This window comes from Amycolatopsis ultiminotia (genome assembly GCF_039536925.1).
In the GTDB taxonomy this organism is placed as follows: domain Bacteria; phylum Actinomycetota; class Actinomycetes; order Mycobacteriales; family Pseudonocardiaceae; genus Amycolatopsis; species Amycolatopsis ultiminotia.
Genome location: NZ_BAAAZN010000001.1, coordinates 597946 through 655149, shown reverse-complemented (window position 1 = coordinate 655149; position 57204 = coordinate 597946). Strand labels below are relative to the sequence as shown.

The window sequence follows — 57204 nt, the reverse complement described above, 5'->3', positions numbered from 1 at the left end:
GGCTGATCGGGTTCTGCTGGTCGCGATCTACTGGCGGACAAACGTGACGATGCGCCGGATCGGGCCACTGTTCGAGGTGTCGCATTCCGCCGCGCACCCGGGAGCAGCGACTCGATCGGTCTGCTGCCGGCACTGGCGCCAGTCCGCACCCCACCGATGCGATGCCGGGAATCGCGAACCCATCCCAGGAACCCTGCATGACGAAGCGAACCGAAAGCGGCAGAGCAGCATGCAGTTGTCGGAGTCGATGTTCCTGGCCGGCTCGCTCGGGGACAAGCCGCGCCCGCTTCGACGGCACTTTCGCCCACCGGCCTCGGCCACTGCGGGGTGAAAAGCGCTCACAGTTCGAAGAAGTCCCCGATCGCCTGCACTACGTCGAAAGCGTGCTCGGTCCGGCCGACGAGGAACCGTGGTCTGGCGCTCTTGGGGCCGGGGACGGCGTGGCCGCCGTTGTGCACGGTGTAGAGCGTCACCGGCGCACGGCCCGGTTGCCGGTAGTCGGTGCGCTCCACTCGGGTCGGCCCCGCGCCCGAGGCCACCGGCGAGGTGACGGGTTCGGCGGTGATTGCGTTGCGGCGCGCGTAATAGGCGGCGGTATCCGGCGCGGACAGGCCAAGCCCACGAGGGCGGAAGCGGTACATCTTCGCCATGCCTCCGCCGTACGGGGTGATCGGATCCTTGGTGCCGTGCACGAACATGACCGGCACGGGCTGATCCTGCGGGTCGTCGGGAGCGAAGTTCTCCGGGACCGGCTGGGTCGCGGACAGGATCGCGGCACCCGCCAGTGCCGACGGGATTTCGTGGATCAGGCGGAGGACCAGCTGGCCGCCGTTGGAAAATCCGACGGCGTGCACCCGTTCACCGTCGCCGCCGTACCGGCGTTGCAGCAGTTCGACGGCAGCCTTGACGAAAGCGACGTCGTCGATGTGGTCGGTGCGCGCGGCGGAGGAGTTGACGATCTTCGCATCGTTCCAGTGCCGCTGGTACCCGTCGAGGTAGGCGACGACGGCCCCGGACTGTGCCCCGAGGTCGTCGAGAATGTTCGCGGTGAACGAGCGGATCGTGGCGGCGGTCTGCATGGAACCGTGGAATACCAGCACAACCGGCACCGGAGCGGCGCTCGCCCGCGGCCGGTGGACGACGGTCAACGTGCGGGTACGACCGGCGACCACCACCGATTCGGCGGACACCGCGACTTCGGACGTGGGGCTCATCGAAGCTCCTCCTCGTAGGGACGACGTCGCCACTGTAGCAGTAAACGGAAGAAGTATCCGATCGGATTCATCTATCCGGTTAGTCTGGTAGGCTTGCCGCATGGCAGCCGAGGCCACCGGCCGGAATCCGGCGCTGCGCAAGGACACCGCACAACAAGTACGCCGGAGCGAAGGAGTTTCCGTGAGCGCAGACGAGATCTGCGGACTGGATGCCACCGAGCTGGCCGAGCGGATCCGCACCCGGCAGCTCTCCGCGGTGGACGTGCTGGAAGCGCACCTGGACCGGATCGAGGCGGTGAACCCGAAACTCAACGCGCTCGTGGCCGCGCTGGCCGAGCAGGCTCGCGAGGGAGCGCGCGCCGCGGATGAGGACGTCGCCGCGGGCCGGGTGGTGGGGCCGCTGCACGGCGTCCCGTTCACCGTCAAGAACGCGCTGGACGTGGCCGGTGCGGTCACCGCCCGCGGCTCGCTCCTCTTCCGGGACCGCCGCCCCGCCGCGGACGCCACCGCGGTGGCCCGGTTGCGCGCCGCCGGCGGGATCCCGCTGGCCACCACGAACCTGCCCGAGTTCTCCTACTGGACCGAGACCGACAACCGGCTCACCGGCCTGACCCGCAATCCGTGGGACACCGCACGCACGCCGGGCGGCTCGAGCGGCGGGGAATCGGCGGCGATCGCCGCCGGGATGTCGCCGCTGGGGCTGGGCAGCGATGTCGCCATCTCGGTGCGCGGTCCGGCCCACGACACCGGCATCGTGGCGCTCAAGGCGACCCGTGGGCGGATACCCGTCACCGGGCACTGGCCCGAAGTACCCGCCCGGTACTGGCATGTCGGTCCGATGGCCCGGAGCGTGCGTGACATCGAGACCGTGCTGCACGCCGTGGCCGGCCCGGACGGGATCGACGGGCACGTGCGGCACGCGCCACCGTGGGACGGCAACGGACCGTCGAGCCTGGCCGGGCTGCGGGTGGGCTGGGCGAGTGAGCCCGCGTTCGGCCCGGTGGACCAGGACGTCGCCGCCGCCGTCTCCGGCGCCGCAGACGCCTTGCGGGAGCTGGGTTGCACGGTCGAGCACGCACCTCCTGCCGGGCTGGCGGAGATCGACGCCACCGCGGTGAGTGCCACGTTGTTCACCGCCGAAGTGGTCCCGTACTTCCGCCGGGCCGCCGCCGGGCACGAGGACGATCTGCATCCCGTCATCCAGCGGACGATCGGCGCACCGGAAGGAACCCTGGCCGATTACGTCGCCGCACAACAGCAGGTGGCCGCGCTCAGCTCGATGTTCGCCGGCTACTTCGACCGTTACGACGCACTGCTGTGCCCGGTCTGCCCGGTCCCCGCCCTGCCACCCGGCCGGTCGAAGTTCCCGGTCGGAGACGCCGTCGTCCCGGCCCGCGGCATCATGCGCGCGACCGTCCCGTTCAACCTCACCGGGCTTCCCGCGCTGTCACTGCCGTTCGGGGTGAGCGCGGAGGGACTGCCGATCGGTGTTCAGCTGGTCTCGCGGTGGTACCACGAAGCGCTCGTCCTGCGCCTGGCGGCCGCGCTGGAGGGCGTCAGTCCCGTCCGGCACCGTCGCCCGGACCTCACGTGAGGGATCACAGCAGCTCCTCCCGGCGCGCCCGGACCTCCTCGTGCAGGGCCTCGCGCACGACCTGTACCGCGGGGCGGGGAACGGAGTCCCGCCGCGCAGCGAGCGTGAAGCTCAGCTTCAGCGGCGGCACGTCGGCCTGAATCCTGCGCAGCTCCGGCGCCCGCACGGCAAGGAACTTCGGCAGCAGCCCGATCCCGGCGCCGCCGCGGGTCGCCTCCAGCTGCGCGAAGATGTTCGTCGAGGTGAACCGGGCGGTGGCCGCCGGGAGGTACTTGCCGAGGTCGAGGTCGCCGACCTGCAGGAGTGAGTCGACGTAGAAGACCAAGGTGTGCTTCTTGATCTCCTCGACCGTCGCCGGGTCGCCGTGCTCGGCCAGGTACGCGTCGCTCGCGTAGAGCGCGAGGGTGTACTCGCCGAGGCGCTCGGTGAACAGCCGGGCCGTCACGGGTTTGCCGATGGCGATCGCGAGATCGAAACCGGACTGGTGCAGGCCGAGCTGCCTGGTCGCGGTGATCAGCTCGACGCTGAGGTTCGGATGCCGCTCCCGCACGCGGGTGAGCGCGGGAGCGGCGAAGACCGTACCGAATCCGTCCGGCGCCGTGATCCGGATCGTGCCGGTGAGCGCATCGGGTCGATCGCCGGCGGCGGCCAGCGCCGCACGCTCGAGCGCTTCCTGGATCGGGCGGGCGTGTTCGGCGACCGCCCGCCCGGTCTCGGTGAGTTCCCAGCCGTCGGCACCCCGTTCGACCAACCGTGCGTGGAGTGCCCTCTCCAGAGAGCCGATCCTGCGGGAGACCGTCGTGTGGTTGACACCGAGCGCGTCTGCGGCCGCCACGAGCCGGCCGGTGTTCGCCACCGCCAAGAGGTAGCGCAGGTCGTCCGCGCGCAGGTTCCTGACGTCGACGTCCGGCGCCACCACACCTCCCGGGGTCGTGCAGATCTGCAGACGGTCTCTGCTGATTTGGTGCTTGTCCGCAGACCGTAGCACTTGCCATGCTCTGCTCATGAGCTCCGAGATCCACTATTCCGACGCGACCGAACTGGCCGAGCTGATCCGCACACGCGCGGTCTCACCGGTCGAGGTGGTGCAGGCGCACCTCGACCGCATTGACCGCGTCGACCCGGCGGTGAACGCGATCGTCACAGTTGCCGACGACGCGCTCGAAGCCGCGCACGCGGCGGAAGCGGCGCTGACGGCGGGTGCCGAAGTCGGTCCGCTGCACGGGGTGCCGTTCACCGCGAAGGATTCGATCGATACCGCCGGGGTGCTGACCCAGCGCGGCTCGCCGATCTTCAAGGGCCGCATTCCGGAGACGGATGCGGTCAGCGTCGAACGGCTGAAGAACGCCGGGGCGATCCTGCTGGCAAAAACCAATCTCCCGGAATTCTCCTACTCCACCGAAACCGACAACCTGCTCACCGGCAGGACGAACAATCCGTGGGATCCGGATCGCACTCCGGGCGGATCGAGCGGCGGCGAATCGGCGGCGATCGCCGCGGGCATGTCGCCGCTCGGGCTCGGCAGCGACCTCGCCATCTCGGTGCGCGGCCCGGCTGCGCACACCGGCATCGTGGCGCTCAAAGCCACCCACGGGCGCATTCCGATGACCGGACTGTGGCCGCGGGTACCGCGCCGCTTCTGGCACGTCGGCCCGATGGCGCGCAGCGTCCGCGACATCGCCTTGGCCTACGCACTGCTCGAAGGGCCGGACGGTGCGGACGGATTCGCCACCGTTCCCGCGCGGATCGACACCGGAACGGGCGCCTCGCCCGATCGCCCGCTCCGGGTGGGCTGGCTGGTCGAGCCCGGCTTCGGGCCGATCGACTCCGAAGTCGCCGCCACCGTGCAGGCAGCGGCCGAGGCGCTGCAGCGTTCCGGCTGTCAGGTGGAGCCGGTGCGGATCGCGGCACTGGAGCAGGACAACGCGCTCGAGGTCTTCAACCGCTTGCACGTGATGGAACTCAAGCCCGCTTTCGCCGAAGCGACCGAAGGCCACGAAGACGAAATCTTCACGATAGCCCAAGCAATGCTGGCAACGCCGGATACGCCACCGGCGGACTTCATCCGCGCGGAGCAGGCGGCGGAGCGGCTCAAGGACGGATTCGCCGGATACTTCCGGCGCTACGACGCGCTGCTCTGCCCGGTACTGCCGGTTCCCGCGCACGCACACGGTCTGTCCACATTGACCGTCAACGGCAGGCCGATGCCCGCTGAGCACATCCAAAGCGCCACCGTCCCGTTCAACGTGACCGGTCTCCCGGCACTGTCGATCAGGTTCGGCACCAGCCGCGGCGGGCTTCCGATCGGGGTGCAGCTGGCCGGCAAGTGGCTGGCCGAATCGACGGTGCTGCACCTCGCTTCCCTGCTGGAGAAGGCAAGCGACGTTCGCGACCGCCACCCGAGCATCCGGGTATGACCGGGTGTAGTGAAATGGCCACATGACGTCTGATAAGTGGGGCGCGCTGGCCACCGGTGTCCTGATGGCCGTGGTACTGGGTGCAGTCGTGTGGTTCGTGGGCGTGCCGGTGTCGGAGTGGGCGGTCGGGCCGCCGGGCGAGGGCTTGACCCGGGTGGAGTGGCTGACCGCGGTGAACAACGCTCGCTCGACGCTGCTCACCGGGCTGACCGTCGTCGGCGGCATCGTCGGCGCGGGCTTCGGCGCCCGCCGGTACTTCCTCGACCGCGACAAGCAGCGGCTGGAGGAGGACAAGCACCTGATCGACCGGTTCGACGCCGCATGGGGCAGGCTGGCCTCGGAGGATCCGCTCATCCGCGCGAACGCGCTGCGGACGCTGTTCCGGCTGATGACCGATTCCGAACGCGATCGCCGACCGGTACTGCGCTCGGTGTGCGACCTCCTGCGGCAGCGAACCTCGCATCCGGACGACGGGCAGCGGGCCGAAGCGGACGTCATCGCAGCGGTGGACGTACTGCGCGAACGGCCTCGCCGGGAGGACGCCGATCCGCTGGATCTGACCGGTGTCCACCTGCCAGGCGCCGACCTCCGCGAAGCCGTGCTCCGCGGTGCGCACTTCGGTGCGGAGTCGATCCTGGCTTCCGCGAAGTTGTCCGGTTCGGATCTGCGGGACGCCGTGCTCACCGCGACCGATCTCACCGGCGCCGACCTGGATGCGGCGCGGCTCGCCGGAGCCACGCTGGACACTGCGAAGCTCACCTCCGCGGTCATGACGAACATCTCCGCGGCGGGCGCGAGCTTCTTCGACGCCACACTGCGCGACGCCGACCTCTCCGGGGCCGACCTGCGCGGCGCGAACCTCCGGCGCGCGGTGTTGCGGGGCGCGAAACTCGACCGGGCCGATCTGACGGATGCGGACCTCACCGATGCCGACTTCACCGGCGCCGACCTCGGCACCGCACTCGGCCTGACCCGCCAGGCACTGGCGAACGCGGTGACCACCGCGGCCACTACGCTGCCGAAGGCGTGACCCGCCGGCCGACCATCGCGGTCGCCATCCACGATGGGTTCTACGGTTGCGGCACCGGCGCCGGCTACGCGAACTACGGTTTCCTCGAAACGCTGGTATCGCTGGTGCCGGAAGAAGTGCGTCTGGTCGTTCTGCCGCTGTTGCTCGACCAGCACAGTCCGGAGCACCACCCGGACTGGCACCGCCGCGCGAGTGCGGTGCTCCGGCGCGCGGAGATCCTGCCGGTCGACAACGGGACGGGCGGTCGTGATCGCTGGGGCGGCCTGCCGCATTTCGAACGGCTGGTGACCAGCACAGCCGAACAGCTGCACGGACTTCGCGCATCGTCAGAACCGTTGCTGGTGCTCGCGTTCGACGCACCGTTCCTGGGGCTCGGGAACACACTGCCCTCCGCCGTGCTCCGCGACCTGGTGCTCATTCCCCGCTCGAGCGCGCTGATCCACGCGCCGCTGGATCGGCCCCGCGTCGCATGGGAACGCACCGGCCTGCTCGCCGCAGTCGCCGGCGGAGCACGGATCGGCGCCATTTCCGGCTTCATGGCCGACCACCTCCACGAGGCCTACGGAATTCCCCGCGAAACGATGCTGTCCTTGCCGGACGGCCTCACACCGGCCGACTGGTCACGACTCGACTCCCCCGTTCTCGCCCCGGTGGACTCCGGCACCGCGGAACCGGAGTTCGTCTTCGCCATGGGCCGCGCCGAACCGTACAAGGGATTCGACGACCTCCTCGACGCCTGGCAGATCCTGCTCCGCACCGAGCACGCACTGCCGCATCTGGTGGTCGCCGCCACCAGCGAAAGCAGCGCACCGACGCGGTATCAGGAAACCCTGCTGCACAAGGCACGCGCCCTCGGCCCGGCGGTTCGCCTGCTCACCCGGTTCACCCCCGGGGTCACCGATCTCCTGCGGCAGCGCCGGCTCGTCGCGACGGTCGTGCCATCGCACGCGGAGCCGTTCGGCCGCGTGCCGATGGAGGCCTTCGCGGCAGGCGCCGGACCCGTGATCACCACCACCAGCCAGGGCCTGGCCGGCCAGGTGATCGAGGAGAAGATCGGGTTCACCAGCCGTGCCGGGTCACCGCGATCGCTGGCCGCGGCCATCCGCCGGGCCCTCGGCCTGCGCCGCGACCAGCGGTTCGCCCTGCGGCACCGGGCACGGCAGCTGGCCCTGCGGAACTACGACCACACCGCCGCGATCCGCACCTTCCTCTCCGGCACGGCTCCGTGGCTCCCGCTCCCGAACCCGGACGATCGGTTACGGTGGCTGGGCACCACCGCGCCCAGCCTCAGCCAAGGGAGTCCCGTGCCCTCCGTGCCCCCGGTCAAGGTCCCGATCGGCCTGCAGGCACCGCACTGGACGACCATCCACCCCGAACGCCGGGTCCTGGTGGTCGCCCACCACGTCACCGCCCTGCTCCGGCTTCTCGACGTACTGCCGGTCTTCGACTCCGACACCCGGATCCAGCTCGTCTTCAGCTGGAACGGCTCCGACCCGTTCTCCCACGGTCTGCACCAGTACCTCGACCACCTCGGTGTGATCGTCATCCCGTGGTCGCAGGCGATCGACACCGACTTCGATCTGGTGATCGCCGCCAATCACGGCGGGCTCACCGAAATCACCGCACCTCTCGTCATTCTTCCGCACGGCGTGGGATACACTAAACAATCACCCGGAAACCGGAAACCGGAAACCGGAAACCGGAAACCGGAAACCGGAAACCGGAAACCGGAAACCGGAAACCGGAAACCGGAAACCGGAAACCGGACCGTGTTCGGGTTGTCGCCGGAATGGCTGCTCTACGACGGCAGGCCGATCGCGTCCTCGCTGGTGCTGGCGCACGACACCGAACTCGAGCGGCTGGAAGCGCTCACCCCGGCGGCAGCGGGCACGGCGGTCGTCGCAGGCGATCCCGCCTACGACCGGATGGTGCGCAGCAAGCACCTGCGCGAGCAGTACCGCGAAGCACTCGGCGTGGCCCCCGACCAGACGCTGGTGACCATCTCCACCACCTGGTGGCAACGTTCCCTCATGGGCAGCTGGCCGTCGCTGTTCCGGGAGGTCCTCGGCTGCCTCGATCGTGACCGGTACCGGGTCGCCGCGCTGGTGCATCCCAATATCTGGCACGGACACGGGCCGTGGCAAGTGCACACGTGGCTCGCGGACTGCGTGCGGGCGGGCATGCTCCTGCCCGCGCCGGTGGAAGGCTGGCAGGCCACGCTGCTGGCGTCCGACCTGGTGATCGGGGATCACGGTGCCACCACGGCCTACGGCGCATGCCTCGACGTCCCCGTGCTGCTGGCCGCTTTCCCGGATGGCGATGTCGCGCCCGGCTCGGTCGGCGAAGTCCTCGGCGCGAGAGCACCCCGGCTCAACCGGCAGGAACCACTGCGCGCACAGATCGAACGAGCACTCGAGCGCTACCGGCCGGGAGCGCTGGACGCGGTCGCCGCACTGGTGACCTCGTGCCCGGGTGAATCCGCCGGCCGGCTGAGGACGCTCTTCTACCGTCATATGCGGCTGGCCGAGCCCGCCGGCGGTCCGATCGTCCCGGTCGTCCCGATGGACGCGGTGGCCGCGCTGGAGCCGCCCGGTCATCGCAGCGACCTCGTACTGTGCCGACGGCTCGCGGACACCGGCGGCTACGACGTCCGCCGGTTCCCTGCCGACGTCGCCGTCGACCGATCCGACGCGGCCGAGTTCGCCGGTTCGATCCTCGTCGTCCACGAGGACCATCCGGACGAAAACCTGCGCCGGCGCGCCGCGGTGGTGCTGTCTCGATCGGCGGCAGACGGCGACGGCCTCGCCGAGGTACTGCGGCGGCACCCGCAAGCCACCCTCGCCGCAGCGGAGCACCGGCCGGGCAGCCTCGTGGCCACCCGGTCCGGTCACCTGCTCGAAGTGACGATCGCCGAAGCCGCAGTCGCCGCGGCCGTGGTCTTCGAACGCCTGCTGGAACGAGGTGACCTGCTCCCCTTGCCGGGCGAGGTCACGGTCACCTTGGGCGGAGCCGTTCTCCGGGTCCGGCTCAGCTCAGCCGGCCGCGCGGAGCCGGGCACGTAGGGCCGCACCACGCCGGTCCGCCAGCAGCTCGTACAGTTCCGCGGCCCGGACGAGCAACCGGTCCCCCTCCTCCGTGGCATCGCGCTCGTTGAGCAGCGTCCCCAGCAGTTCGCGGGTGCCGGCCTCGAAATCGAGGATCCCCAGCTGCTCCTCCAGCACGAGCGCAGCGCGCAGCAGGGACTCGGCCCGCTCCCGCTGCCCGGGATCCGCCGTGAGCAGCACTTCGCCGAGATTGGCCACCGACTTCGCGTAGTTGCCCCGTTCGCCGTCCCGCTCGAAGTGGGCCACGGCTCGTTCGCCGGCCGCGATGGCCTCGGCCGTGCGGCCGAGGCCGGCCAGGATCGGCGCGCTGTTCATGTCGAGCAGGCGTTCCTCGCGCACTCGCAGCCCGCCCGGGAACCGCGGGTCCGCCACCAACGCGGCGGATCGTTCCATCGCGGTGATCGCCGCATCGAGCCGGCCGAGGCGGCGGTGGACCAGTCCTTTCCAGACGAACATCTTCGCCAGGGTCGCCAGTGCGGCGGGATCGTCACCGAGCTCCCCGGCCAGCTGCGCTGCCTGCTCGAACTGCTCGGTGGCTTCCTCGTGCGCGTGCGCGGCGAACAGGGCGGTGCCGAGTTCGGCGTGCATCTTCAGCAGTGGCCGCGCATCGCCGGTGTCCCGCCGGACAGTGGCCGCGGCAGCGAGACCGGTGGTGTACACCGTGATGGCGTCCGCGTGATACCCACGGTGGAACAGGAACGTCACCAGTGCTTCGGCCAGCTGCCAGACCAGCTCGGCGAGGCCCGCTTCCGAGGCCATCGTGACGATCCGGCCGAGATTCGCCCGCTCCGTCTCCAGCTCGGCCATCGCCCGCGCGTACGCCCCGTCGCCCTCGTGAGCGGGACTGACCGCGCCGCCGAACAACGGCCCGAACCGCAGTCGCCCGGAGAGCACCAGATCACGCGCGACCGCGAACTCCAGGTACGCCTCGGCCAGCCGCCGCCGCGCGTTCCGGGCGTCCGCCGCATGCTCGTGCTCGTGGACAAGGCCCTGTGCGTGCCGCTGGATGATGGAGTGGATGTCGTACCGGTCCCGGGCCGCCGTCGCGGTCTCCCGGTCCGGCTCGGCCGGTTCGCTGATCAGGGTCGCGCGCACCAGCGACCGCAGCGCAGCGGGGACCGCGTCGCGTTCATCCTCGTCCACCAGCGCCGCCGCTGCCCACCTCGGGAACTGACGTCCGGGGTGCAACCCCAGCCTGCGGTACAGCTTCTGGTCGAGCGCACCCAACGAGGTGTACGACGTCTCGTACACGAACTCGAGCTTCCGTTCCTCGTCCACCACGAACTCGGCCAGCAGGCTCTCCGCGGACCGGAGCCTGCCGAGCAGATCGGCAGGCCGCTCCTGCCGCCGGGCCCGCAGCTGCGCCCGGACGATGGTCAACGCGAGCGGGAGGTTCCCGCACAGTTCGGCGATCGCCGCCAGGTCCGCACCGGCCTCTGCCACCACTGCCGGCGCCAAACCCGCGCTGAGCAGCTCGACGCCGAAATCCGTCGTCAGGACCTCGATCGGGACCACCGTGAACCCGGCGAGCTCGAAGGCCTCCAGCCGGCGGCGGCTCGTCGCGAGCACGACACTCCCCGGTGACGAAGGCAGCAGCTCCTCCAGGGATTCGGCCGAGTCCACGTCGTCGAGGACCAGAAGGACGTCCCGGCCCGCGGTCTGCGCCCGGTACACCGCCAGCTTGCCCTCCCTCGACGGCGGCACTGCCTGCACGCCGAGCCGGAGCAGGAACAGCTCGAGAACCTCCTCGACCGTGCGGACCTCCGCCGACGCTCCCATCGAGGCATCCAGGACCAGGTCGAACGAAGGCGCAAGCTGCTGCACACACCACAGCATCAGTGCGGTCTTGCCCACTCCCGCGATGCCCTGGAAAACGAACACGCCGTGGTCACCGGCCGAACGCACCGACTCCACGTCGGCCAGCACACCCGCCCGCTCCTGCTCCCGATCGACAAACCCCCGCGGCACGGACATCAACACGTCAGCCTCCGGCTACCCGGCACGAAACCACCCCTCGGTCGTGACCCCGCTCTCCCGCCTCACCCTACCCAGCAACGCCAGGCCCGGCCCGGCGCCGGCGGTCCGCCGAGCACCCCGGTTCCGGGCGGCCGCCTGGCCTTCACGGCGACCGCCGATCCGCTCCTCGGTTCGTGGCCGGCCCGTTCGCGCGCTGTTGCAGTTCGGTGAGGTAACCGGCTACCGCGTCTCGGTTGCGGGTCAGGATGCCGATCCGGCCGGTCAGACGGTCGCGCTCGCATTCGAGTGCGGTGACCGTTTCCGTCGTGACGCCTTCGAAGACGATCGGGTCGCGCGGGGATTCCAGACACGGCAGGACCGCGCGGATCACCTGTGTCGAAAGGCCGGCGTCCAGCAGTTCCCGGATCTGCTGGACACGGCCCAACGCGGTTCCGTCGTAGTCGCGGTAATTGTTGCGCAGGCGGGTCGAGGTGATCAGGCCCTTCGCTTCGTAGAAGCGCACCTGCCGCGTCGAGACGCCCGCTCGGGCGGCCAGTTCTCCGATCCGCACCGCACCACCGTACCGCTTGACCTTGACACCTGTGTCAAGGTTCGAGACTGGGCAGATGACCGAACCGAACGGAACCGTCCACCCCTCCTTCGAACCCGTCCGGGACGCCGTGGCCGAAGAACTGCGCCAGGGCACGGAAGTGGGCCTGTCACTGGTCGTCGACGTCGACGGTGCGCAGGTGGTGGACCTGTGGGGCGGGCATCGCGACGCGGCGCGCACCCTGCCCTGGCAGCGCGACACGATCACCAACGTGTGGTCGATCACGAAGACCGTGACCAGTCTGGCCGCGCTGCTGCTCGTCGACGCAGGCGAACTCGACGTGCACGCGCCGGTCGCCCGCTACTGGCCCGAGTTCTCCGCACAGGGCAAGGAAAACGTCGAAGTACGGCAGCTGCTCTCGCACACCTCGGGCGTGTCCGGCCTGGCCCATCCGGCGCGGCTCGAGGACCTCTACGACGTGCGCGCGGCCGCCGACCGGATGGCCGCGCAACCGCCGTGGTGGCGGCCCGGTTCGGCGTCCGGTTACCACGTGCTGAACTACGGCCACCTGGTCGGGGAACTGGTCCACCGGATCACCGGCCGGTCGCTGGGCGAGTTCGTGCACCGGCAGATCGTCGCCCCGCTCGGCGCCGATTTCCAGTTCGGGCTGCGGGCCGGCGACCTCGGCCGGGTTGCCGACGTCGTCACGCCGGCAGCCGCCTTCGATCCCTCGGTGCTCGAGCACGACAGCGTCGCGTACAAAACGTTCACCGGCCCCTCCTTCGGCGCGGACGCCGCCAACACCCCGGCCTGGCGCGCAGCCGAACTGGGTGCGGCCAACGGACACGGGAACGCGCTGTCGATCGCGGAAATCCTCGCCCCGATCGCCCGTTCGGGCGCCTCCTCGCACGGACGCCTCCTCCGGCCCGCCACGATCGAGCGGATCTTCGACGAGCAGTCCGACGGCACCGACCTCGTCAACGGACTGCATCTGCGCTGGGGTATCGGATACGCACTGCCCGACCCGCGCACGGTCGGCTGGATCCCGGAAGGCCGCATCGCGTTCTGGGGCGGATGGGGCGGCTCGATGGCGATCATGGATCTGGACCGGCACGTCACGATTTCCTATGTCATGAACAACATGGGCCCCGACATCCTCGGCTCGCCACGAGCCGCGGCCTACACCACCGCCGTCTACCGGGCCCTCGGTGTGCTCCGCGCAGTCTCCTGATCACCGCGGCGAACTGGGCGCGGGACTGAGCAGGTTGTCCCCGGAATGCGGTGCACGTCGCACCTGCTCCGGTGCGCAGGGCCCGGCTGTTTCCGTCGCCGGGCCCGCCGCCGGGGGAATCCGTTCCCCCCTGTTGCGTCGACGTGCGTCCGGAATCGGTCACCGCCTGGCCACCGGTTCGGTCGCCGGACGCCTCCGTTGCGGTACCGCGATTTCGTCCCGGCCGAAGTCCTCGCAGCCGGCCGGCCGCTCCGGATCGAGCGCGTCGGCGACCCCGGCCACCGGGGATGTCGCGGGCCAGACCACCGTGGTCCGCGACCACAGCGGCTCGCCCGCCAGCCGCACCAGCCGCACGTCCATTCCCCGCGCCGTGCTCCGGTGCGGCACGGTCACCGCGTGGCTGGAGGCGACGATCGCCTCCGCGGTCGCCCGGTCCGCGCCGAAGTGCCGGAACCGCGGCGAAAAACCGGCTCGCTCGCAGGCAAGACGCAGGCTCAGCCGCAGTCCGGAGGCCACGTCCGGTGGCGCGACCCAGTCCTCGTCGGCGAGATCGGCCAGTTCGATCGTGTCCCGGTCGGCGAACCGGTGCGCGGCACCGACGCCGATCACCATCGGCTCCACGCCCAGCACCCGGCCCTCGAACCCGGCCCGGTTGGCCGAGGGCACATCCGGATAGTCGGTGAGCACCGCGATGTCGAGTTTCCCGTCGCCGAGCATCTCCACGATCGTCGCGGGGGCCGCCTCGATGTAGGTGATCTGCTCACGATCGGGCAGCAACCGGCGCACCGCGGTGGCGATCACCGGTACCCACGGGTTGTCCACGCCGCCGAGCCGCAGCTCCGATTTCTCCGGCCCGTCCGGCACGAGGAGCTTCGCGGTGGACATCAGCTCGGCGAAGCCGCGGACCAGTTCCTCGGCCCGCAGAATCACGTGCCTGCCCAGTTCGGTGGGCGCGACCCCGTCGCGATTGCGTTCGAACAAGGGCGCACCGAATCCGCGTTCGATGCGGCGCAGCTGGGCGGTCAGCCCCGGCTGGGCGACCTTGAGCCGGGACGCCGCGCGGCTGATGGCGCCTGCCTCGGCGACCGCGAGGACGATCCGCAGATGGTGCAGTCCGAGATCCACCTCTACCTCACTGACGAGACTGACGGGTCGGGAAAGCGATCAGGACGAGCACGACGCCGGCCACCGTGAGCAGCGCGGTCCACCCCGCGGCGACCGCCATGGCGTGCAGGTAGGCGTCGTCGGCCGCGGCGGCCAGGTCCGGACGGCCGAGTGCCGTTGCGGCCGATCTGGCTCCTGCGATGGATTGCGCGAAGCGATCCCGCTGCTGCGGCGCCAGACCGGGAACCGCGGAAACGCCGTGCCGGTAAGCACCGGCCAGTATCGAGCCGAGCACGGCCACGCCCAGCGTGCTGCCCAGCGGCCGGGTCACCGAGTTGACCGCGGCACCCGCCCCGAGCATCGGCCCCGGCAGTGCCGCCATCATCTGTTCGGTCAGCGCCGGCAGCAGCACGCCGATGCCCAGTCCCTGTACCAGCAGCATCAGTACGAACCAGGTCAGGTTCGTCGTCGCGTCGAACAGCAGATACGCCGCGTAGCTCGCCCCGGTTCCGGCCAACGCGACCGCGACCGTCCGGCGGGCACCGAAGCGGCGGACCAGGAACGGGGACAGCTGGTTGCCGGGGATGATCCCGGCCGCCGCGGCCAGCATCACCGCACCGGCGGCCACCGTGGACAATCCGCGCACGCCCTGCAGGTAGAAGGCGCAGTAGTACAACTGGCCGGACAAACACAGGAATGCCAGCAGCAGTACCGAACTGCCGCCGGCGAACCCGGCGACCGCGAACAGCCGCACGTCGAGGCTGGGTTTCGCGGAGAACCGTTGCTGCAGCACGAAAACGAGGAGGAGCAGCACCCCGGCCGACAACGTTGTCAGCACCTCGGCGCGGCCCCACCCTGCGTTCGAGCCGCCCTCGACGAGGCCGTACACGATCGCGGCCAGCCCGGTCCCGGACAGCACCAGGCCGAGTGGGTCGAACGCGCGCTGTCGGTGACCTGCCCGCCGCGGCACGAGAAGCACGGCGCCGATCAGGCAGGCCACCGCGACGGGCAGGTTGACCAGGAAGACCGAACCCCACCAGAACCGGGCCAGCAGGACACCTCCCAGCACCGGGCCCAGCGCGACGGCGATGCCGCCGGACGACGCCCATACGGCGATCGCGCGCGACCGGCCGGCCGGGGTGCTGCACCGGACGACCACGGCCAGGGTCGCCGGCGTGACCAGTGCGCCGCCGACGCCCATGAAGCACCGCGCCGCAACGAGTTCGGAGGCGGTACCGGAGAAGGCGGCGACCGTGGACGACACCGCCAGCACGAGCAGCCCGCAGAGCAGCGCCGGCCGTGCGCCGATCCGGTCGGTCAGCGCCCCGCCGAACAACACGACCGCGGCGAACACCAGGGAGTACGAGCTCACCGCCCAGGTCAGCTCGGCGGCGCTCGCACCGAGGCCACGGACCGGATCGGCCAGTGTCTCGACCGCGATGTTGACGATCGTGTTGTCCAGCAGGACCAGCATCTGCGCGGCCACCGCGACGGCCACCGCCGAGCGCGGCCGGGCGGCGACGGTGGCGGACGGGCCCGGCCGCGTGGTCGTCACCGCGTGAGCTCTTCCCGCACCGCGAGTGCCTGTCGGCCCGCCACCACCACACGCGCGTGTTCGCCCACCCGCCGTCCCAGATGCTGCGCGGTGGCCAGATCCGCCTGGTGCACGGCCGCCGGTCCTTCATCCACATTGGACTGTGCGGCCGCACCGGCGAAGAACCCGAGCCGGTTGACGTCGAATTCGCTGCCGGAGGACTTGTTCCAGCCCGCGGGCAAACCGAGGTTGATCCAGGTCATTCCGTGTTGTGCGGCCAGTGTCGCGAAATAGCCGAGGGTGCCGGACTTGTCCCCGGCTTTGGCTCCGGAGTTCGTGAAACCGGCGGCGAGCTTGTCCTGCCAACGGCGGACGAACTGCCGTCTGCTGCTGGCTTCGGCGAATGTGTGGAATGCGGCCGACGCGGTGCCCATGTAGGTTGGCGCGCCGAAGACTATTGCGGTGGATTCGTCCAGATTCCGCCACTGCGCCACGGTCATCTCGTCCACCCGTACTTCGCGGACCTCGACGTCCGGCACGGTTTCCGCGCCGGTCACGACCGCGGCGGCGAGTGCGGCGGTGTGTCCGCGACCGCCGTGGTAGGCGACCACGAGCGTGGCAGGCGGCGACTGCATCGGCACTGGCGGACCCCCGGGGGAAAACGATTCGGCTCAGGACGTTCGCCCAAGTTAGCCCGGAAAAATCAAGAAAATCTCAGAGCACCGGCATAACCACCGAGTTATCGGTGACTGCGAATGGTCGGCCGGCACCGCGGTGCGCCACCCTGGGAACGAGACCGCAAGTTCCCTGTGGTGCAACTGGAGCGGAAATGTGCAGCTCAGATGAGTAATGTGGGAAAGGCGTTCCGGCTGCGCCGGCTTTCCCGGCCCGAGGACGGCCGGTACCTGTTCATCCCGCTGGACCACAGCGTCTCCGACGGTCCGGTGGTACCGCAGCACCGGTGGGACGATCTGGTCGCCGGTGTGGTCCGCGGCGGGGCCGACGCCGTGGTCGTGCACAAGGGCCGGGCACGGGCGCTGAACCCCGCGCTGCTGCGGCAATGCGCGGTGATCGTCCACCTGAGCGCGGGTACTTCGCTCGCCGCGGACGCACATGCCAAGGTACTGGTCGGCGACGTCGCGGATGCCGTGCGGCTCGGTGCGGACGCGGTCAGCGTGCACGTGAACGTCGGCTCGGACACCGAACCGCAGCAACTGGGCGACCTCGGCGTGGTGGCGGGTTCCTGCGAAGCGTGGAACATGCCGCTGCTGGTCATGATCTACCCGCGCGGACCGCGGATCACCGATCCGCACGATCCCGCGCTGCTCGCGCACACCGTCAACATCGCTGCCGATCTGGGCGCCGATCTGATCAAGACATCGGTCACGCTCGCGCCGGAGGACATGGCCGAGGTGGTGGACAGCTGCCCCGTCCCGGTGCTGGCCGCGGGCGGACCGCCGGACGGCACCGACCTCACCGGCTACGGCGCGGCACTGATGGCCGCCGGCTGCCGCGGTCTCGCGGTCGGCCGCCGGGTCTTTTCCGCACCCGAGCCCGCCAAGACCGTTTCCCTGCTCTCGCAGGTGGTCCATCCGCCCGCGCTCGCCGGCGGAACCCCGAATCCCGCCCCCTATCCGACCCTCCGGAGTGGTGCCGCGTGAAATTCGCCTGGATCGATGTCCGGAGCACTCCCGCCGACCAGCGCGCGGCGGTGGTCGACGCGGCAATCCACAGCAGGCTGGCCGGGGTGCTCTCCGACGACGCAGACGTGCTCGCCGCACTGCCGCCGACCATCGCCGGGGTGTTCGTACCGGGAGAGCAGGCCACGGCCGAACGTGTGCCCGAGCAGATCACCGTCACCGCGATCACCGACCGGGCCGGGCTGGACCGGCTGCCACCGGACGAGGACGGCACCACTGCCGGATGGGTGGACGTGCGTGACGACCGGACGCTCCAGCTGGCGTGTGCCGCCGCGGTCGCGCTGCCTTACACGGTGGTGCGGTTCGCCGATCCGACCAAGATCCCGCTGGAGATCGTGCTCGCCGCCGCCGACCGGTCCCAGGGCAGGCTGGTGACCGTCTGCGCCGATCTGGAGGAAGCCGGGATCGTGCTGGACGTGCTCGAACGCGGTTCCGAGGGCGTGCTGCTCGCCCCCGGCTCCGCGACCGAGGTGTTCGCGCTCGCCCGGCTGCTGGCGGCCGGATCACCCGCGCTGGAGCTGACCACGCTGACCGTGGACGGGATCGAGCACCTCGGCCTCGGCGACCGCGTCTGCGTCGACACGTGCTCGCACTTCGCAGCGGACGAGGGCATCCTCGTCGGTTCCTATTCGAACGGTTTCCTCTTGTGCTGCAGCGAAACCCACCCGCTGCCGTATATGCCGACCCGGCCGTTCCGGGTCAACGCGGGTGCACTGCACTCCTACGTGCTCGGCCCGGACAACCACACCAGCTACCTCAGTGAACTGCGTTCCGGCGGCACGGTGCTCGCGGTGAACGCCGAGGGTGCCACGCGCCGCGTCATCGTCGGGCGGGCGAAGCTGGAGTCGCGGCCGCTGCTGATCATCACCGCGCACGCCGGGGACGGCACGGTCGTCAGCCTGACCGTGCAGGACGACTGGCACGTGCGGGTGCTCGGTCCCGGCGGCAAGGTCCGCAACGTCACGGAACTCCGGCTCGGCGACGAGCTGCTCGGCTACCTGGCCACCGACCAGCGGCACGTCGGCATCCCCATCGGCGAGTTCTGCAAGGAGACCTGATGGCCACGACACTGATGGGCGAACTGGTCGACGACCTGTTCGCCGGACATCCCGGCGACCTGCCGTACCTGGTGCATGCCCGGGATTCGGTGTCCCGAGCCGCACTCGACGCCGCCTCCGCCGACGAAGCCGCGGTGTTCCGCGCCTGTGACATCGGCGAGGGATCGACCGTGCTGCTGCAGATCCCGCCCAGCTGCACGCAAGTGGAGGCGCTGCTCGCGCTGTGGCGGCTCGGTGCCCAGGTGCTGCTGGTCGACCACCGGCTCACCGCAACGGAGGTCGACACGCTGCGCCGGCTGTGCCGTCCGCAGTTCATGGTGCGCGGGGGCACCGCGGGCAGATCGGTCCTCGGCTTCCGGGAACGCTACGAGCTGATCACCACCCGGTACCCCGGCGGTGAGCCGGCAGGCAGTGCGCACCGGCTCGTCCAGTTCAGCTCCGGATCGACCGGCGTGCCCAAGGTGATCGGCCGGACCCCGGAGTCGATTGCCGCGGAACTGCGCCGGTTCGCCGCGATCCCCGGCATGTCGGTGCGGGGCGAACGCGTGCTGCTGCTCAGTTCCACCGCACACAGCTTCGGCCTGATCGCCGGACTGCTGCACTCGCTGGCGGCAGGGGTGACCCTAGTGTTCACACCGCGCGTGTCGGCTCGTGACATCCTTTCCGCCGCAGCGGAAAACCAGGTCGCCGCGTTGTTCGGCACGCCGTTCCATTACGAGCTCGTGGCCACCGCCGGTACCGCACCACCGCTGCCTGCGCTGCGCGTGGCGGTGTCCGGCGGCGAACTGATGGCTCCGGAGGTCTCCGACGCGTTCCGGGAGCGGTTCGGGGTCGGGATCGGCGAGTCGTACGGCACGACCGAGACGGGCGTGATCGCAATGGACACGGCGCCGACGCACCGCCCGTCGGTGGGTCCGCCCGCGCCCGGGGTCGAAGTGCGCATCGCCGGCGGCGAACTGGAGGTGCACCTGCCCGACGGTTCGCCGTACCTGCACGGTTCCGGCGACGACCGGTACGCCGGAGGCTGGCTGCGCACCCGCGACCGGGCCGAAATCGCCGCCGACGGCACGGTGACACTGCTCGGCCGTGGCGATTCCCTCGTGGTCGTCGGCGGGCTCAAGGTCGATCTCCTCGAAGTGGAGGACGTGCTGCGCGCGCATCCCGGGATCACCGAGGCGGTCGTCGTGCACACCGGCACGATCGAGGCGTACGTGGCGGTTTCCCCCGGCGGACCGTCCACAGTGGAAATTCTGCGGTGGTGCCGGGACCGGCTGGCCGCATTCAAGCTCCCCAAACTGGCGCACGTGCTCCCGGCACTGCCCCGCACCGCCAACGGCAAGCTCGTCCGGCACGCCGCCGCGCTGCGCGCGGCCGAACCGGCACCGACGCGCTGACCTGCAACGAAAGGCCCGATGATGCCCGTCAACCTGGAAACCGAGATCCGCGAGTTCGTGTTGAGCACCCTCGGCAAGGACATGAACCATCCGGTGCCCGCCGAGTCGATCACCGACGACAGCCCGATGGGGGCGGGCGGGATCGACCTGGACTCGCTGAGCCTGATCGAGCTGACCATCCGGCTCGAACAGCGTTTCGGCGTCGAATTCCCGGAAACCAGCATCGAACCGTTCGGCGCGATGACGTTGCGGGAACTGGTGGCCGACCTGGTCGAGCGAGGGGCCGCCGGATGAGGCCGGAGGTCACCACGGGTGCGGTCCGGGCACTGCTGCAGGATGCGAAGCTGCAGCCGCACGTCCCGGCCGAGCTGACCGACGACACCGAACTCACGCTCGACTCGCTCAGCCTCGTCTGGCTGCTGCACCTGGTCGAACAGCACCACGGGTTGATCGTCACGCCGTCCGACGAAGTTCTCGGCGAATGCACGTCCGTGCGGAGCATCACCGAATGGCTGCGCGGAGTGCAGGCGGATGCGGGCAGCAATGAACCGTGAAGTGGTGGTCACCGGATTCGCGGTACGCACCGGGTTCGGCGAAGGTGCCGAGGCAACTCGCCACGGGGTGTTCGGCGGCCGTTCGGCGCTCGCCCCGGTCACCCGGTTCGACACCGCGCCGTTCCGGGCATCGGTCGCCGCCACCGACGGAACCCCGGGACCGGGCTCGCTGCGCGACGCGCTGAGCAAGTGCGCCGGTGACGCGGTGGCCGCCGCCGGTCATCCGGCCGGCGAGGACACCGCCGTGCTGGTCGGCACCGCGGGAGATTTCACCGGAGTCACCGGATTCTGGCGGCGCGCCGAGCACACCTCCGGCAGCACAGCCGGTGACACGGTGGCGGCCCGGCAGGCCGATCTGGTCGCCGAGCACGTCGGCGCGCGCGGTCCGCGGCTGGCCTTCACCAACGCGTGCGTCGCCTCGGCGGTGGCGATCATCCACGCGTGCCGGCTCATCGCCACCGGACGGCTCGACTCCGCCGTGTGCGCGGGCGGCTATCTGGTGGAGGAGGAGAACTTCGCGAAGTTCGACTCCGGCATGGCGTTCTCGCGTGACGGCGTAGTGCGTCCGTTCAGCGCCGGTCGCAGCGGGCTGCTGCTCGGCGACGGCGCGGCCGCGATCGTGCTGGAAGCAGGCGACACCGCACGGCGCCGGGGTGCCCGGCCGCTCGCCGCCGTGATCGGCTGGGGCATGGCCGCCGATGCGCACCACGTCGCCCGGCCACATCCGCAGGCCCGCGGCCTTGCCTCCGCGGCAGGCCAGGCGCTGCGCCGGGCCGGTGATCCCGACGGCCGGTGGGTCGACTACGTCAACGCGCACGGCACGGCGACGAAAACCAACGACCCGGCCGAGACCGCCGGACTGCGCACGGTCTTCGGCAGCCGCGCGGACGCGGTACCGGTCAGCTCCACCAAAGGCGCGACCGGGCACCTGCTCGAGGCGGCCGGTGCGGTCGAGTTCGTGATCACGATGATGGCGATGCTCGACGGCGTGCTGCCGCCCACCGCGGGCTACACCGCCCCGGATCCGGACTGCGACCTCGACGTCGTGCCCAACCAGCCGCGCCGCGCGGACGTGTGGCGGGCGCTGACCGTGAACGCGGCCTTCGGCGGCGCCAACACCGCTCTGCTGCTGGAGCGCCGATGACCGGACCCGGAACCCGCCTGCGCGTACTCGCTTCGGCACTCGCCACCCCGCACGACACCGCCGATGCACCCGTGCTGACCGGCTTCATCGAGTCGGAGTTCAACCCGCTCGTGCATCGCGCGGCGTGGCAGTGCCTGACCGGCCGGGCCCTCGACGGTGCCCGCACCGCGGTGGTGCTGGCCAGTCTGTTCGGCGACACGACCACCGCCGACCTCGCCAGCAGGCAGCTGGTCGCGGGCCGGGTGCACAACGCGATCCTGTTCATGCAGGCCACCGCGAACGCGATCCTCGGCCACATCAGCACGCAGTTCGCCTTGACCGGGCCGCTGCTCGCACTGTCCACACCGGACCCGGTGGAAGAACTCGTGGCCACCGCCGAACTACTGCTCGACGACGGCGAGATCGACCACGTGCTGCTCGTCGGCGCCGAACTGGCCGCGGGCGAGCGCACGATCGCCGCCAGCGCCGAACTGGGCGTCACGCCACCGGCCGAGGACCTGGCCGTCGCACACCTGGTCACCCGGGACTCCGGGCAGCCGGAGACCGGGCCCCCGCACACCGAAGTCCCGGCAACCGCTTCCGGCGAAGGACTGCGTCGTCTGCTCGATCCGGCCGAGGTCAACGGCCGAGCCCATCCCGCCCGCCCATTCCCAGGAGCACACCGATGATCACCAAAGAGGAACGCGCCCGGATACTGGCCGACCAGGAACTCGGCGCGGGCAGCGTGCTGCACCGGATCAAGGAGTACGGCTACCCGACCGACGAGCCGGTGCTGTGGACCGACCGGACCTGGCTGTCCCCGGACGGACAGCGGCCGGCCGTGCTGACTCTCGGCGAGCTGCACGAGGTCGCCGCGAGCTACGCCGGCTGGTTCCACGCGCGAGGAGTCCGGCCCCGCGATCCGGTCGCGATCCAGACGTTCTCCAGCACCGAGTTCGCCGTCAACTTCCTCGCGCTGACGTCGCTGGGCGCCATCCCGTCGTTCGTCAACGGCAACCTGCGGCCGGAGATCGCGCGGGAGTACGTGCGCCGCCAGGGCGCCGTCGGTGCGGTGGCCGACACCGCGCACCACCGCGACCTCGCCCGTGACCCGGACGAGCTGGGGCTGCGGTTCTGCGTGACCGCAGCGGACATCGCCGCGGACGGACCGCAGCCGGTGCCCGAGGGCTACCCCTACCGCCACCACGCCACCGATCCGATCATCATCTCGCACTCTTCGGGTACCACCGGGATGCCGAAAGCGGTGCCGCACACTCACGAAACCCTGCTGTACGCCCAGTTGTACCGGCTGCGGCTGTCCGTCGGCGCGGCCATGGAACGGCTGCTGGTCGCGTTGCCCGGATCGCACAACGCCGCCATCTCGGTACTGCTGTTCGGGCTCCTGCTCCGCGCCCCGGTCCGGCTGTTGTCCAGCCAGCGTGGTGCCGACGTGCTCGACGCGATCGAGGAATTCCGGCCCAGTACCGTGTTCGCCTTCGCGGGCACCTACGGTGAGATGGCCACGAGCGACCTGAGCGGGCGCGAGATGTCCAGCATCGAAGCCTGGTACAACACCGGTGACGCGGCACACGAGGCACACGTGCGTGCCCTCATCGCCCAGGGCAGCCACCTGACCGTCGGCAAGGACCTGCAACGCAGGCGGGTACCCGGTTCCGTCTTCACCGACGGGCTCGGTTCGTCCGAGACCGGCTACTCGCTGTTCCACAACGGACACCGGCCGGGCAGCGAAGCCTACGGCCGGTGCATCGGGAAACCGATCAGTTTCGCCGAAGCGGCCGTGTTGTCCGAGGACGGCGTTGCCCTTGCGGCGGGCGAGGTCGGCAGGCTCGGCGTGCGCTCCCCCACGCTGACCCCCGGCTACTGGAACGATTCGCTGACCTTCCACCGGTTGCGGCTGGGCGGGTACTGGCTCACCGGCGATCTGTCCTATCGCGACGACGAGGGCAACTTCTACCACCTGGACCGGGCTCCGGACGCGATCCGCACCGCGGCCGGTTTCGTGTTCAGCACCCGCACCGAGGAACTGCTGCTGCGGGAACTGTCCGAACTGGACGATTGCACCGTGGTCGCGGTCGCGCCGGACGGCGTCGACGCCGGCTGGGACGGCGACGGGCAGGCCGAGGCGTACGTGCTGCTCCAGGTCGCCGGCGAAACGGGCGACGACGAGACCTGGACCCGGCGGGTGAACGATGTGCTCACCGCCCACGACCTCCCGGTGCTGGCGAGGGCGTTGCGGCTCAACGCCGCGGATGTCGTCAAGGGCGCCACCGGAAAGGTGCTCAAACGGGAGATGCGCAAGCGCTTCCGGCACGGGGCCGCGGCCGGCGAGCTGCGCGGTGAGGCCCGATGACCCCGGCCGACGCCATGCAGGTGTACCGGCAGTGGTGGCTGCACGACGCCCGCTGGTACCAGGGCGTGGCGAAGCGGTTCGGCCACGAGGTGGCGAACGAGATCAACGCCGAGGCCCTGCGATTCGTCGCCACCCACGTCGGCAAGCAGGTCGCCCGCAGGCACGGCGGTGCCCCGGTGTCCGGGATCGAGCAGCTGCGGGACTGCTACGACGAGTGCGCGGGCCGGATGTTCCCGCACGAACTGCGCGACGGCGGGGTGCAGGTGCTCGACGACGACCTCGTCGAGCTGACCATGCGGCAGAACTTCGCGGTCACCATGGTCCGGATGGCCGGTTCCCTCGACGGCTACGAGTGCCCGTGCACCGACATCCACGCCGGCTGGTCGGCCGGACTGGGCGTGGCACTGGTGGAGAACCGGGCGACCGGCTGCCTGCGCCACGGCGACCGGGCCTGCCGGTTGCTGATGCGCGTCGGCGAAACGGAGGACTGACGATGCGCGTCGCACTCGCCGGCGCCACCGGCGTCCTCGGCCGGGCACTCGTGCCGGTGCTGCGCGCCGCGGGCCATCACGTGACCGCACTGGTCCGCGATCCCGGCGCGGCAGCGGAGACCGGGGCCGACGACGTGCTGACCGCCGACGCGCTGGATCCGCGCGCGGTGCAGGCCGCCGTCCGGTCGGCCCGCCCGGAGGTCGTCGTCCACCAGCTTTCCGCGCTGCGCGGCACGGACTCCTTCGAGGCGACCGCCCGGCTGCGCACCGAGGGCACGGCAAACCTGATCGCAGCGGCCACCGAGGCCGGCGTCCGGCGGCTGGTCGCGCAGAGCATCGCCTTCGCCCACGAGCCGGTCGGCGAGTGGGTCGTCGACGAGAGCGCGCCGCTGTATGTGGATGCGCCGGACCCTGGCTGGGCAACGACCGTCCGGGCTGTCGCAGATCTGGAACAGCAGGTGCTCGGCACGGCAGGCATCGCCCTGCGCTACGGCACCCTGTACGGACCGGGCACCCGGTACGCCCCGGACAGCCCGTTCTCCGCGGCCTTGGCACGCGGGCGTTACCCGATCGCCGACGAGGGCCGCGGGGTCACGTCGTTCCTGCACGTTTCGGACGCGGCGCAGGCGACCCTCGCCGCCGTCGAATCCACCGTGACCGGGGTCTTCCACATCACCGACGACGACCCGGTACCCGCCGCGACCTGGCTGCCCGAATTCGCCGAACTGGCGGGCGGACCGCCCCCGCGAACCCTCCCCGCGAACATGCTGCGGCGCATGCTGGGCTGGACGGCCGTGCACCAGATGACCGCTCAGCGCGGCGCCACCAACGCACGAGCCCGCACCGTGCTGGGCTGGAAACCGGCACACCCCAGCCGACACCCGGAGTGGACGAAGCGCTGACGGCACTTCGCCGCGCGGCTGAGCCACGCCGCCGTGGCCGAGGAGCGCGGCGCAGGTCTGGCACTGCCCGACGCACCGGACGACCCGCCGCACAACACCTCGGGCAGCAACGGCGGGTACGGCTATTTGAGGCCGGTCTTCTCGATCAGCGGTACGAGCTTGTCGAGCGCGTAGAGCTGGGCACCCGGGGTCCCGGCGGAGAAGGCGTTCGACAGCTCACCGGTGATCAGCGTCGAGCGGCCTGCGCTCACCGCGGGGATCAGCTTCCACTGCGGTTCGTCGGTGATCTGCTTCGGATCGAGGAAGATCGGGAAGGCGACGATCAGGTCCGCGTCGAGGAGACCGAGCTGTTCCCCCGAGATCGAGGTGGCGAAGCCGCTGGAGTTCGGCTTGAGCTTCGCGATGGCAGGCGACTGGCTGAATCCGAGCTTCTGCAGGAATCCGAGGCGCACGTCGCCCTGGGTGTAGGCGCCCCAGCCCTCCGACGTACGGGTGGCGACCGTGACGGACTTGCCTTTCCACCCCGGATGCGCCGCGGCCGCGGCGGAGAACGCCTTGTCCACCTTCGCCAGCAGCTCCGCGCCCTGCTGCTTCCGGCCGAGCGCGGTGGCGATGGTGGTGGTCTCCTCCTCGGTGGTGGTGAGGTAGTTGTCCTTGCCGGACGGGACACCGATCGTGGGGGCGATCTTGGACAGCAGATCGTGCCGGTGCTGGTCGCCGGAGCCGCGCACGTCGAGGATCAGGTCGGGCTTGAGCGCGGCGACCTTCTCGTAGCTGGGATCCTGGGTCTGGATGAGCTGCGGCGGGGTCTGGTACTTGCCCGCGTCCCACGAGCCGACCCCGGAACCGCCGAACTGCAGCCAGTCCGACGCCCCGACCGGCTGGACGCCCAGTTCGAGCGCGGTCTCCGCGTCGCCCCAGCCGAGTGCCACGACCCGCTCGGGCTTTTCCGCAACGGTGACGTCGCCGAACTTCGTCGGCACGGTCACCGGGAACACGCCACCGGCGGTGTCCCCGGTGCCTGCGGGTTTCGCGGGTTCCGAACCGCTCGAGCACGCGGTCAGCAGGAGAAGGACCGCAGCGGAGAACACGCCGAGGAGTGCAGGCTTCTTCATGGTGAGGACGGACCTTTCTGCCGGGCTCCGCAGCCGGGCGCGGTGCGAGGTAAGACTAACCTAACCGACCCCACACAACCGCCCCGAAACCGGGGCCGGTGCCGGTGCCGGTGCCGCACCGACAAGCCGGGACCAGTGGCACAGCAGCGAACCCGACTCGACGACACAACGGCGGAAACGCCCACGCTCCGCGGAATCGGCCCATCCCACATCACCCGCACCCCCGCGAGATCAGCCCCACATCACCCGCACCCCTCGCGAGATCAGCCCCACATCACCCGCACCCCTCGCGAGATCAACCCCTCACCACCCGCACCCCTCGCGAGATCAGCCCCTCACCACCCGCACCCCCGCGAGATCAGCCCCTCACCACCCGCGCTCCGCGCAACCGGCCCACCCCCAACCGCGTCCGCGGAATCGGCCTCCTTGCTGCGGGGGGTGCGGATGGCCTTGCTCACACCCGCCGGGTCCTGCCGTCTTCTCAGCTCGTGCCTTTCCGCCCGGTTCGCTGCTTACCGGGCAGTGCGTCCTTCCCCGGCGGCGAAGGTCGGCGTTGGCTGGAGACCGGAAAGCACGAAAGGGGATTTCGACAATGTCAATCGTCGTCACCGGGGCAACCGGTCATCTCGGCAGGCTCGTGGTGGAAGCGCTGCTGCGCCGCGGGGTCGCGCCCGGCGGCATCGTGGCCGCCGGCCGCTCGGTCGAGAAGATCAAGGACCTCGCCGACCGTGGCGTGGTGACCCGCCGCGCCGATTTCGCGGACACGGCCAGTCTGCAGGAGGCGTTCGCCGGCGCGGAGAAGCTGCTGCTCGTTTCCGCGACCACACCGAGCGAGCGGATCGGCAACCACCAGCGGGCCATCGACGCCGCGGGGGCGGCCGGGGTGTCGCTCATCGCCTACACGAGCACACTGCGGGCCGAAGCGACCACCATGACACTCGGCCGGAGCCACTGGGAGACCGAGCAATACCTGCGCGAGCGCCACCGTAACGCGGTCATCCTCCGCAACGGCTGGTACCTGGACAACTACACCGAGCAGCTGCCGCTCTACCGGCAGAACGGGGTGATCGTCGGAGCCGCACGCGACGGACGGGTGAGCGCAGCGTCCCGCGCCGACTACGCGGAGGCCGCCGCGGTCGTGCTGACCGGCGAAGACCACGCCGGGGCGGTGTACGAACTGGGCGGGGACTCCGCGTTCACGCTCGCCGAACTGGCCGCAGCCGTCTCGTCGGCGACCGGTGAGGAAATCCCTTACCAGGATGTGCCGGTGACCCGGCTGGCCGAGATCTACCGGGAAGCCGGGCTGCCCGCCGAGTTCGCCGACACCATCGCCGACGCCGACCGCGGACTCGCCCTGGGCGAGCTGTTCACCGACAGCAGCGACCTGCGGAAGCTGATCGGCCGCCCGACCACGACCCTCGCCGAAGCTCTCGCGAACGCCCGCTGACCCGGCTCAGTGCGCCACCTGTTCGTCGTAGCTGCGCTGTGCGGCGAACAGGTCGTCGGTGTGTTGCCCGATCCAGTGGATGAGCTCGCACAGCGGAGTCGCGAGTTCGAAGCCGAGCTTGGTGAGCGAGTAGGTGACCTGCGGCGGCACGGTCGCCTCCACCTGCCGGTCGACGAGCCCGTACCGGACGAGCTGCTTGAGTGTCTGCGACAGCATTTTCTCGCTGATCCCAGCCACCTTGTCGCGCAGCTGCGCGAACCGGTACGGGCTTTCGACCAGGGCCGCGAGCACGAGGGTGCCCCAGCGGCTGGTGACGTGGTCGAGGATCTTCCGGCTCGGGCAGTTCTGCGCGAACGTATCGTGCGCAAGCAGGCTGAGGGCCGTTTCCAGACGGTTCGCGTCGGTCATCGGCCAAGCTTACTATTGTTCAGCAGCTTACCGGCAGAGCGCCCGCCGGCCGGGACTGCGGCCGGCTCCGTCGGCGGTCCGCGTGCGGCGGACCGGTCCCGCTCCGTAAGCTGCCTGTTCCGGTCGTGCGCAGGGCTCATCCCGGAGGACGTGTGGAACCGACGGAGCGGCCGCCTGCCGATGCGGTGCTCGCCGCGTGGGCACCGGCGGGGATGGGACGGATCGTCGTCGTTCTCGGTCGGGGCGTGGTGATCCACCAGGCCATCGTGTCCGGTAAGGCCGGAGCGATCGCGCTCCTGCAGGGGGTGGGCATCGGGGCCGGTGTCGCGCTCGGCACGATCGTCGGTGCTGCCCATGCCGACGAGCTCTACGGCAGCCCCTTCATCGAGAAGGTGCTTCGCAACGGAGTCGACGGCCTGCTCACGTCACCGCGCAAGACGTTCGTGGGCTGGGACCGGATCATCTCGGCGGAGTACCGCAAGCTCGTCGCGGGCCGGGGCCGGATGACGATCCGCACGACGGAAGGCGAGCACGTGCTGAAGGTCCTGCAGAACACCCACGTCGCCGGGGATCCGTCGGCGGTCTTCGGGTACTTCCTGTCCGGCCGGTTCACCGGCCCCGCGTTTCGCTGACCCCGGGCAGCCGGTACGACCCGGGATGAGCTCGCCAGAGGGTCAGCGGTGTTTCTCCTTCAAATCGGTCGCCTTCACGCCGATCAGCAGGACGATCACCGCCAGCAGCACGATTCCCGCGCTGATCACCAGGCCCAGGGAGAGGCTGCCGGTCGCGGACTGGATGAAGCCGAGCAGCGAAGGGGACGCTGCCGCGGCGAAGGAGCCCATCGACGTCACCACTGCGATTCCCGTGGCTGCCGCGCGTTCACCCAGGTAGATCGACGGGATCGAGTAGAAGACCGTCAGCCCGGAGTAGTGCGCTGCGGCCATCACCGCGAGCAGCAGGATCACCACCACGACGTTGCCGCCCGAGAACGCGAGCACCAGCATTGCCACCGCTGCCACAATCCAGCTCACCGCCGCGTGCCAGCGCCGTTCCAGGGTCCGGTCGGAGTGCCTGCCGACGAGCAGCATCACCACGATGCCGAGCAACGGCGGGATCGCCGAGAAGAACCCGAGGTTCAGCACATCGCCGACGCCGGCCTCGGCGATGATCCGCGGCGTCCAGTACGACACGGCGTTCGCCAGGGTGTAGGCACCGCAGGCGCACAGGCCCAGTATCCAGACCTTCGGGTCACGCAGCGCCGCGAACGGGCCGCCGGCCCGACGGCGCTGCTCCCCCTTGCCGCGCCGGTCCTCGTCCAGATCCGCCCGGACCGCCGCCTTCTGCGCCGGGGTAAGCCACTTCGCCTGCTCCGGCTCGTCGGAGAGGAAGAACAGCACCAGCAGCGCGAGCAGGACCGGCGGGATGCCCTCCACCAGGAACAGCCACTGCCAGTCGGCGAGGCCGGCGACACCGCCGAGCGCGTGCATGACCCAGCCCGACACGAGCGAGCCGAGCACCCCCGAGACCGGGACACCGATGAAGAAGATCGCGGTCATCCGCGTCCGGCGGGCCGACGGGAACCAGCGCGAGAGCAGGTAGAGCGCACCGGGGAAGAAGCCGGCTTCGGCGACGCCGAGCAGGAACCGCGCGAGGTAGAACGTGGTGTCGTCGCGGACGAACATGGTCACGATCGTCACCACGCCCCACGAGGCCATGATCCGGACCAGCGTCTTGCGCGCGCCGATCCGCGCCAGCAGTGCGTTGCTGGGCACCTCGAACAGGATGAAGCCGACGAAGAACAGCGTGACGCCGAGCCCGTAGACCGCCGAACCGAACCCGAGATCGCGCTCGAGGCCCTGCTGTGCGATCCCGATGTTGGTGCGGTCGATGAAGCTGACCACGTAACAGATCACCAGCAACGGCATGACCCGCAGGGCGATGGTCCGGTACGTCGACTTGCGGTCGACGCCGGCCACCGCCGCTGCGGACCGTCCGGCGACGGCAGGGGGTTCGGCCACGGCTACTCGACTCCTTTGTCAGGCGGGGCGGTGTCGCCGGAGCAGGCGGCAGTGCCACAGTGTCCGTATCGCGTGTTGAGTTTGTCAACACCTACTCGGGAACAGCTACGATGACCGACCATGGCGGAACGCGCGGACGGCCGAGACCTCGTGCCGATCTCCGGACTTCTCTCCTACCGGCTCTCCCGCACGTCGTCGGCGATGTCGCGCAGTGCGGCACTGCGCTACCGGCGGGAGTTCGACGTCAGCCTCGGCGAATGGCGGGCGATCTCGCTCATCGCGGCCGACCCCACACTGACCCTCAACCGCCTCGCCCGCCGTGCGGGACTGGACAAAGCGCAGATGAGCCGGGTGGTCAGCCGGCTGACCGAACGCGGTCTCGTCGACCGGACGGCCGGATCGGGCCGCACCTCACAGCTCGCCCTGACCACCGAGGGCACCCGCGTCTACCGCGGGCTGATCGCCGCGGCGAACGAGCGCGACGCGGAGTTCCTGGCCGCGCTGACCGCCGAGGAGTCGGCGACCCTGCTCGGCGCACTGGACAAGCTGGCCGGGCTCGCACTGGCCGTCGAGGAACGTGAACGAGCCCACCCGGCTGATCTTGACTGTTGACTTTATCAACACATACGCGTAGTTCTGGAGCCACCGACGAGGAGGTGGCCCGATGTCCGACGCCGTCACGATCTGCGAGTGCTTCGCCCGCGACGGGCTGCAGCACGAACCGGAGTTCGTGCCGACCGCGACGAAGGTCGCACTGCTGGATTCGTTCGCGGAGGCGGGTTTCCGGCGGATCGAGGCGACGAGCTACAGCCATCCGGAGCGGGTACCGGGGTTCTCGGACGCATCCGGGGTGCTCGCCGCGATCACCCGTCGCCAGGGCGTCGCGTTCAAGGCGACCTGCCCGAATCCGCGCGCGGTGTCGCGGGCGCTCGAGGATCTCGACGCCGGGCACGGCGCCGAGGAGCTGAGCCTGCTGGTCTCGGCCAGCGAGAGCCACACCGAGCGCAACCTGCGCACCACCCGTGCCGGGCAGTGGGAACGCGTCGCCGAGATGATCCGGCTGGCCGGCGGCCGGTTCCGGCTGGTGGGCGTGGTGTCGGTGGCGTTCGGCTGTCCGTTCGAAGGCGCGGTCGACCCCGGCCGGGTCGCCGAGGACGTCGCCCGGTTCGCCGACCTCGGTGCCGACCTGGTGACGCTCGGCGACACCACCGGCGTCGCGACCCCGCCGTCGGTCCGTGCGCTGTTCGCCCGGCTCGGACGCGAGCACCCCGGGCTCGGCGTGGTCGCGCACTTCCACAACACCCGCGGCACCGGGATCGCGAACGCCGTTGCGGCGCTCGAAGCCGGCTGCCGGAACTTCGACACCGCGCTCGGCGGCGTCGGCGGCCATCCGTCCGGCATCCGCTACGGCGCCGGGCTCACCGGCAATGTCTGCACCGAGGACCTGGTCTCCCTGTTCGACGCGATGGGTGTCGAAACGGGCCTCGACCTCGACCGGCTCGCGGCTGCCTCGGCCGCCTGCGAAGACGCGCTCGGCAGACCGCTGCACAGCATGGTCGCCCGCGCCGGATTCGCCCGCACCGCCGGTACTACCACCACCGCGACCGTCCGCAGCGCCACCGCGTGACCTGCCCGCCCCGCCCCGGTCGACGCCACACCTGCCCTGCCGCACCGCCGGACCCACCGTCACACCGGCCGCGCCGAACCGCCCGATCCACACCGCCTGATCCCGAACCCGAATCCGAGCCAGGAGAACCCGTGACCGTCCCGACCGGCGCCGAGCGCGCCACCGAGGTGCTGCGCACCGAGGACTTCGGCCCCGTCCGCGTCCTGACGCTGAACCGGCCCGAGAAGCTCAACGCACTCGACACCGCGCTGACCCGCGCGCTGAGCCGGGCGTTCACCGCCGCCGACGCCGACCGCGACGTCCGGGCCGTGGTGCTGACCGGTGTCGGTCGCGGGTTCTGCGCGGGTGCCGACCTCGGCGAGTTCTCCTCGCTGACCCCCGATCGGCCCGAGGCCGTGCTGGAACGGGCCGCACTCACCGCCAGGCTGCAGGTGCAGGCGCGGCAGCTGCGGGTCCCGGTGGTCTCCGCGGTGCGCGGCGCCGCGGTCGGCGGCGGGGCCGGCCTGGCGATCGGCGCGGACCTGGTCGTCGCGGGCACCGATCTGAAGTTCGGGTACCCGGAGCTGACGCACTCCATCGTGCCCGCGCTGGTGATGACCGGACTGGTCCAGCACCTCGGCCGCAAGCTCGCGTTCGAGCTGGTCAGCACCGGCCGCCTGCTCACCGCCGCCGAAGCCGCCGAGCACGGCCTGGTCAATCGCGTGGTCGAACCCGCCGAGGTGCCGGCCACCGCGCTCGGGATCGCCCAGCGCTGGGCCGAGCTCGAGCCACGGGCGATCGCCGCGGCGAAGGATCTGTTCTACCGCGTCGCGGACCTGCCGACGGACGCCGCAATGCGCGCGGGCCAGGACGTCAACGCGCTGATGCGGGGGTTCCGCGGATGACCGGCCCGCTCGATGGCGTCACCGTGCTGGATTTCTCCCGGGTCCTCGCCGCCCCGCTCGCGACCCAGGCCCTCGCCGAACTGGGCGCCACCGTGGTCAAGGTGGAACGGCCGGGATCCGGCGACGAGACCCGCGGCTTCGAACCCCGGTTACCGCACGGGGAAAGCGCGTACTTCTTCGCCTTCAACCGCGGCAAGAAGTCGGTCACGCTCGATCTCAAGGACCCGCGCGGCCGCGACGTCGCGCGCCGGCTCGCCGCCCGCGCCGACGTCGTCGTGGAGAACTTCCTGCCCGGCGTGCTGGACCGGCTCGGCCTCGGGTACGCCGACCTCTGCGGCGGCAACCCCGGTCTGGTCTACGTGTCCGCGACCGGGTTCGGCCAGACCGGGCCGGACCGTGCACGCAAGGGTTACGACACCGTGTTCCAGGCGCTGTCCGGGGTGATGGCGATGACCGGAGAACCCGGCGGACCGCCGTCGAAGACCGGCATCCCGGTGGCGGACATGACTTCCGGGCTCTGGGTGCTGGTCGCGGTGCTGTCCGGGCTGGCCGGGCGGACCGCGACCGGGCGGGGCCGCCACCTCGACGTGTCCATGATGGACGTCCAGCTCAGCCTGCACGCGCTGAACGCGGCCCGGCTCTTCGCCTTCGGCGAGGACCCCGTGCGGACCGGCACCGAGCATCCGGGCCGGGTGCCGTCGGCGGCATTCCAGGCAGGCGACGGTGGATGGCTGCACATCAGCGGCAGCGACCGGCACTGGAGGCCGCTGTGCCGGGTGCTCGGGCTCGCCGGACTGGCCGAGGATCCGTTGCTGCAGGACAACTCCGGCCGCGTCGAGCAACGGGACCGGGTGATGAAGGCACTGCGCGGCGCGATCGCACAGCACGACCGCGACCCGCTGGTGAAGGAGCTGCTCGCAGCCGACGTCCCGGCCGGCGCCGTCCGCTCGGTACGGGAAGCACTGGCCGATCCGCACACGGTGGCGCGCGGGGTCGTCGGCGAGTTCACCCACCCCGCCGAGGGTCCCTTCCCGGCGCTGCGGACGCCGTTGCGTGAGACTGCCGGAGAGCCCCCGGCCCCGGGGGTGCCGCCGATGCTGGGCGCCGACACCGACGACGTGCTGGCGAACCTGGCCGGACTAGGCGGCGAAGAAATCGAAGGCCTGCGGGCCGCGGGGGTGATCTGATGGACGAGCCGGAGCGGGTCCGCCTCGAAGTCGCCGACGGCATCGCGCGCGTCGAGCTGGCCCGGCCCGACGCCCGCAACGCGCTCGACCTGCCGATGTGCCGTCAGCTGCGTGCCGCCTTCGAAGAGATCGACGCCGCCGACGACGTCCGGGTGGTGCTGGTGAGCGCGCGGGGTCCGGTGTTCTGCGCAGGAGCCGACCTCAAGGAGCGCACTGGCAAGGACGCCGCATGGGTGCGGCGCCGCCGGGTCGCCGCCTTCGCCGCGTACGCCGCGATCGAGCAGTGCCGGGTGCCGGTGGTCGCGCTGGTCCAGGGCGCGGTCGTCGGGTCGGGTGGCGAGATCACCCTGGCCGCGGATTTCGCGATCGCCGCCGAGGGCACCGTTTTCCGCTTCCCCGAGCCGCACTGGGGCACGGTCGGCGCGACGCAGCGTCTGCAGCGCGTGATCGGCAAGCGCCGGGCCAAGGAACTGCTGTTCACCAATCGTCCGCTCGACGCGGCCGAGGCAGCCGGGCTCGGCATCGTCACCCGCGTCGTCCCGTCCGGCGAGCTCGCCACTGCCGGGGACGAAACGGCCGCCGCCATCGCGAAAGCCCCGCCGCTGGCCATTTCGCTGACCAAACGTGCGGTCGATCTCGGCGCGGAAACCGACCTGGACCGCGGCATCCGGATCGAGCTGGCGGCCATCGAACAGTGCCTCGCCGACGGCGGCTGGCGCGAGGGCGTCGCCCGCTTCGCCGCCGGGAACGGAGAAGAGAAGTGACCGCGCTGCGCACCGTCTGTCCACTCACGACGCACGAGGTACTGGCCCGCGCGGCGCTGCTCGCGCCGGATGTGGAGGCCGTCGTCACGGCCGAGGAGCGGATCACCTACGGCGAGCTGGCGGCACGGGTCGAGCGCATCCGCGGTGGACTCGCCGCGGCCGGGATCGGCCACGGCGACCGCGTCGGCATCTGCCTCGGCAACGGCCCGGACTGGGTGGCGCTGTTCCTCGCCGTCGGTGCGGCCGGTGCGGTGGCGGTACCGGTCAACACCCGGTTCACCGCCGAAGAGGTGCACTACACGCTCGCCCACGCCCGGGTCCGCACGCTGTTCGTCGCCGGCCGGGTGCTCAACGTCGATTTCACCGCAGTGCTGGCCGGGCTCGGCATCGGGGCGGACGGCTGCGAAACGTTGCCGGCGCTGGAATCGGTCGTCGTGCTCGGCGAAGACGTGCCGAAGTTCGCGACGGCATGGGCGGACTTCCTCGACGCCGGTCCCGCCCCGGCACCCACGGCCGTCCCCGAGGACATCCTGTTGGTGCAGTACACCTCCGGCACCACCTCCCGGCCGAAGGGCGTCCTGCTCACGCACCGCAGCATGTGCGCGGACGCGTTCTTCTCCGGTGCGCGCCTTGGCCTGCGTCCGGGCGATCGGTTCCACTCGGCCCGGCCGTTCTTCCACGTCGCCGGCAGCACGCTGTCCGTGCTGGCCTCGGCCCAGCACGCCACCACCCTGGTCACGATGCCGAAGTTCGAACCGGCCGAAGCGTTGCGGTTGCTGGAAGCCGAACGTTGCACGCACTTCTCCGGCAACGACACGATCGCGCTGCTGCTGCTCAACCACCCCGACCTCGCCCGCCGCGAGCTGTGCCTGCGCGGCGCATGGGTGGCCGCCTCCCGCACCGTGATCCGGCGGGTCATCGACGAACTCGGCGCACGGGAATGCGTTGCCGGATACGGCCTTTCGGAGGCCTCGCCGAACGTCGCGCAGTCGGCGTGGTGGGAGTCCGACGAAATCCGCGCGTCCGGTGCGATGGCCGTCGAACCGGGCGTCGAGGTCCGGATCCGCGCGTTGGACGACAGCCGCGACTGCGGGCCCGGCGAGCCGGGCTCGGTGCTGGTGCGCGGCTGGAACGTGATGGCCGGATACCTCGACGATCCGGTGCAGACCGCCGAAACGATCGACGCCGAGGGCTGGCTGGCCACCGGCGACGTCGGTCTGCTCGACGAGACCGGCCGGTTCCACTTCACCGGCCGGACCAAGGACATCATCCGCGTCGGCGGGGAGAACGTCGCGCCCGCCGACATCGAGGACACCCTGCACCGGCACCCGCTGGTCCGGCAGGCGGCCGTCGTCGGCGTGCCGGACGCCCGGCTGGTCGAGGTGCCGTTCGCCTTCGTCGTGCTCACCGAACCCGGCGTCACCGAGGCCGAGCTGCTGGCGTGGACGCGGCAGCGGATGGCCGGGTTCAAGGTGCCGCGGCACCTGCGGATCGTCGACGGCTTCGAGGGCATCGGCATGACGGCGAGTTCGAAGGTGCAGAAAAACCGGCTCGCCGCGCACGCCCGCATGTTGCTGGAGCAGGCGGAGGTGGACGCGTGAACCGCATCGAGACGCCGGTGACGCGGCTGCTCGGCACCGACCTGCCGATCGTGCAAGCCGGTATGTCGTGGGCGTCGTCCAGTTCGGCGCTGCCGCTCGCGGTCAGCAGTGCCGGCGGACTCGGCGTGGTTGCGGCAGGCCCGATGCGGCTACCCGATCTGGAACGCACCCTGGCCGAAATGGCCGCGGGGACGGACCGGCCGTGGGCGGTCAACCTTCCGCTGTACCGCGCCGGGGCGGACGAAGTGATCGAAGCGCTGCTCGCGCACCGTCCCCCGGTGCTGATCGCTTCGCAGGGCGGTCCGCGACGCTACCTCGCGCGATTCCACGACGCCGGTACGCGCTGCCTGCACGTGGTCGCCGGGGTCGAGCACGCACGCAAGGCAGCGGACGCGGGTGTGGACGCGCTCGTCGTCGTCGGCGCCGAAGCCGGCGGCCATCCACCGCCCGCGATGGTCACCACCCAGGTCCTCGTGCGTGCCGTGACCCGTGCGGTCCCGGAAGTGCCGGTGATCGCCTCCGGCGGCATCGCCGACGGCGCCGGGCTGGCCGCGATACTGGCTCTCGGTGCCGGCGCGGCCCAGTTCGGCACCAGGTTCCTGGCCAGCACCGAGGCCAGTGTGCACCCCGCCTACAAACAGGCGGTGGTTTCCGCCGGCGTCGACAGCACCCGCACGGTCGGCCGTGGTCTCGGCGTGGTCCGCGCGCTGGACAACGACTTCACCGGGCGCATGCTCGACCTGGAGACCTCGGGCGCGGAAGAATCCGTGCGGCGCAAGGCCTTCCAGGACGGCACGCTCAAGGACGCGGCGCTGCACGGGAACCTCACCGAGGGCAAGCTGGAGGCCGGACAGTCCGCCGGATTGGTGGACAGCGTCCTGCCCGCGGCCGAGATCGTGCATCGCATTGTCGACGAATACCGCACCGCGCGGATGAATCTGCCGGCCGTCACCTAAACCGGAGCCGGGTGCGGGCGCACCGGATCCCGGTGACAGCGCGGCAAATTCCCCGCCGACCCGAGAAGGGGCCGGCCGGTCAGAGCGGATCGATGCCGGTCAGTTCGCCGTCCAGCCGCAGCCACCGGGTCAGGCCCAGCTCCCGCAGGAACGACAGGTCGTGGCTGACCACGATCAGCGCGCCCCGATAGGACTTCAGTGCCGCCGAGAGCTGCCGGAGGCTGGCCAGGTCGAGGTTGTTGGTCGGCTCGTCGAGCAGGAACAGCTGCGGCGGCGGTTCGGCCAGCAGCAGGGCCGCGAGCGTCGCGCGGAACCGTTCGCCACCGGAGAGCGTCCCGACCTCCTGGTCGGCACGCCGGCCACGGAACAGGAACCTCGCCAGCCGCGCGCGGATCGTGTTCTCCGTTGCCCCCGGCGCGAAACGCGCGACGTTGCGCACCACCGACGCCGACTCGTCGAGCAGGTCCAGCTGCTGGGGCAGATACCGCATCCCGACCGCGACCTGCACCTCGCCGGACACCGGCTGCAGCTCACCGGCGATGGTGCGCAGCAGCGTGCTCTTGCCCGCACCGTTGCCGCCGACCAGCGCGATCCGTTCCGGTCCACGGACGTCCAGCTCGGCGCGGGCCCCGTGCACCAGCTCGACCGACGACATCGTGAGCACGGTCCGCCCGGCCGGTACCGAGGTTTCGGGCAGCTCGACCCGGATCTCGCCGTCCGCGCGCACCGCCTCCTCCGCTTCGTCGAGCCGGTTCTTCGCCTCCTCGACCTTTTCCACGTGCATGGTCCGGAGCTTCCCCGCGCTCACCTCGGCCTGCTGCTTGCGGTTCATCATCACGGCTTTGGGCCGCCGCTTGTTCTCGAACGCCTTCTGCCCGGTCCGGGTCCGCCGGTCGAGCTTGACCCTGGCCTCGGCCAGCTCCCGCTGCTGCCGCCGGAGGTCGGATTCGGCCACCCGCACCCTCCGCTCGGCCGCCTCCTGCTCGACCGCGAGTGCCTCCTGATAGGCGGAGAACGTGCCGCCGTACCACCGCATCCCGCCCGATCGCAGGTCGGCGACCTGATCGACGAGCTCGAGCAGCGCACGGTCGTGGCTGACGATCACCATCGTCGAACCCCACGCGCCGACCGCCTGGTAAAACCGTTGCCGGGCAGCCGGATCGAGGTTGTTGGTCGGTTCGTCCAGCAGCAGCACGTCCGGGCGGCCGACGAGCCGGGCCGCCAGGCAGAGCAACACCGACTCCCCGCCGGAAAGCTCCCCGATCCGCTGCTCCGGCGACACCCGCTCGAGGCCGAGCCGGTCCAGCTCGGCCCTCGACCGCTGCTCGATGTCCCAGTCGTCGCCGACCAGCGCGAAGTTCTCCTCGGTCGCCTCGCCCGCTTCGATCGCCTTGAGCGCACGCCGGACCGGCGCGATCCCGAGCGCCTGCTCGACCCGCAGCCGCGGATCGAGTGCAACGTTCTGCGGCAGGTATGCCAGCTCGCCGGAGATCGTGACCGAACCGGCGGCAGGAGTGAGTTCCCCGGCGATCAGCCGCAACAGCGTCGACTTGCCGGAACCGTTGACCCCGATCAGCCCGGTCCGCCCCGGCCCGATCGCCAGCGAAAGGTCGTCGAACACCGCAGTCCCGTCCGGCCACGCGAACGAAAGACCGGAACAGACGACCGCGGCCGCGGGTGTGGACATAGACATGGGCTGCTCCTCAGGACACCGGACGGCGCACGAAAACGCGGGCGCACGACCTGCGAAGAACGCGCAGGTCGTCTGATGACCTCAGAAGAGCAACAGCCTTCTCCTATGTCCGGGGACGTTCTTCCGCAAGGTAGAACACCTTGCCGCACCCGGCCACCCATTTATCGGGCGCACCGAGAGTGCTACCGGCACCCGGAGTCCCCCTGCACCGGCCGAAGGGCAAGGGGAATCCGGGGGCCTACCGCGTCAGGAGAACTGGATGCCGCCGTCGATCATCACCGACTGCCCGGTCATGTAGTCCGAATCGGGAGAGGCGAGGTAGGAAACGTAGCTCGCCACGTCCTCCGGCACGGAGACCCGGCCCAGGTGGATCAGGTCGGAATACTTCGCGATCGCCTGGCCCTTCCGGAGTCCTTCGGACTCCGCCAGCTTCTCGTCGATCAGCTCCCACATCGCGGTACCGACGATGCCGGGGCAGTAGGCGTTGACGGTGATGCCGTACTTGGCCCATTCCATCGCCGCGGCCTGCGTCAGCCCGCGCACCGCCCATTTCGACGCCGAATAGGGCCCGAGCAGCGCGAACGGCCGGTAGGCCACGATCGACGCCGCACCGATGATCTTGCCCCCGTTGCCCTGCTTGATCATGTGTTCCGCGGCGGCCTGGTAAGACAGGAACGTACCGCGGAGGTTGACCGCCATCATCCGGTCCCAGTCCGCCACGCTCACCTCCAGCAGCGGCCGCACCTGGGCAATGCCCGCGTTCGCGATCATGACGTCGAGGGAACCCAGCGCGTTCGCGGTCTCGGCCACCAGGCCGTTGACCGCATCCTCGTCCGACACATCCGCGATCAGCGCAGCGGAACGCCGCCCGGCAGCACGGATCTCCTGCGCGACGGCCTCGACCTCGTCGCGGTTGGCCGCGATGTCGTTGACCGCGACATCGTGCCCGTCCGCGGCCAGCCGCAGTGCGATCGCCTTCCCGATCCCCCGTGCCGCGCCCGTGACGATGACGTTCTTGCCCATGCGATGACTCCTTTGTGCTCGCGTGACTCGAACGGAACATAGGGTGGGACGGACGGCGCGGGCAGAGGCGAGCTGTCTCATCTTGAGACAGCGAAAGGTGTCGACCGGCGTTCGTCCACGTGGGACTTCCCGGCTGCGCTGCGCAAAAACCCGACCCGAACCGGCAGCTGCCCTGTCGTGCACGAACTACTCGGCGCCGGTGCGGAACGCGCGATCACCGCACGCATCGGCGTTCCCGGACCGAGAGTCCGCGCCGGCTCCAGCCGCAGGGCCCGATTCGGCCATCCGGGTGGCCGGGCACTGGCCGCGAACACCAGCGGCGACGGCGAACCGGTCCCGGGCGCCTTTCGACGATTCTGCGAATGTGGTTCCGCCGGGCACGGAATGTGCCCGATAGTCCCCCGGAATGCCACCCCTGTCCGCTCGGGAAAAGCACCGGAAAAGGCCGGCCGTGGTGGTCCACGGCCGGCCTTTTCCGGGTTCTCGGTCAGTTACCGGCGATGGCCACCTTCGCCAGCGAACTGCCCTGGTCCGGGGTGATCGTCACGGAGAACAGGTGCGTTGCCGGGTCGTAGCCGACCTGGCCTGCCTGTCCGCCGTCCGCGGTCACCGACACCGTGGACGGGGCGTACCCGTGCAGGGTGACCGCACCGTCCCCGGGAGTGAACGCGACGGACGCGTGCACCGTGCCATCGTCGGACAGCTCGGTGATGCGCTGTTTGCCCAGCGAGACGAACTTGCCCGCGTCGCCGAGGAAACCGATCCCGGACTTGCCCACCGGCACCACCTGCAGGAACGAGCCGTCACGCGTGACGCCGGCGGTGTGGGTGCCGCCCGCGTCGACCAGGCTGCCGGTGCCGGCGAAGTAGTCGTACACGTACGCCTGCCCGGCCACGCCGACATCAGCGGGACGGAACGACGCGGGCTCGTCGCCCTTGACTCCGGCGCTGACACCGAGGTTGTCGATGTTCGGGCCGTCGTGCCCGGTCGCCGCGGCACGTACGGTGTGCTTCCCCGCGCTCAGCGGGACCACGACCGGCTGCTTCTCCCAGGAATCCCAATTCGCAGTGGGCATGAACGCCTGGGTGGCGGCGGTCCCGCCGTCGACCGAGACCGCGAGCGGACGATCGTCCCCGGTCGGCCGGTCGCCTGCGGTGCCGTTGGCGAAGCGGAATTCCAGGGTGTAGGTGCCGTCCTTGGGCACGTCGACGGTCCACTCGACGGAATCGCCGCTGTCGTGCTGGAAGTCGGCGTACCCGGTGCCGGTGTAGCCGCCGTGCTCCTTGCTCGCCACCGGACCGGACAGCTTCGCCGTCTCCGCTTCGTACACGGTGTCCGGCTTGGTGTCCGGGGAGTTGCGCGCGTACTCGTAGACGTAGCCCGCGGCCATCGAACCGTGCTTGCTGCCGGTCGTGGCGACCATCGGGGCCTTCGCGCCGCCGGCATCCCGGACGTAGGTGGCGGTGTCCGCGACGAGCGGGGTGTCCGGTTTGACGATCGTGCCGTCCGCGGTGGCGACCCGGTGCAGGTTGTCCGCGTTCTCCTCACCGATCTTGTCGCCGACCCCGACCGGGCCCGCGGTGAGGTTCTGCAGCACCAGGTTCCGCGTCTCGTAACTCATCGCCACGTCGGCGAACGGCCAGGTGCCGACCGCGTTGGCAAGGCGCGAGGTGTAGAGGAGCCGGTCCCACTTGGTCCGCTCGAACCGGTCGTCGGCGACGCGGGTGTTGGTGACCTCGTTGTAGAGCGTGCTCTGCAGGAAGTCCTGCACGAGCGGCATGCAGTACTGGATGTCCATCCCGTTCGCCGCCGCGGCCTTGGCCATGTTGCCGAGGTAGGCGTCCCGGTCGTGCAGGGTGAAGTCGGGCTGCGCGTGCGAGCAGAGCCAGTCCTGTTCGTAGGTCTGGACCCCGTTCTGCTTCAGGTAGCTCATCCGGTCGTTCCAGTAGGCCGGGTCGGTGACCACGTTGCCGGACATCCGGTACTCCTGGTGGTACGGGCTCGACGGGTCGATCCACCGCCCGTGCGTGATCATCGGGAGCCCGACGTTCTGCTGGAAGTCCTCGAGCCCGTTCGGGAACAGGGTCTTGTCCGCCTCGTAGCGGGAAGCACCCGCCTCGACCGCGCGCCAGTCCGAATCGGGTCCCTTGGGGTAGAACCAGCTGTCCAGCTGCATGTTGCCGACCGGAAGGCCCTTTTCCTTCCAGTGCTCGCGCACCGCTTTCAGGGTGCCCTCGTAGCCGAGGTTCTCGTCGTATTTGTAGTAGTACTTGGCGCCGTTGTCGGTCCAGTAGCCGAGCTTGGCGAGGGTGTTCGTGGCGTCCTGATCGGGCCGCTTCTTGCCGGACAGCCCGGTGAGGGTGTTGCCCCAGTTGCGGTAGATGTCGTTCACGTCGCTGCCGAACGCCAGCACGGTGCGCTGGGTGAACCCGGCGTTGAGGCTGCCGATCTTCGACGAGGTCCCGCTGGTCAGCCTGCCGTCGGCGGCCGTGGTGACCGCCGTCGAGAAGTTCGTCGCGGGCGAGACCAGATAGCCGCCACCGGCGTTGTCGAACGCCAGGTACGGCCCGAACACCTCGTTGACCGCGCCGTTGAACGTGTGCTTGCCGAAACAACCGCTGTAGCTCTGGTTGTTCGGCAACGAAGGCACACTCGACAGCGCCGGGAACGCGGCGGTGTTCGGTGAAGCCTGCCGGTAGGTGGTGCTGAACAGCACGACCGGGCTCTGGTCGTAGCTGCGGATGCCGCTGGTGCGGCCGATCCCGTCGACGGTGTAGTCGAAACTGAGGTCATGGTAGGCGCCGACGCCGTCCTGGCCGGTGGTGTTCTCGATGTTGCTCACCGCCGCGCCGACCGAACCGGCGAAGTGGTAGTCCGGCGCGTGCGTGTCCACCGAATAGCTGCCGTCCGGCTGCACCTGCACCGTCGCACCCGAAACCTCGGACGTCTCGGCGCTCGCCGAAGCCGTCCCGGACGTGACACTCAAGGGCACCGCAGTGGCAACGACGCAGACGAGCGCCAAGCCCCGCCGGAATCTTCCCCGCGGATTCGTGAATCTCTCTGTCCTGTTCACGTATGTGTACACCCTTCAAGTACTGGAACACTTCGACAGGAGCTTGATAGTGAAGTTGTCCTGCCCGAGCTGTCAACCGACTCGGCGGGACAGCCCCGGGGCGCCGGCATTCCGGCCGGCACGGCAGCTCGGTAACCGGCCGCAATTTCCCTTCACCCATCCGGCCCATTAGTGAATTCGATGCCGAAACCCAGCGTGAGAACGGACTGGGATACCTCCGGCCGATTGCGGGTTCCGGCGCTGCCGCCCGGAATTCCTTGGCGAATCCGCCACCGCACGACGGTGCGACCACAGTGCGCCGCGCCGCGGACTGACCAAATGACCAATCCGGTCAGTATGGTTGAAGCATGACGGATACCAAGGCAGGACGGGTACTTGTCGTCGGGATGGGGGTCAGCGGGATCGCGGTGGCGGCCCGGCTGCACGCCGCGGGCTGGACGCCCGTGCTGGTCGAACGGGCTTCCGGGCGGCGGACGGGCGGCTACTTCGTCGTGCTGTTCGGCGCGGGCAAGGCCGCGGCGCGGCGGCTGGGCATCGACGGCGCACTCCACGACCGCCGCTCCCCCGAGCCGCCGGTGAACCTCGATCGCAGCGGGCGCGCCCGGCCGGGCAGCGCGACCGGCGAACTGCCGGGAAACCCGTGGGTGATGCTGCGCGGCGACGCGGAACAGGCTGCCTATGCGGCGCTGCCGGACGGACTGGACATCCGGTATTCGACCGTGCCCACCGCCATCGAGCAGGACGCCGACGGTGTCGACGTGACCCTGCGCAACACCGGCTCCGGCCGCTCGGTCACCGAACGGTTCGACCTCGTCGTCGGTGCGGACGGCCTGCGCTCGACCGTCCGGTCGCTGGTGTTCGGGCCGCACGAGAAGCATCTGCACCGGCTCGGCTACCTGGTCTCCGCGTTCGAATACTCCGGCACGCCTGCCGGTCTCGCGCCGGGACAGGGCGCGACGATGCTCGAACCGGGCCGCTCGATGTGGGTCTTCGCGTTCGCCGACCACAACCCGACCGTTATGCTGACCTACCGCACCGACGATGTCGACGCGGAGTTCACCGAGCCGCCGGCGCAGCGCATCCGGGCCGCGTTCGGCCCGCAGCCACTGGGCACCACACTCGGCGACGTCCTCGACCACCTCGACACGGCCGAGGCGCCGTTGTTCGATTCGGTCGAGCAGGTGCGCATGCCGGGCTGGCACCGCGGGCGCGTCGTACTGGTCGGTGACTCCGCGTGGTGCGTCACGCTTTATGCGGGGATGGGGGTGTCCTCCGGACTGACCGGCGCGGACCTGCTCGGCACGATGCTCGAACGCCACGACGACCTCGAAACCGCGCTCACCGAGTGGGAACGGGTGCTGCGCCCCTACATCGAGCGCTACCAGGAAGGCGCGTTCGCCGACCGCAAGGTGTTCATGGCCGACACCCGGACGGAAATCCGGCTGCGGCGGCTCCTGCCGGCCCTGAGCAAGACCAAGCTCGGCGAGCGGCTGGTGCGGAGAATACTGCGCTTCGGTGCCGTCATCCGGTTCAAGAATGCCGATATCGTGGACACTGCACTGCCGGACACCGTGCCAGAAGGGAGGGCCGGCATTGCCGGAGCTTCCTGAACACGGCTCACCCAAGGCGGCGCGCATCCTCGCCGCCGCGAGCGAGCTGCTGCTCGGCCGCGGCAGCAAGGGGGTGACCATCGCCGACGTCGCCGCCAGGGCGCACATCGGCAAGGGCACGGTCTACCTGTACTGGAGGACCAAGGAAGACCTGCTGCTCGGGCTGATCTGCCGCGATTTCCTCGCACTCGCCGACGACGTCACCGAGGCGGTCACCGCCGATCCCGGCCTCGCCCGCCCCTCCCGGCTGCTGCCGCACATGCTGCGCACGGCGGCCAGGCATCCCTACGTCAACGCGCTGCGCACCAGTGACGCCGCCGGGCTGCTCGGTGCGCTCGCCGACGATCCCCGTTCGGCGAAACTGCTCGATACCCTCGGACCGGACGCGATGATGTACGACGTGCTGCCCATCTGGCGTCGCCAGAACCTCGCCAGGACCGACTGGCCGCTCGCCGACCAGGCCCTCGCACTGCAGTCCCTCATCACCGGATTCCTGATCACCACCGTGCACGGCCGGGCACGGCTCGAATCCACCGCACCGGAGCAGGTCCTGGCCGCCGCGGTAACCGCGCTGCTCGGACCCGAAGCGGCCACGCCCGGCCAAGTGCAGACCACTGCCACCGAAGGACTTCGCTCCCTCGCCGAAGGGCGGGCGGCGGCGCTGGAACTCATCACCGGACCGCCGCTCCGCTCACCCGCACGCTGACGGCTGCACTACCCCGCCGTCCGGACGAAGTCGATGATGCGTGATACCGCGTCGTCCAGGACATCCGGCGGGGTGGCGAAGTTGAGCCGGGCGAAGCCCGCACCGGCACTGCCGTGTTCCGGCCCCGCAGTGGTGGCGACTCCGGTCTTCTCGCGCAGGATCGCGGCCGGGTCTGCGGCGCCGAGCCGGCGCAGATCGAGCCACGCCAGGTAGGTTGCTTCGCTCGGCGCGTAGACCTCGGCGAGGCCGGCCTCGGCGAACCGGCGTTCGAGCAGCGCCCGATTCCCCGCGAGCGCCTCGATCGCGCGCTCCAGCCACGAACCGCCGTACTCGAACGCGGCGGCCGATGCGACCATCCCGAGTGGACTGATCCCGCCGGTGGCCGCGCCCGGGAGCCGGTCCCAGCGCTCGACGTCCACCGGGTTCGTCAGCGCGGCGAACCCGCAGCGCAGACCGGGGATGTTCCACGCCTTGGTGGCACTGAACAAGGTGACCGCGTGCCGGCGCGCGATCTCGCCGACCGCCGCGTAGGGCACGAAATCCCTTTGGTAGCGCAACGGCGCGTGGATCTCGTCGCTGATCACCCGTGCACCGTGCCGGTCCACGACCGCCGCGAGCTGCTGCAGTTCGGACGGCCGGAAGAGCCTGCCGACCGGGTTCGCCGGATGGCACAGCAGAACGCTGCCCGCACCGGCCGCCAACGCCTCGTCGATGCGTTCGCAGTCGAGGTGGTAACCGTCGGCGTCGCGGAGCATCGGAACCTCGACCGCACTGCGGCCGGCGAGTTCGACCGCGCCGAAGAAACTGCGGTAGGTCGGGGTGGGCACGACGACTGCCGCACCCGCCGGGGTGAACTCGCGGACCGCGTTGGTGATGCCCTTCATCAACTCCGGCAGCAAGCGGACCGCACCGGCGTCGACCGGCAGCCCGTGGACTTCGGTCAGCCACTTCGCGGCGGTCTCCGGCAAACCCGACTGCGGTCCCGGGATCGGGTAGCCGACGGTCTGCCGCTCGAGCGCGTCACGCAGTGCGGCCATGATCGGTTCGGCGATCGGCAGGTCCATCTCGGCGACGGTCAGATCGACTACCTCCGGACCGTAGACCGACCACCGTTTCGTGCGGCGCTGCCGGGACTTCGCCACGTCCCACTCGAACCCGGCGTAGCGCGTGTCCGTCATCTGTTCTCTCTCCTCGTGCTTTCGCTTCGGGATGGTGCAGTGTCAGCCGGCGCGAACCGCCTGCCGCGCCGGGGAATCCACAGTGGACCCACCGGCGGAGCCGAGCCGGTAGCGGACGCCGGACCGGTGCGCGGCCCACCACGCGACCGCGCTGAGCACGCCGGCCACGACGGTGTCGTAGGGCGCCGCGATCGCCCCGGTGCCCTGGAAGGACCCGAACGCCGACAGCGCGCCGACGAGCAGGACCCACCCGAGCAGCCAGGAACCCTGCCGCAGCGGGACCGTCTCGCGCGCCCCGCGGACGAAGTGCCGGACCGAGTAGATCACGAAGCCGATCAGCAGCAACGGCACCGCGATCCGCACCTTCGGCCAGCCCGACCAGTAGAGGATCAGCCCGGACAGCACGAACGACGCCGCGCCCACCGGGATCGACCACCGGCCGAGCCAGCCGCGGCCGGTTTCGGTGCGGTGCAGCACCGTGGCCGCGACCGAGACGACCGCGTAGCTCAGCCCGTAGAAGAAGCTGATCGAGCTGACGATCGACTCCCAGCTGCCGAAACCGAGGATCACCACCACGCCGACGAGCGCGTTGAACGACAGCGCGATCCACGGCACGCCCCAGCGCCGGTTGACCCGGGTGAACAAGCGGGGCAGCAGCCCGTTCTGCGCGGCCCCGTAGGTGTAGCGGGCCTTGATCGAGGTGCCCATCAGCATACTGCCGGACGGGGAGAACACCGCGTCGGCGATCAGCACGGTCGAAAGCCAGCCCAGCCCGAGCAACCCGGCCAGCTGGGCCAGCGGGGACGTCAGGTTCAGCCCGTGCCAGCCGGAATTCAGCAGACCGCTCGGCGGCGAGTAGATCATCGCGGCCTGCAGCCCGAGGTAGAGCAGCAGCGAACCGGCCAGCACGATCAGGGTCGCCCGTGGCACGGACTTGCGCGGATCGCGTGCCTCGCCGGACATCACCGCGGCGCCGTTGATCCCGGTGAACGCATAGACGACGCCACCACCGACCACCGCGGTCAGTGCCGCGGACACCCCGTACGGCGCGAACCCGCCGCCGACGGTGTAGTTGCCGGTGTCGAATCCGCTCGAGAGCAATAGGATCACCGTGGCCGCGGGGACGACGAGCTTGACCGCGGTGACCACGTTGTTCAACCGGGTGATGAACACGACGCCGAAGAAACTGGCGCTGCAGAACAGGAGCAGCAGGGCGGCGGCGAACAGCCGGCCACGCCAGCTCAGTGCTTCCTGCGTGATCAGCCCCGGCAGCCACCGGCCGAGGTACTGCGCCACCGCGGTCGATTCGCTCGGCCCGGCGAACACCGCCTGCAGCAGCACCGCCCAGCTGACCGCGGTCCCGACCAGCGGTCCGGCGGCCATCCGCGGCCAGCGCACATTCCCGCCGGACATCGGGTTGCGGAACGCCAGATCGATGAACACCAGGCACACCAGCAACGTCGCCGCGCCACCGATCACCCAGGTCAGCAGAGCCGCGGGACCCGCAGCCTTCGCCACCGTGTAGGGAGAGAGCAGCCAGCCGGAGCCGATCACGCTCGAGAACGTGAGCATCGCGAGCGAAGGGGTGCCCAGTGCGCGCTTCAACCGCCCGTCGTCGGCGGCCGAGACCGTCGCGGCATCGTCGCCGCCTGCGTCCGAAGTGCTCTGCGCTGGGTCCATCGCTCCACTGTCGGGCAGTGGCGAGTGCTCCGGTAGAGAGAATGTCGCTGCGGCTGGCCTTAAGCTCTGCCTATGGCTCCTCCCCCGATCGAGACCGTTGACCTCCAGGTGTTCGCCGCGGCCGCCCGGCTGGGCAGCTTCGCCGCCGCAGCGGCGGACCTGCAGCTCAGCGGCCCGTCGGTGAGTACCAGGCTCGCCGCACTGGAACGCAGGCTCGGCATATCGCTGTTCGAACGAGGGGCTCGCGGGAGCGTCCTGACCTCGGCGGGCGAGCAGTTCGCCGACTACGCACGGCGATGCCTGCGGCTGCTCGACGAAGCCGTCGCCGATCTGGGCACCGAGCACTCGCAGCGGCTGGTCCTGGCCGCGCCCGCCAGCCTCGGCTCGTCGGTCTTCCCGCCCGCGCTGAGCGTCCTCGCCGAACGGCCGATCGCCGTGCACTGCCAGGTCGCGCACAGCGACGAGGTGCTCCGGCACCTCAGGGACGGCACCGCGCACGCCGGTTTCCTGCTGGCCAATCCGCCCGACGGCGACGTCCGCTCGGTGCGGATCGGGAAATCCGGGATCGTCGCCGTCTGCCACCCCGGTCACCGGCTGGCCGGACGCACCCGGCTGCGATTCGACGACCTCACCGACAGTTCGGTGCTGGTCTACCGCTGGGGACCGGCTGCGGAATCCCTCGCGACGGTCTTCGAGCACCCCCGCCGCCCGGCCGATCGGCCCGTGCACACCATCGGCCTGCCGATGACCGCTGTCCACCTCGCCGCCACGAACGGCTACGTCGCGGTCGTACCCCGCTTCGCCGCTGCCGCATTACTCCACAATGGACAGTTACGGGCTTTGCCGCTGCCCCTGCGGGACTGGACAGTGGACATCCGCTTCGTGCATTCCGCGCACGCCTCGCAGCGGCCCGGAGTCACGGCACTGCTGGAGGGCATGCCGCTCATCCGCCAAGCCCTCGCCATGCACCCGGCAGCGACCTCGGCACGGGCGCAGGACCGGTGACGTCGCCCGGTCCCGGCATTCCCTGAACGCCGGGACGTTCGGGGAATGCCGGGACGTTCGGCGACACGGACCGTCCATTGCGGACTTGATCCCGGGCGCGGCCGAGACCGGCGGCGAGTGCAGATCCGTCGCAGCGCAGGCCCGTCCGTGGTGCCCAAGGCGGCCGCCGCCACCGTTGCCGCAGGCGGGTGAGCACACTGGAGGTTCACCGTTGACGGCGGTACAGTCAGTCGGAACGTTTCTGCAGACGTTCCACCCCTGGAGGAGCAGTGCCGCTCAGTCAGGTGTCATCCGGCGGAGAACCTGTGCTGCGCCAGGAGATTGCCGACTCCTGGCGCCGGTCCCGGCTGTTCGGGGTGACGCCGCACCTGGACACCAGCGCGATCTCCGTCGTCGACGTCGACGCGCGCAGCCGGTTGATGTCCGCCGCCCGGCCGGTGCTCGACCAGCTCACCGGGCACCTCGGGGGAACCCGGTTCTGCGTCCTGCTCGCCGATCGCGACTGCCGGCTGGTCTACCGCTGGTTCGGCGATCACCACATCCGTCGCCAGATCGAGGACGTCGGCGCGTTCCAGGGCTCCGGATTCGGCGAGGGCACGGTCGGGACCAACGCACTCGGCACGCCGTACGAATCGGGCCGCGCCGTCCGGATCCACGGCGACGAGCACTACGCCGAGGCGTTGAAGCGGTTCAGCTGCTACGGCCATCCGATCCGGCATCCGCTGACCGGGCGCGTCGAAGGCGTGCTCGACATCAGCGGGGTCAGCAGCGACGGCAATCCGCTGTTCGGCCCGCTGGTGAGCCGCGCGGTCCAGGACATCGAGCAGCTGATCGTGGAAGGCGCGCGGGCCTCGGAACGACGGCTGTTCCTCGCCTTCCAGGAGGCGACCCGGCACCGCTCGGTACCGGTCGCGGTGCTGGGCGGCGACGTGGTCTTCGCCAACAAGATCTGCACCGACCAGCTCAGCCCCGCGGATCCGGCCATCCTGCGGATGCTCCTGCCGCAGCTGCCGGAGCGAGGCGAGTTCCGCACGGTCATCGACGTCGGCGAGGGGGTCACGGTCTCGGTCACCGCCGAACGCGTGCCCGGCGCTCCCTCCGGCGCGGTCTTCCACGTCGCGCGCACCGAACGGGACACCCGCACCGGGGGCGGCACCGGCCGGAAAGACGAGCCGTGGCGCTCGGCCGTCATCACGGGAGAACCCGGAAGCGGACGTTCGAGCAGGGCAAGGGCGAGCGCCGGGGCCGGCGAGGTCGTGGTACTCGACGCCGCGTCCGCGCTGCGCGCGGACGCACCGCAGTGGGCCGGTGAATTCGCGCGGCTGGTCGAACGCGCCGGGACCACCGTCGTACTCGACGATCTGCACTGCTTTCCCCCGCAGCTGCTCACCACCGTGGCCAATGCACTCGACCACGGGGTTTCCGCGCGGATGGTGATCACTACCTGCCCGGCCGATCAAGCATCGGCCGAAGTGACCGCCGTCGTCGCGCGCTGTGAGCAGACAGTCTCACTGAAGCCGCTTCGCGAACGGCTGGACGAGCTGCCCGCGCTGGCCGCCACGATGCTGGACGTCGAACAACCGGGCCGGCGGCCGCGGTTCACCGGCGCCGCGCTCGCCGCGTTGCGGGCCCACCCATGGCCCGGCAACCTGCACGAGCTCCGCGCGGTCCTGCGCGACGTGGCGCGGCTGCCGTGCACCGGGGTCATCGATCTCAAGCACCTTCCACCGGGCTACCGCTCCAGCGGGCGAACCCGCCGGCTCGGCAGCCGTGACCTCGCCGAGCGCAACGCGATCGTGCAAGCACTGCGCTCCCACGGCGGGAACAAGCTGCGCGCTGCGCGGGCCCTCGGCGTCAGCCGGACCACGCTCTACCGCCGGATGCGCACCCTCGAGGTCACCGAGGACTGTCCAGATATGTAACACCCCGGCCCGCGCCCGCCGGGTGACGATGACCTCCGCCACAACGAAGTGAGGAGGCGCCAGGTGACTGCAACGGTGGAGTTCCCCCTGCACACGGCGGTCCGGGAGTTCGTGTCCACGCCCCGTGATCTGCTGATCGGCGGCCAGTGGGTGCCGGCCGCGTCCGGCCGGACGTTCCCGACCTACGATCCCGCGAACGGCGACAAGATCACCGAAGTCGCGCACGGCGAGGCCGAGGACGTCATCCGGGCGGTGGCCGCTGCCCGCAAGGCGTTCGAGGAGGGCCCGTGGGCCTCGATGAAGCCCAACGAGCGCGAGCGGCTGATCTGGCGGATCGGCGACCTGCTCTCCGAACGCGCGGAGATCTTCGGCCAGCTCGAAGCACTGGACAACGGGAAATCGGCCGGCATCGCCACCGCGGTGGACACCGGCTGGTCGGCCGACATCTTCCGCTACTACGCGGGCTGGGCGACGAAGATCGAGGGCAGCACGGTCAACGTGTCCATGCCCTTCGTCCCCGGCGGGCAGTTCCACGCGTACACGCTGCGGGAACCGGTCGGCGTCTGCGGGCAGATCGTGCCCTGGAACTTCCCCCTGCTGATGGCCGCGTTCAAGATCGCACCGGCACTCGCGGCAGGCAACACCGTGGTGCTCAAGCCCGCCGAACAGACGCCGCTGACCGCGCTGCTGCTCGGTGAGCTGTTCGAGGAGGCGGGTTTCCCGCCGGGCGTGGTCAACATCGTCACCGGGTTCGGCGATGCCGGTGCCGCCCTCGCCGCGCACGAGGACGTGGACAAGGTCGCCTTCACCGGTTCGACCGAGGTCGGCAAGAAGATCGTCGAGGCGGCGAAGGGAAACCTGAAGAAGGTCTCGCTCGAACTCGGCGGCAAGAGCCCGAACGTGGTGTTCGCCGACGCCGATTTCGACCTCGCCGTCCCCGGTTCGGTCAACGCGTGGATGTTCAACCACGGCCAGTGCTGTGTCGCGGGAACCCGGTTGTTCGTGGAGGACAAGATCTTCGACGAGTTCACCCGGGCCGTTGCGGACGCGGCGAGCCAGGTCAAGATCGGACCCGGCCTCGATCCCGAAACACAGCTGGGGCCGATGGTGTCGCAGGAGCAGTTCGACCGGGTGTCGCGCTACCTGCGCGAGGGCATCGCCGACGGCGCCCGCGCGCTCACCGGCGGCAAGCGGTGGGGCGACGAGGGGTACTTCATCGAGCCGACCGTTTTCGTGGACGTGAAACCGGAGTTCAGCATCGTCCGGGAGGAGATCTTCGGTCCGGTCGTGGTCGCGCAGCCGTTCAACGCCGAGACCGGGGTGGCCGCCGCCGCCAACGACAGCGAGTACGGCCTCGCCGCGGGCGTGTGGACCCGTGACCTGTCGAAGGCGCATCGCACCGCGCGACAGCTGAAAGCCGGTTCGGTGTGGGTCAACCAGTACAACGGCTTCGACACGGCGATGCCCTTCGGTGGCTACAAACAGTCCGGCTGGGGCCGGGAGCTGGGCGCATCGGCACTGGAGCTCTACACCCAGACCAAGGCCGTCAACATCGCGCTCTGATCGCACCCGCAGAACAAGGGAGTTCACCCGTGAAGACCAAGGCAGCAGTCGTCTACGAAGTCGACAAGCCGATCGAACTCGTCGAACTGGACCTCGACGGGCCCCGCGAGGGCGAGGTGCTCATCCGCTACACCCACGCCGGCCTCTGCCATTCCGACGTGCACATCGCGCACGGCGACCTGGAAGCCCGGCTGCCGATGGTGCTCGGGCACGAGGGCGCCGGGATCATCGAGGAGGTCGGTCCCGGGGTCACCCGGGTCAAGCCGGGCGACCACGTCGTCTGCTCGTTCATCCCGAACTGCGGGGTGTGCCGCTGGTGTGCCTCCGGTCAGCAGGCGATCTGCGATATGGGCGCCACGATCCTGGAGGGTTACCTCCCCGGTGACCGGTTCCCCTTCTCCGGGCCCGGCCCGGTCAAGGAGTACGGCGCGATGTGCATGCTCGGCACGTTCAGCCAGTACTCGACGATCCACCAGAACTCGGTGGTGAAGGTCGACGACGATCTGCCGCTGGACAAGGCGGTGCTCGTCGGGTGCGGGGTGCCGACCGGATGGGGCTCGGCGGTGAACGCGGCCGACGTCAAGCCGGGCGAGACGGTGATCGTGTCCGGGGTCGGCGGTATCGGCATCAACGCGGTGCAGGGTGCGCGCTACGCCGGCGCGAAGAACGTGATCGCGCTCGACCCGCTGGAGAACAAGCGGGAGAAGGCGATGGAGCTCGGTGCGACGCACGCCGTGGCCACCCCGGAGGAGGCTGCCGAACTGGCACAGTCGTTCACCAACGGCAACGGCGCGGACAAGACGATCGTCACCGCGGGCATCGTTTCCGAGGACATCGTCACCGGTGCGTTCAACGCCACCGGGAAGGGCGGCACGATCGTGCTGACCGGGCTGAACAAGCTTGCGGTGAACAACGTCCAGCTGCCCGGCTCGATCCTGACACTGTTCAAGAAGACGGTGAAGGGATCGTTGTTCGGCGACTGCAACCCGACCGCGGACATCCCCAAGATCCTCGGGCTCTACCGCAGCGGTGACCTCAAACTCGACGAGATCATCACCAGGACCTACACCCTCGACGAGGTCAACCAGGGTTACGACGACCTCCTCTCCGGCCGGAACGTCCGCGGCGTGCTGGTCCACGACGCCGGATGAGCGGTCTGCACGCGGTGCCGGGGCCGGGCGGCCCCGGCCCCTGGCCCGCGCTGAACGCACTGTCCGGTGATCTGGTCGGCCGCACCCGCGAGATCGAACTGCTGCTGGCCGGACTCGACTGCGGGGCGCATGTCGTACTCGAAGGCCCGCCCGGAACCGGGAAGACCACCCTGCTGCGGACGATCGCGCACAGCGGCAAGGTCCCGTTCGTCTTCGTGGAGGGCAACGCGGAGCTGACGCCTGCCCGGCTGACCGGGCAGTTCGACCCGTCCCAGGTGCTGGCGAGGGGGTACGTTCCGGAGACCTTTGTGGACGGTCCGCTGATCGAGGCGCTCCGGGAGGGCGGGCTGCTCTACGTCGAGGAGGTCAACCGGATCCCCGAGGAGACGCTGAACGTCCTGGTCACCGTGATGTCCGAGGGCGAGCTGCACGTCCCCCGGCTGGGCCGGGTGCAGGCGGCGCCGGGATTCCGGCTGGTGGCCGCGATGAACCCGTTCGACGCGGTGGGCACGGCCCGGATCTCGGCCGCGGTCTACGACCGGGTGTGCCGGATCGTGATGGGCTACCAGAGCGAGGACGAGGAAGCCGCCATCGTCGCCCGCCGGAGCACGCAGGTGCCCGGCCGGTGGCGGACCGGCGTCGTCGATCTCGTGCGCCGCACGCGCGAGCACGCCGACATCCGGATCGGCTCGTCGGTGCGCGGGGCCATCGACCTCGTGCGGGTCGCCACCTCCCTCGCACGGATCCGCGGCGGCGAGCCCACCGACTGGCGGATCGGGCACGACGCGGCGATGGTCGGTCTCTCCGGCCGGATCAGCCTGCACGAATCCTGCGGCCGCACTCCGGAATCGGTCGTCGACGAGCTGTACGTCGCGGTGTTCGGACCGCAACCGCGGCCGGCCGATCCGCAGGCGGGCGACGAACCGGGAGGTGATGCCACGGGGGGAGCCTGAGCCCGCCGCCGGCGGGCGCTCCGGGGAAACGGCCGCGGCCGAGTCCTGGCCGTCGCAGCACGTCCCGTTCGGAACTCGGGCGGCACAGCCGTTTCCCGGAGGTCTCCCCCGAGGTGGGCGTACTGGACGAGGACGCCTTCGCCGCGGTGTTCCGGGAAAACCCGGACGAGGCGATGACGATGCTGGTCGAGATGAGTTCGGCGACCGACGAACGCCTGCGCAGCACGGCACGGGCGCTGGCACGCAGGCTCGTGCTCGAGCTCGCCCGGCGGGGCGTGGCCCGCGGCCGGGGAATCGGGAAACTGCGGCCCCGGCCGGCGGAAACCGGCGGCGAACTCGACCTCGACGCGTCACTTCCGGCACTGGCCGACGCCGCTGCGGCGAAGCGGGTCCCGCGGGCGGACGAACTCGTCGCCCGGCACTGGTCCCGTCCGGAACTCGCGTTGTGCGTGGTGGTGGACACCAGCGGTTCGATGACCGGTGCCCGGTTGACGGCCGCCGCCCTCACCGCCGCCGCATGCGCCTGGCGAGCGCCCGGCGAGCACGCCGTCGTCGCGTTCGCGCGGAAGGCCGAAGTGATCCGTCCGCTGCGCTCGGCCCGATCCAGGGCCGACGTGGTGGAGGCGGTACTGCAGTTGCGCGGCCACGGCGTGACCGCGCTGGCGTCCGCGCTGCGTGCCGCCCAGGACCAGCTCGCCTCCTCCCGCGCCGCCCGGAAGGTGGTCGTCCTGCTGTCCGACTGCCGCGCGACCGACGAGGAGGATCCCGTACCCGCCGCCCGAAGGTGTGCGGAACTGGTGGTACTGGCACCGGATGAGGACTGCGAACAGGCCGAACAGTTCGCCCGGCAGGCCGGCGCGCGCTGGCGTCCGCTCACCGGGGCAGCGGCCGCCCCGGAAGCCCTGTCCGCATTGCTGGATCCCGGGCAGTGACGTCCGGGGTCAAGACCCAGCAGGCAACGCGGCGGTCAGACGTGCTTCGCCGATCGCGAGGGCGCTGCGGTAGGCACGCGGTCCGCAGAATGCGGAAGCGGCGAGGAAACCGGTCAGTCCGGTCGCGAAAAGACGTTGCACCCGGCGAGGCCTGCTGCTATTTCGCAAGTACGTCGGCGAGTCTGCGCAGGATCGTGTCGATCTCGTCCCCGGTCAACGGCACGAGTTCGAAGGTCAGATTCCCTCGTTCCTGGTCCTGGGTCATCGCCCAGATCGGCGGAGAACCGGTTTGCAGCGCCTTGGCCAGCGCGGTCGCGGTCAGCCCCGCCGAAGCGGGATCGACGCCGAGGCGTGCCCGCGGGAACGGCAGGCCGGTCGGATCGGGCACCAGTTCGGCGTGCACACCGGCGAGCCCGCCTGCCCGTTCGACGAACCGGGCGACCTTGTCCCGCTGCTGCCGGGCCCACTCGTCCCGGTCTGTCCCCTGCCGTGCCCGCAACGCCGCGACCACCCCGAGGATCGCCTCCTTGCTCGGCTTCATCGCCCGGCCGATCCCCTTCTCCTGCGCGCGGACCGCCTGGACCGGCGCGGCGCGGCCGAGCACCAGTCCGGCGGTCGGGGAACCCAGGTATTTCTGGCCGCTGACGAGCACGAGCTCGGCACCGGTGCCGAGCAGCTGCCCGATCCGGAAATCCTGTGCCGCACCGTCGATGATCACCGGTACCCCGTGCCGGTGCGCCATCGCCACCGCGCCCTCGATCGGGATGTCCTCGCCCCTGGCCAGCCGCGAGGACACGAGCAGCAGGCACGCCACACCGGGAAGTGCCACCCTCTCCTGCAGATCCGCGAGCGAGCACGCGGTCTCCGATCCGGCCAGGTCCGGCGTCGCCCCGGCAAGGCGGATGTCCTGCACGATCGGATGCCCGTAGTCGACCGCATGTCCCGCCGGGAGGACGACGGTGCCGGGCATCCCCGCGGAGTCCGGCAGCGCGGCGATCCGGGAGTCCGAAACCCCGGTCATCGACGCCGCGACCGCCAACGTCACCGCCGCCGACGTGCAGTGCACGACGGCACCCGATTCCGCACCGGTCACTTCGGCGATGGTGCGCGCGGCGAGGTCCTTCAGCTCTTCCAGCACGAAGAACCCGGACAGCGCCCCGGCGGTCGCCGAGGCGACCTCGCCGGTGCTCCGCGATACTCCCAGCGGGGTGAACGTCCCCCGAGCGTTGATCACCGCGGTCAGCCCGTAGCGGTCGTGAAATTCCGTCATCCCCACCTCTCAGGTCCGCCGTGGCACGACTGCCGGTGCTTCGACACAGCCTTCGGCACGTCCGGGTCGGCCGAGCGTCGTGGTGGGATCGCCGACCGCTGTGTGCATTGT

48 protein-coding genes and 1 pseudogene (1 of these 49 only partly in view) are annotated in these 57204 nt (G+C 70.5%); 33 read left to right on the top strand and 16 right to left on the bottom strand.

What is annotated here, in order from left to right; all coding sequences use genetic code 11:
• Window positions 1-147, top strand: a pseudogene (locus tag ABD793_RS03010) (helix-turn-helix domain-containing protein); its annotated part reaches 107 nt to the left of the window's first position; the annotation flags it as partial.
• Between the two features lie 191 nt (window positions 148-338).
• Here the strand turns inward: ABD793_RS03010 and ABD793_RS03005 are convergent.
• A complete protein-coding gene (locus ABD793_RS03005; RefSeq protein ID WP_344854984.1) occupies window positions 339-1214 on the bottom strand; it encodes a CE1 family esterase in 876 nt (291 codons plus the stop codon).
• Between the two features lie 100 nt (window positions 1215-1314).
• Here ABD793_RS03005 and ABD793_RS03000 point away from each other — a divergent pair, with 100 nt between their 5' ends.
• Window positions 1315-2808, top strand: coding sequence for an amidase (locus ABD793_RS03000; RefSeq protein ID WP_344854982.1), 1494 nt, complete (start codon window positions 1315-1317; stop codon window positions 2806-2808).
• Between the two features lie 4 nt (window positions 2809-2812).
• Here ABD793_RS03000 and ABD793_RS02995 read toward each other — a convergent pair whose 3' ends face one another.
• Entirely contained in the window at window positions 2813-3724 is a 912-nt protein-coding gene (locus tag ABD793_RS02995; protein WP_344854980.1) for a LysR family transcriptional regulator, read from the bottom strand.
• Window positions 3725-3812: 88 nt separating this feature from the next.
• On the opposite strand from ABD793_RS02995, the gene ABD793_RS02990 reads away from it, so the two are divergent.
• From ABD793_RS02990 to ABD793_RS02980, 3 genes are read left to right on the top strand one after another with little or no spacing between them, the layout of a single operon-like run.
• Window positions 3813-5225 (top strand): amidase, encoded by a 1413-nt coding sequence (locus ABD793_RS02990; RefSeq protein WP_344854979.1) that lies wholly within the window; start codon window positions 3813-3815, stop codon window positions 5223-5225.
• Window positions 5226-5247: 22 nt separating this feature from the next.
• A complete protein-coding gene (locus tag ABD793_RS02985; RefSeq protein WP_344854977.1) occupies window positions 5248-6255 on the top strand; it encodes a pentapeptide repeat-containing protein in 1008 nt (335 codons plus the stop codon).
• Window positions 6252-9317 carry a glycosyltransferase gene (locus tag ABD793_RS02980; protein ID WP_344854975.1) on the top strand — a complete coding sequence of 1022 codons (3066 nt, stop codon included), beginning with the start codon at window positions 6252-6254 and terminating at the stop codon, window positions 9315-9317. Before ABD793_RS02985 ends, ABD793_RS02980 begins: the two co-directional genes overlap by 4 nt.
• Here ABD793_RS02980 and ABD793_RS02975 read toward each other — a convergent pair.
• Complete coding sequence (locus ABD793_RS02975; protein WP_344854973.1) at window positions 9288-11333, bottom strand: NB-ARC domain-containing protein; 2046 nt, start codon at window positions 11331-11333, stop codon at window positions 9288-9290. The two genes, ABD793_RS02980 and ABD793_RS02975, sit on opposite strands and share 30 nt — an antisense overlap.
• A 145-nt stretch (window positions 11334-11478) precedes the next feature.
• Complete coding sequence (locus tag ABD793_RS02970) at window positions 11479-11886, bottom strand: MerR family transcriptional regulator (protein WP_344854971.1); 408 nt, start codon at window positions 11884-11886, stop codon at window positions 11479-11481.
• A gap of 55 nt (window positions 11887-11941) precedes the next feature.
• Between ABD793_RS02970 and ABD793_RS02965 the strand changes: the two genes are divergently transcribed.
• On the top strand, window positions 11942-13096 hold the full coding sequence (locus tag ABD793_RS02965; RefSeq protein WP_344854969.1) for a serine hydrolase domain-containing protein: 1155 nt from the start codon (window positions 11942-11944) through the stop codon (window positions 13094-13096).
• 159 nt (window positions 13097-13255) lie between these two features.
• On the opposite strand, the gene ABD793_RS02960 is transcribed toward ABD793_RS02965, so the two are convergent.
• Genes ABD793_RS02960 through ABD793_RS02950 form a run of 3 tightly spaced genes read right to left on the bottom strand, consistent with a single transcriptional unit; the run spans window position 13256 to window position 16369 of the window.
• Window positions 13256-14221: a LysR family transcriptional regulator gene (locus ABD793_RS02960; protein WP_344854967.1), complete on the bottom strand. Its 966-nt coding sequence runs from the start codon at window positions 14219-14221 to the stop codon at window positions 13256-13258.
• 7 nt (window positions 14222-14228) lie between these two features.
• A complete protein-coding gene (locus ABD793_RS02955) occupies window positions 14229-15755 on the bottom strand; it encodes an MFS transporter (RefSeq protein WP_344854965.1) in 1527 nt (508 codons plus the stop codon).
• Window positions 15752-16369: a flavodoxin family protein gene (locus ABD793_RS02950; protein WP_344855762.1), complete on the bottom strand. Its 618-nt coding sequence runs from the start codon at window positions 16367-16369 to the stop codon at window positions 15752-15754. The genes ABD793_RS02955 and ABD793_RS02950 overlap by 4 nt, the downstream gene beginning before the upstream one ends.
• 207 nt (window positions 16370-16576) lie before the next feature.
• On the opposite strand from ABD793_RS02950, the gene ABD793_RS02945 reads away from it, so the two are divergent.
• The 10 genes from ABD793_RS02945 to ABD793_RS02900 are packed head-to-tail and all read left to right on the top strand — an operon-like array spanning window position 16577 to window position 25327.
• The gene (locus ABD793_RS02945; protein ID WP_344854963.1) at window positions 16577-17395 is read left to right on the top strand and encodes a 2-amino-3,7-dideoxy-D-threo-hept-6-ulosonate synthase; all 819 of its coding nucleotides are present in this window, start codon (window positions 16577-16579) and stop codon (window positions 17393-17395) included.
• Window positions 17392-18492 (top strand): 3-dehydroquinate synthase II family protein, encoded by a 1101-nt coding sequence (locus ABD793_RS02940; RefSeq protein WP_344854961.1) that lies wholly within the window; start codon window positions 17392-17394, stop codon window positions 18490-18492. Before ABD793_RS02945 ends, ABD793_RS02940 begins: the two co-directional genes overlap by 4 nt.
• Window positions 18492-19886, top strand: coding sequence for a class I adenylate-forming enzyme family protein (locus tag ABD793_RS02935; RefSeq protein ID WP_344854959.1), 1395 nt, complete (start codon window positions 18492-18494; stop codon window positions 19884-19886). Before ABD793_RS02940 ends, ABD793_RS02935 begins: the two co-directional genes overlap by 1 nt.
• 18 nt (window positions 19887-19904) lie before the next feature.
• Window positions 19905-20180 (top strand): acyl carrier protein, encoded by a 276-nt coding sequence (locus ABD793_RS02930; protein ID WP_344854957.1) that lies wholly within the window; start codon window positions 19905-19907, stop codon window positions 20178-20180.
• Window positions 20177-20440, top strand: coding sequence for a phosphopantetheine-binding protein (locus ABD793_RS02925; RefSeq protein WP_344854955.1), 264 nt, complete (start codon window positions 20177-20179; stop codon window positions 20438-20440). The genes ABD793_RS02930 and ABD793_RS02925 overlap by 4 nt, the downstream gene beginning before the upstream one ends.
• Window positions 20430-21584: a beta-ketoacyl-[acyl-carrier-protein] synthase family protein gene (locus ABD793_RS02920; protein ID WP_344854953.1), complete on the top strand. Its 1155-nt coding sequence runs from the start codon at window positions 20430-20432 to the stop codon at window positions 21582-21584. The genes ABD793_RS02925 and ABD793_RS02920 overlap by 11 nt, the downstream gene beginning before the upstream one ends.
• Window positions 21581-22252, top strand: a complete 672-nt coding sequence (locus tag ABD793_RS02915; RefSeq protein ID WP_344854951.1) for a beta-ketoacyl synthase N-terminal-like domain-containing protein — start codon at window positions 21581-21583, stop codon at window positions 22250-22252. Before ABD793_RS02920 ends, ABD793_RS02915 begins: the two co-directional genes overlap by 4 nt.
• Entirely contained in the window at window positions 22249-23934 is a 1686-nt protein-coding gene (locus ABD793_RS02910) for a class I adenylate-forming enzyme family protein (RefSeq protein WP_344854949.1), read from the top strand. The genes ABD793_RS02915 and ABD793_RS02910 overlap by 4 nt, the downstream gene beginning before the upstream one ends.
• Window positions 23931-24425 carry a DUF6125 family protein gene (locus tag ABD793_RS02905; RefSeq protein ID WP_344854947.1) on the top strand — a complete coding sequence of 165 codons (495 nt, stop codon included), beginning with the start codon at window positions 23931-23933 and terminating at the stop codon, window positions 24423-24425. Before ABD793_RS02910 ends, ABD793_RS02905 begins: the two co-directional genes overlap by 4 nt.
• Before the next feature lie 2 nt (window positions 24426-24427).
• Complete coding sequence (locus ABD793_RS02900) at window positions 24428-25327, top strand: NAD-dependent epimerase/dehydratase family protein (RefSeq protein WP_344854945.1); 900 nt, start codon at window positions 24428-24430, stop codon at window positions 25325-25327.
• Window positions 25328-25449: 122 nt separating this feature from the next.
• On the opposite strand, the gene ABD793_RS02895 is transcribed toward ABD793_RS02900, so the two are convergent.
• Window positions 25450-26442: an ABC transporter substrate-binding protein gene (locus tag ABD793_RS02895; protein ID WP_344854943.1), complete on the bottom strand. Its 993-nt coding sequence runs from the start codon at window positions 26440-26442 to the stop codon at window positions 25450-25452.
• Window positions 26443-27034: 592 nt separating this feature from the next.
• On the opposite strand from ABD793_RS02895, the gene ABD793_RS02890 reads away from it, so the two are divergent.
• The gene (locus ABD793_RS02890; protein ID WP_344854941.1) at window positions 27035-27889 is read left to right on the top strand and encodes an SDR family oxidoreductase; all 855 of its coding nucleotides are present in this window, start codon (window positions 27035-27037) and stop codon (window positions 27887-27889) included.
• 6 nt (window positions 27890-27895) lie between these two features.
• On the opposite strand, the gene ABD793_RS02885 is transcribed toward ABD793_RS02890, so the two are convergent.
• Window positions 27896-28297, bottom strand: a complete 402-nt coding sequence (locus ABD793_RS02885; protein ID WP_344854939.1) for a winged helix-turn-helix transcriptional regulator — start codon at window positions 28295-28297, stop codon at window positions 27896-27898.
• Between the two features lie 152 nt (window positions 28298-28449).
• On the opposite strand from ABD793_RS02885, the gene ABD793_RS02880 reads away from it, so the two are divergent.
• On the top strand, window positions 28450-28929 hold the full coding sequence (locus tag ABD793_RS02880; protein ID WP_344854937.1) for a hypothetical protein: 480 nt from the start codon (window positions 28450-28452) through the stop codon (window positions 28927-28929).
• Window positions 28930-28971: 42 nt separating this feature from the next.
• Here the strand turns inward: ABD793_RS02880 and ABD793_RS02875 are convergent, their stop codons facing one another.
• Entirely contained in the window at window positions 28972-30315 is a 1344-nt protein-coding gene (locus ABD793_RS02875) for an MFS transporter (RefSeq protein ID WP_344854936.1), read from the bottom strand.
• Between the two features lie 120 nt (window positions 30316-30435).
• Here ABD793_RS02875 and ABD793_RS02870 point away from each other — a divergent pair, with 120 nt between their 5' ends.
• From ABD793_RS02870 to ABD793_RS02840, 7 genes are all read left to right on the top strand, one after another.
• Window positions 30436-30927 (top strand): MarR family winged helix-turn-helix transcriptional regulator, encoded by a 492-nt coding sequence (locus tag ABD793_RS02870; RefSeq protein ID WP_344854935.1) that lies wholly within the window; start codon window positions 30436-30438, stop codon window positions 30925-30927.
• 52 nt (window positions 30928-30979) lie between these two features.
• Window positions 30980-31942, top strand: coding sequence for a hydroxymethylglutaryl-CoA lyase (locus ABD793_RS02865; protein WP_344854934.1), 963 nt, complete (start codon window positions 30980-30982; stop codon window positions 31940-31942).
• Between the two features lie 131 nt (window positions 31943-32073).
• Window positions 32074-32826 (top strand): enoyl-CoA hydratase/isomerase family protein, encoded by a 753-nt coding sequence (locus tag ABD793_RS02860; RefSeq protein WP_344854933.1) that lies wholly within the window; start codon window positions 32074-32076, stop codon window positions 32824-32826.
• Entirely contained in the window at window positions 32823-34013 is a 1191-nt protein-coding gene (locus tag ABD793_RS02855) for a CaiB/BaiF CoA transferase family protein (protein ID WP_344854932.1), read from the top strand. Before ABD793_RS02860 ends, ABD793_RS02855 begins: the two co-directional genes overlap by 4 nt.
• Complete coding sequence (locus ABD793_RS02850; RefSeq protein WP_344854931.1) at window positions 34013-34777, top strand: enoyl-CoA hydratase/isomerase family protein; 765 nt, start codon at window positions 34013-34015, stop codon at window positions 34775-34777. Before ABD793_RS02855 ends, ABD793_RS02850 begins: the two co-directional genes overlap by 1 nt.
• On the top strand, window positions 34774-36378 hold the full coding sequence (locus tag ABD793_RS02845; protein WP_344854930.1) for an AMP-binding protein: 1605 nt from the start codon (window positions 34774-34776) through the stop codon (window positions 36376-36378). The genes ABD793_RS02850 and ABD793_RS02845 overlap by 4 nt, the downstream gene beginning before the upstream one ends.
• Complete coding sequence (locus tag ABD793_RS02840) at window positions 36375-37334, top strand: NAD(P)H-dependent flavin oxidoreductase (protein WP_344854929.1); 960 nt, start codon at window positions 36375-36377, stop codon at window positions 37332-37334. The genes ABD793_RS02845 and ABD793_RS02840 overlap by 4 nt, the downstream gene beginning before the upstream one ends.
• Before the next feature lie 79 nt (window positions 37335-37413).
• On the opposite strand, the gene ABD793_RS02835 is transcribed toward ABD793_RS02840, so the two are convergent.
• The 3 genes from ABD793_RS02835 to ABD793_RS02825 all read right to left on the bottom strand — a co-directional run bounded on the left by ABD793_RS02835 (window position 37414) and on the right by ABD793_RS02825 (window position 43036).
• Window positions 37414-39027: an ABC-F family ATP-binding cassette domain-containing protein gene (locus tag ABD793_RS02835; RefSeq protein WP_344854927.1), complete on the bottom strand. Its 1614-nt coding sequence runs from the start codon at window positions 39025-39027 to the stop codon at window positions 37414-37416.
• Between the two features lie 246 nt (window positions 39028-39273).
• Window positions 39274-40050, bottom strand: coding sequence for an SDR family NAD(P)-dependent oxidoreductase (locus ABD793_RS02830; protein ID WP_344854925.1), 777 nt, complete (start codon window positions 40048-40050; stop codon window positions 39274-39276).
• A gap of 487 nt (window positions 40051-40537) precedes the next feature.
• Window positions 40538-43036 carry a carbohydrate-binding protein gene (locus ABD793_RS02825; protein WP_344854923.1) on the bottom strand — a complete coding sequence of 833 codons (2499 nt, stop codon included), beginning with the start codon at window positions 43034-43036 and terminating at the stop codon, window positions 40538-40540.
• A 434-nt stretch (window positions 43037-43470) separates the two neighbouring features.
• Here ABD793_RS02825 and ABD793_RS02820 point away from each other — a divergent pair, with 434 nt between their 5' ends.
• Together ABD793_RS02820 and ABD793_RS02815 are read left to right on the top strand one after the other, a co-directional pair.
• Window positions 43471-44733, top strand: a complete 1263-nt coding sequence (locus tag ABD793_RS02820) for an FAD-dependent monooxygenase (RefSeq protein ID WP_344854921.1) — start codon at window positions 43471-43473, stop codon at window positions 44731-44733.
• Window positions 44717-45439 (top strand): TetR/AcrR family transcriptional regulator, encoded by a 723-nt coding sequence (locus ABD793_RS02815; RefSeq protein WP_344854919.1) that lies wholly within the window; start codon window positions 44717-44719, stop codon window positions 45437-45439. The genes ABD793_RS02820 and ABD793_RS02815 overlap by 17 nt, the downstream gene beginning before the upstream one ends.
• Before the next feature lie 8 nt (window positions 45440-45447).
• Here ABD793_RS02815 and ABD793_RS02810 read toward each other — a convergent pair whose 3' ends face one another.
• A complete protein-coding gene (locus ABD793_RS02810) occupies window positions 45448-46617 on the bottom strand; it encodes a MalY/PatB family protein (protein WP_344854917.1) in 1170 nt (389 codons plus the stop codon).
• Between the two features lie 42 nt (window positions 46618-46659).
• A complete protein-coding gene (locus ABD793_RS02805; RefSeq protein ID WP_344854915.1) occupies window positions 46660-48297 on the bottom strand; it encodes an APC family permease in 1638 nt (545 codons plus the stop codon).
• A 72-nt stretch (window positions 48298-48369) separates the two neighbouring features.
• Between ABD793_RS02805 and ABD793_RS02800 the strand changes: the two genes are divergently transcribed.
• The 6 genes from ABD793_RS02800 (at window position 48370) to ABD793_RS02775 (ending at window position 55823) form a co-directional block, all read left to right on the top strand.
• The gene (locus tag ABD793_RS02800) at window positions 48370-49302 is read left to right on the top strand and encodes a LysR family transcriptional regulator (RefSeq protein ID WP_344854913.1); all 933 of its coding nucleotides are present in this window, start codon (window positions 48370-48372) and stop codon (window positions 49300-49302) included.
• Window positions 49303-49607: 305 nt separating this feature from the next.
• Window positions 49608-51224, top strand: coding sequence for a sigma-54-dependent Fis family transcriptional regulator (locus ABD793_RS02795; RefSeq protein ID WP_344854911.1), 1617 nt, complete (start codon window positions 49608-49610; stop codon window positions 51222-51224).
• 63 nt (window positions 51225-51287) lie between these two features.
• Window positions 51288-52787, top strand: coding sequence for an aldehyde dehydrogenase family protein (locus tag ABD793_RS02790; protein WP_344854909.1), 1500 nt, complete (start codon window positions 51288-51290; stop codon window positions 52785-52787).
• 29 nt (window positions 52788-52816) lie between these two features.
• Window positions 52817-53938 (top strand): NDMA-dependent alcohol dehydrogenase, encoded by a 1122-nt coding sequence (locus ABD793_RS02785; protein ID WP_344854907.1) that lies wholly within the window; start codon window positions 52817-52819, stop codon window positions 53936-53938.
• Window positions 53935-54891 carry an AAA family ATPase gene (locus ABD793_RS02780; RefSeq protein WP_344854905.1) on the top strand — a complete coding sequence of 319 codons (957 nt, stop codon included), beginning with the start codon at window positions 53935-53937 and terminating at the stop codon, window positions 54889-54891. Before ABD793_RS02785 ends, ABD793_RS02780 begins: the two co-directional genes overlap by 4 nt.
• A gap of 113 nt (window positions 54892-55004) precedes the next feature.
• Entirely contained in the window at window positions 55005-55823 is an 819-nt protein-coding gene (locus ABD793_RS02775) for a vWA domain-containing protein (protein ID WP_344854903.1), read from the top strand.
• A 157-nt stretch (window positions 55824-55980) separates the two neighbouring features.
• Here the strand turns inward: ABD793_RS02775 and ABD793_RS02770 are convergent, their stop codons facing one another.
• Entirely contained in the window at window positions 55981-57093 is a 1113-nt protein-coding gene (locus ABD793_RS02770; RefSeq protein ID WP_344854900.1) for an aminotransferase class V-fold PLP-dependent enzyme, read from the bottom strand.
• Window positions 57094-57204: the final 111 nt, after the last annotated feature.

Excerpts from the sequence above, each read along its gene's own strand:
- ABD793_RS02965 (WP_344854969.1), top strand. The coding sequence starts at position 11,942 with ATGACCGAACCGAACGGAACCGTCCACCCCTCCTTCGAACCCGTCCGG.
- ABD793_RS02990 (WP_344854979.1), top strand. The coding sequence starts at position 3,813 with ATGAGCTCCGAGATCCACTATTCCGACGCGACCGAACTGGCCGAGCTG.
- ABD793_RS02935 (WP_344854959.1), top strand. The coding sequence starts at position 18,492 with ATGGCCACGACACTGATGGGCGAACTGGTCGACGACCTGTTCGCCGGA.
- ABD793_RS02805 (WP_344854915.1), bottom strand. The coding sequence starts at position 48,297 with ATGGACCCAGCGCAGAGCACTTCGGACGCAGGCGGCGACGATGCCGCG.
- ABD793_RS02835 (WP_344854927.1), bottom strand. The coding sequence starts at position 39,027 with ATGTCTATGTCCACACCCGCGGCCGCGGTCGTCTGTTCCGGTCTTTCG.
- ABD793_RS02855 (WP_344854932.1), top strand. The coding sequence starts at position 32,823 with ATGACCGGCCCGCTCGATGGCGTCACCGTGCTGGATTTCTCCCGGGTC.
- ABD793_RS02910 (WP_344854949.1), top strand. The coding sequence starts at position 22,249 with ATGATCACCAAAGAGGAACGCGCCCGGATACTGGCCGACCAGGAACTC.
- ABD793_RS02865 (WP_344854934.1), top strand. The coding sequence starts at position 30,980 with ATGTCCGACGCCGTCACGATCTGCGAGTGCTTCGCCCGCGACGGGCTG.
- ABD793_RS02915 (WP_344854951.1), top strand. The coding sequence starts at position 21,581 with ATGACCGGACCCGGAACCCGCCTGCGCGTACTCGCTTCGGCACTCGCC.
- ABD793_RS03000 (WP_344854982.1), top strand. The coding sequence starts at position 1,315 with ATGGCAGCCGAGGCCACCGGCCGGAATCCGGCGCTGCGCAAGGACACC.
- ABD793_RS02975 (WP_344854973.1), bottom strand. The coding sequence starts at position 11,333 with ATGTCCGTGCCGCGGGGGTTTGTCGATCGGGAGCAGGAGCGGGCGGGT.
- ABD793_RS02830 (WP_344854925.1), bottom strand. The coding sequence starts at position 40,050 with ATGGGCAAGAACGTCATCGTCACGGGCGCGGCACGGGGGATCGGGAAG.
- ABD793_RS02895 (WP_344854943.1), bottom strand. The coding sequence starts at position 26,442 with ATGAAGAAGCCTGCACTCCTCGGCGTGTTCTCCGCTGCGGTCCTTCTC.
- ABD793_RS02945 (WP_344854963.1), top strand. The coding sequence starts at position 16,577 with ATGAGTAATGTGGGAAAGGCGTTCCGGCTGCGCCGGCTTTCCCGGCCC.
- ABD793_RS02900 (WP_344854945.1), top strand. The coding sequence starts at position 24,428 with ATGCGCGTCGCACTCGCCGGCGCCACCGGCGTCCTCGGCCGGGCACTC.
- ABD793_RS02870 (WP_344854935.1), top strand. The coding sequence starts at position 30,436 with ATGGCGGAACGCGCGGACGGCCGAGACCTCGTGCCGATCTCCGGACTT.
- ABD793_RS02810 (WP_344854917.1), bottom strand. The coding sequence starts at position 46,617 with ATGACGGACACGCGCTACGCCGGGTTCGAGTGGGACGTGGCGAAGTCC.
- ABD793_RS02850 (WP_344854931.1), top strand. The coding sequence starts at position 34,013 with ATGGACGAGCCGGAGCGGGTCCGCCTCGAAGTCGCCGACGGCATCGCG.
- ABD793_RS02950 (WP_344855762.1), bottom strand. The coding sequence starts at position 16,369 with ATGCAGTCGCCGCCTGCCACGCTCGTGGTCGCCTACCACGGCGGTCGC.
- ABD793_RS02885 (WP_344854939.1), bottom strand. The coding sequence starts at position 28,297 with ATGACCGACGCGAACCGTCTGGAAACGGCCCTCAGCCTGCTTGCGCAC.
- ABD793_RS02920 (WP_344854953.1), top strand. The coding sequence starts at position 20,430 with ATGAACCGTGAAGTGGTGGTCACCGGATTCGCGGTACGCACCGGGTTC.
- ABD793_RS02770 (WP_344854900.1), bottom strand. The coding sequence starts at position 57,093 with ATGACGGAATTTCACGACCGCTACGGGCTGACCGCGGTGATCAACGCT.
- ABD793_RS02985 (WP_344854977.1), top strand. The coding sequence starts at position 5,248 with ATGACGTCTGATAAGTGGGGCGCGCTGGCCACCGGTGTCCTGATGGCC.
- ABD793_RS02905 (WP_344854947.1), top strand. The coding sequence starts at position 23,931 with ATGACCCCGGCCGACGCCATGCAGGTGTACCGGCAGTGGTGGCTGCAC.
- ABD793_RS03005 (WP_344854984.1), bottom strand. The coding sequence starts at position 1,214 with ATGAGCCCCACGTCCGAAGTCGCGGTGTCCGCCGAATCGGTGGTGGTC.
- ABD793_RS02800 (WP_344854913.1), top strand. The coding sequence starts at position 48,370 with ATGGCTCCTCCCCCGATCGAGACCGTTGACCTCCAGGTGTTCGCCGCG.
- ABD793_RS02780 (WP_344854905.1), top strand. The coding sequence starts at position 53,935 with ATGAGCGGTCTGCACGCGGTGCCGGGGCCGGGCGGCCCCGGCCCCTGG.
- ABD793_RS02925 (WP_344854955.1), top strand. The coding sequence starts at position 20,177 with ATGAGGCCGGAGGTCACCACGGGTGCGGTCCGGGCACTGCTGCAGGAT.
- ABD793_RS02890 (WP_344854941.1), top strand. The coding sequence starts at position 27,035 with ATGTCAATCGTCGTCACCGGGGCAACCGGTCATCTCGGCAGGCTCGTG.
- ABD793_RS02820 (WP_344854921.1), top strand. The coding sequence starts at position 43,471 with ATGACGGATACCAAGGCAGGACGGGTACTTGTCGTCGGGATGGGGGTC.
- ABD793_RS02930 (WP_344854957.1), top strand. The coding sequence starts at position 19,905 with ATGATGCCCGTCAACCTGGAAACCGAGATCCGCGAGTTCGTGTTGAGC.